Source organism: Mesorhizobium sp. M0621, from assembly GCF_040320745.1.
Lineage (GTDB): Bacteria > Pseudomonadota > Alphaproteobacteria > Rhizobiales > Rhizobiaceae > Mesorhizobium.
The window spans coordinates 1-57,671 of the sequence record NZ_JAMYQF010000038.1; the positions used below are offsets into that span (position 1 = coordinate 1).

Sequence of the window (57,671 nt, forward strand, 5' to 3'; positions counted from 1 at the left end):
TCGGCCTCGCCGAATTCCACGCCATCAAATACGGCGCCAACCTCGGACTGCGAAATGTGTGAATCCGATAGGTATAGTGACGGGGAGAAAGACGCCGTGGGTGATGATTTCGCCAATCACCAACGTTGCGCAAAGGGCGCCTAGGTTGCGGCGGCTTCTCTTCTCCCCGTCACTATGCGGGGAGAAGGTGTCGCCGAAGGCGACGGATGAGGGGCAGCGCCAACCCTAAACAAGCCCAGCGTTGTTCAAGCGGGCCGCAGCCTAAGCTGCGCCGACCTTTTCGCCAAAGCTCGAAAAAAACTGTCCGGCCAGTTTCTTCGAGGTCGATTCGATCAGCCGGCTGCCGAGCTGGGCGATCTTGCCGCCGACATCGGCCTTGGCCGCGTATTTCAACACCGTGCTATCCGCTCCATCTGATGTCAGCGTCACGTCCGCACCGCCCTTGGCGAAACCGGCAATGCCGCCCTTGCCTTCACCTTGGATGGTGTAGGAGTGCGGCGGCTTCAGGTTCTTCAACGTCACTTCGCCGTTGAATGTCGCCTTGATCGGCCCGATCTTCACCACCACGGTCGCCGCCATTTCGGTCGGCGACTTCATGTCGAGGCTCTGGCAGCCGGGAATCGTCGCCTTCAAGACCTCGGGATCGTTCAGCGCTTCCCACACTTTTTGCAGGGGGGCGGCAATGCGCTCCTCGCCTTCGATCACCAAAGCCATGAAAACCTCCCGGACAAGACTGAATGAAGCCCTATCGCACGGCTGGGTGCGTGTCTATCACACCAAAGTCCGGTTGCGACCGCACGCCCTCTTGCCTGCTTCCGCGCGTTGCCATATCGATTTGTCTTACAAATACGGAGACCACGATGGCAGGCGCCCCCACCACTAAGAAAAAATTTCGCTCGCAGGAGTGGTTCGACAATCCCGACAATCCGGGCATGACGGCGCTCTATCTCGAACGCTACCTCAATTATGGCCTGACGCGCGCCGAACTGATGTCCGGCAAGCCGCTGATCGGCATCGCCCAGACCGGCTCCGATCTCTCGCCTTGCAACCGCCACCATATCGAACTCGCCAAGCGCGTGCGCGAAGGCATCGTCTCGATGGGCGGCATCCCTTTCGAGTTCCCCTGCCATCCGATCCAGGAGACCGGCAAGCGTCCGACCGCAGCACTTGACCGCAACCTTGCCTATCTCAGCCTGGTCGAGGTGCTTTACGGTTATCCGCTCGATGGCGTCGTGCTCACCATCGGTTGCGACAAGACGACGCCCGCGCTGCTGATGGCGGCGGCCACCGTCAACATCCCGGCCATCGCGCTGTCGGTCGGCCCGATGCTCAATGGCTGGCACAAGGGCAAGCGCACCGGCTCAGGCACCATCGTCTGGGAATCGCGCCAGCGCCTGTCGGCCGGCGAGATCGGCTATGACGAGTTCATGGACATCGTCGCGTCGTCGGCGCCGTCCACCGGCTATTGCAACACCATGGGCACCGCCACCACGATGAATTCGCTGGCCGAGGCGCTTGGCATGCAGTTGCCGGGCTCGGCTGCCATTCCCGCACCGTACCGCGAGCGTGGCCAGATTTCCTATGAGACCGGAAAACGCATCGTCGAGATGGTGCATGAGGATTTGAAGCCGTCCGACATCATGACGAGAGAGGCTTTCGAGAATGCCATCGTCGTCAATTCGGCCATTGGCGGCTCGACCAACGCGCCTATTCATCTCAACGCCATCGCCCGCCACCTTGGAGTCAAGCTCGACAATGACGACTGGCAGACGGTCGGCCTCAATGTGCCGCTGCTGGTCAATTTGCAGCCGACAGGCGAATATCTCGGCGAAGACTATCACCATGCCGGCGGCGTGCCGGCGGTCATTGCCGAACTGATGAAGGGCGGGCTGTTGCCGCATCCCGGCGCGCGCACTGTCAACGGCAAGTCGATCGGTGAGAATAGCGAGGGCGTCGCCAACGAAAACCCCGACGTCATCCGCTCTGTCGCCAAGCCGCTGAAGGCCAATGCCGGCTTCATCAACCTCAGGGGCAATCTGTTCGATTCGGCGATCATGAAGACCAGCGGCATCTCGCCCGAGTTCCGCGAGCGCTATCTGTCCAACCCCAAGGATCCCGAGGCTTTCGAAGGCAACGCCATGGTTTTCGACGGGCCGGAGGATTACCACGCCCGCATCGACGACCCCGCGCAAGGCATCGACGAACACACCATCCTGTTCATGCGTGGCGCCGGTCCGATCGGCTATCCCGGCGGTGCCGAGGTCGTCAACATGCAGCCGCCGGCCTACCTCATCAAGAAAGGCATCCACGCGCTGGCCTGCATCGGTGACGGCCGCCAGTCGGGCACGTCGGGTTCGCCGTCGATTCTCAACGCCTCGCCGGAAGCCGCGATCGGCGGCGGGCTGGCGCTGCTCAAGACGGGCGACCGTGTCCGCATCGATCTGCGCAAGGGTACGGCCGACATCCTCATCACCGATGACGAGATCACCCGGCGCCGTGCCGAACTGCAGAACAATGGTGGCTTTCATTATCCCAAGCACCAGACGCCCTGGCAGGAGATCCAGCGCGGCATGGTCGCGCAGTTCTCAGAGGGAATGGTGCTGGAGCCGGCGGTGAAATACCAGGACGTCGCGCATACCAGCGGCGTCCCCAGGGACAATCATTGATTATTCCTGGCGACGATTGCTGATGCTGGATCATTGACAGGCGGCCTGAGCAATCAGGCTGCCTCTCGGGTTCCGTTCAGCGTGTCCCGGCCGAGGGTCGAGATAGGGCTCCAAACTCAGGTTAATAAAAGACCTGACGACAGCCAGTTCGTCGGTGTTGGCAGGTTTTGTGCCGGTAGCTTTTCATGATAGGAATTTTTTCTTGACTCCGTGCCCTCAGCTATGGTACATATTCGTCCATGGTGCTGATTTGCGCCAGTGACCCGCCGCACAGGCGGGTTTTTCGTTTGATGCTCAGTCAGCCAACGCGCCGGCGAAGGCTGCGAAGGAACCCGTTAACCCGAGTTCATTGCCCTGAGGGTCGAGAAACCATCCTTGACAAGCGCACGCAACAATTCCACCATCACGACATGGGGTGCATCGCGACGACCCCGTGAGGCGTCAGCCCAACGTTCGCGTCCAAGCTTCTCTTTTCAGGAGGTGGACGCCATGCCGTCAACAACAGCTATCACCGTATCGCAACTATCCCGGCTCATCGGTTTACCGGGCGCCCCTGTCATCATCGATGTTCGCATCGATGAAGATTTCGACGCCGATCCGCGCCTGTTGCCGGCCTCGTGCCGGCGCGACTTCAAAAGCGTTTCGAACTGGGCGGCCGCATTCGCCGGCAAGCCAGTGGCCGTTGTCTGCCAGAAGGGGCAAAAGCTCTCGCAGGGGGTAGTCGCATGGCTGCGCCATGAGGGGATTTCCGCCGAATCCCTTGAAGGCGGCTTTGAAGCCTGGCGCGATGCCGGGGGGCTTCTGGTTCGCACCGACAAGATGCCTCCACGCAATGAAAGGGGCGCCACCGTCTGGGTGACGCGATCACGCCCAAAGGTCGACCGCATCGCTTGCCCTTGGCTGATCCGGCGTTTCCTCGACCCCGACGCGGTGTTCCTGTTTGTCGAACCCGCAGAAGTATTGGCTGTTGCCGACCGTTTTCAGGCCGTGCCTTTCGACATCGACAATGTGTTCTGGAGCCATCGCGGCGAACGCTGCACCTTCGACACGATGATCGAGGAGTTCGGGCTGGAATCAGAGGCGCTCGATCGCCTTGCCGCAATCGTGCGCGCGGCCGACACCGCAAGCCTCGACCTTGTGCCCCAGGCTGCCGGCTTTCTGGCTGCCTCGCTTGGCCTGTCGCGGATGTTTCGCGACGATCTGGAACAACTGGAAGCAGGTATGCTGCTCTACGATGCGTTCTTCCGTTGGTGTCGCGACGCCACTGAAGAAACGCACAACTGGCCCGCAGCCGGCATGGGTAAACCGACATGAGCGCTCTTGTCCCGGCGGATACCGCGGGAAACGTGCCGGTGCCGACTGCACCGACCTTCACCGAAGCCACGAAGGTCTGGGCAAAAATCGGACTGCTCAGCTTCGGCGGACCGGCCGGGCAGATCGCCTTGATGCACAAGGAACTGGTCGAGGAGCGGCGCTGGATCGGTGAACAGCGTTTCCTGCATGCGCTGAACTACTGCATGCTGCTGCCTGGCCCGGAAGCTCAGCAACTCGCCATCTACATCGGCTGGCTGTTGCACAGGACGGCCGGTGGCCTTGTCGCCGGCATCCTGTTCGTCGTGCCGGGCGCGCTCGTCATGCTCCTCTTGAGCAGCTTTTACGTGCTCTATGGCGACATGCCTCTCGTCGCAGCGCTGTTTTTCGGGGTTAAGGCGGCGGTGCTCGCCATTGTCATCGAGGCGGTGATCCGGATCGGGCGGCGCGCGCTGAAGAACCGCGTCATGGTGTCGATCGCGGTCGCGGCGTTCATCGCCATCTATGCGTTGAATGTGCCGTTCCCGCTCATCGTCCTGCTCGCCGGCCTGACCGGATGGCTGGGAGACCGCATTGCTCCCGGCCTGTTTTCCAGCTCCGCCCATGGCAAGGGCGATGTTGCCGACTTCAAGGGAGCGGTCGATCTGATGTTCGAACGCGGCGAGCTGGCCCATGTCAAACCGACCAAATGGCATGCGCCGCGCACCGTTGCGATCTGGCTGCCGCTCTGGCTCGGGCCCGTTCTTGTGATCTGGTGGTTCACCGGGTCCGCAAGCGTCTGGACCGAGATAGGGCGGTTCTTCAGTCTCATGGCTGTGGTCACGTTCGGTGGCGCCTACGCGGTGCTTGCCTATGTCGCGCAGGCAGCCGTCCAGTCCTTCGGCTGGCTCGTCCCCGGTGAAATGGTCGATGGTCTTGGGCTTGCCGAAACGACGCCAGGCCCGCTCATCCTGGTGTTGCAGTTTGTCGGCTTCATCGCCGCGTTCCGCCACGCCGGGCCGCTGGATCCATTGCTTGCCGGATCGCTGGGGGCGTTGCTCACTCTGTGGGTGACGTTCACGCCCTGCTTCTTCTGGATATTCCTCGGTGCGCCCTACATCGAGGCCCTGCGCGGCAACAAGGCATTGTTGGCCGCACTGGGCGCGATCACCGCCGCTGTTGTCGGCGTCATCATGAATCTCGCTCTATGGTTTGCCTTGCATGTCATCTTCCACGAAGTCCGCAACATCGGTTTCGGCATGAATGTGCCGGTGCTTTCGTCGATCGACTGGCGCGCGGCACTGCTTTCCTGTGCCACGATGATCGCCATCCTGAGGCTGAAGATCGGCATGCTGCCGACGCTCGCCGGATCGGCCCTTGCCGGTGTCTTGCTGCTGGCGGCGAGTGGCTGATGCCTGCAAGGACCTGAAGCGCATCGCCCGAATCCACTTTAACTGCCTTTGTATTCCGCTTGTGAACCACCTAACTGGTTGGAAACGGATTGGACCATTATGGCAGGACGGCGTTCTTCCCTAGGCTTCCTTGGAATGTTCGGCCGCTCGGGCGACTTGAGGCAGCTCGACGACGCTTTGCGCGGCGCGGATTTGCATCCGGCCCTCGTGCCGGAGGGCGTGAAGCTTACCATCGTCAATCTGATGAAGGATCGCTGGCCCGACAAGCCGCCGCCGGGCACCTACGTGTCGGTGGCACAATTGTGCAGCTATTGCATTGCGGGTCCCGAAACCTTCGAGCAGGCCAATGGCCGGGAGCGGACGCTGGAAGTCGAGCGTCGCATCGAGGCAGCACTTGAAGCCGGCGAGAGCTTCGACGCACAGATCGTGCTGATGACGCTGCATGCCAAGCTCATCAACGCTGAAGTCGTCGACCGATACGGGCTCAGCGCGGAATGACGCGAAAGGCAAGACCTGCATGATCCCCCTGCGGCACCGAGCCGATCAGGCCCGGCTGATCTCCTCGAGATACCAGCCGATGTAGCGTAGTTCATTGTATTCCATCGGCGCGATCGGCCCGGGCACGAAGTAGTGCGAGCGCACGCCACGCGCGGTGTGCTCGATGATCTTCTTGTCCTCTTCGGTGGTGACCTTCCACAGCCAGGTCAGCTTCTCCAAATCGTAGTCCTGGCCCTCGACGGCGTCGCCGCGCACCAGCCAGATCAGTTCCATCTCGCAGGTATCAGCCGTTTTCGGGATGAAGCGGTAGATCATGCCGTGATCGGGATAGCAGACGAGGAAGGTCGTGCCGCCGAGATGGATGGAGGTGACGCCACCGTCATAATCGGTGAAGCGGCCCATCAGCGGGGCCACCGGCGATCCATCCTGGCTGCCGCTCGAAACGCCATCATAGAGCGCGTAGCGGAAGGTGTGGATTGCCTCCTGACCGGCCGCCGAGTTCTGCCAGCGGTTGGCGCTGCCGATCTCGATGCCGAGTGCGCAGGTGCGCTGCTCCATCGCCGCATTGAGCTGCTCGATCATCTCGGCCGGCTTTTCCAGCGCATGCGTCTGCGAGTATTCTGGATGCGCCGGCCCGCAATGGTAGCATTCGACATAGTTCTCGACGGCGAGCTTCCAGTTGGCGTCGAGCGGATAGGACTGACGATACGCCACCTTGGCGTCGCCCCAGCCATACTGGCTGCAACTCGTGCGCAGCGACTGTTCGATCGGGTCGAAATTGAGCGGTGTCTCGGCGAAGGAAATGAAGATCAGCCCAGAGGCGACACGGACATGAAGCTTCTTCAGCCCGTGCGCCGTGCGGTCGAAATCCTTCGGCATCAGGCGGGCAGCGCGCAACGACCCGTCATTCGAATAGGTCCAGGCGTGATAGGGGCACACGAACATCTTCGCGTTGCCCTTCTCCTTGGTGCAGACCTCGGCGCCGCGGTGGCGGCAGACATTGAGCATGGCATGCACGGTGCCATCCATGCCGCGTGTCAGGATGACCGCCTCGTCGCCGAGCTTGAACAACTCGAAGTCGCCGGGGTTCGGGATGACGCTGGCATGCGCCAGGCAGTGCCAGTGGCGGCGAAAGACACGTTCCATGTCCCGCTCGAAGATCGCTGGGTCGTGATAGAAGGCGCGCACCAGGCCATGGCCGGGCCGGTGAGATGTCACCAGCCGATCGATCGCGTCGCCGTCGGTAGCGGCTTGCTGGATAGGATGCACACTCATTTGTCGTTCTGCCCGATGGTTGGTCCTGGGTGGTGGCGGTATGGCTGCACGAACTCGTCTCCGGTCAGCCGCCCATGTGCGTGCGCGGCAGGTGGATCAGGCTGCCGAAGCGGGCACGCAATCTGTCGTCGACCTGTTTTGGCACGTGGCGCGGAAATCGTTCGGCAAGAATGCGTTTCTTCTCGGTGATCGCACGCAGCAATATATCAGGCCGGCCTTTTTCGTTCCATTCCTTCGGCGAAGAACGATCGCCGAGGGCAGGATAGAAATGCCTGGTCTGCATCAGCTTGAGCGTTTGTTCGTTGTCGAGATAGTGGCCTGGGCCTTTGAGGCAGACCTCGGCGATGCTGTCGATCGACAAGGCCTCGTCAGTCACGTCGATGCCACGCGCGCAGCCCAGGCAATGACCGAGCATGTCGTTGTCGATGACCAGGCTTTCCAGACAGAAGCCGAGCAGCGAGGCATGCATGCCGGCCGCCTCGTAGACGAGGTTGAGGCCGGAGAGGCCGGCCATCACATTGGTGATGCCCTTTTCGTAGCCGGACTGAATGTCGGGCAGTTTCGAATCCGTCATACCGGCGGCCGAACCGCCGGGCAGGTCGTAGAATTGCGCCATCTGGGCGCAGGCCGCCGTTGCCACCGACTGCTCTGCCGACCCGCCGGCCATCGCGCCGGTGCGCAGGTCCGACATGAATGGCCAGGCACCGAAGATCGCCGGATGGCCCGGCTTGAGCGCGTTGACATAGACAAGGCCGGCCAGCACTTCGGCCACCGCTTGCACGACGGCGCCGGCCATCGCAGCGGGTGCCGTCGTGCCGGACTGGCCGGTCGACAGGAGCAGGATCGGGATGCCGCCTTCAACGCAGGCCTCGAGCACGCCGCAGGCATCCTCGGCGAACTTCATCGGCGGCACGACGAATGAGTTGGAGTTGGAAACGAAGGGCCGGGCGCGGAAATTCTCCTCGCCGCCGGCGATGGCATAGAGCATTTCCAGCGCCGGCTTCACGTTCTCACGCACCGTGAAGGACGTTCCGACGTGCTTCGATGTCCCCATCACACAGGCATAGAGCGTGTTGAAATCCATCTCGAGCGGATCAGCGATGTCGCGCGCCACCATCGGCCGCTGGAAGAAATGGATGTTGTCCAGCCCATCGACGATGCGGGCGGCATCATAAATGTCCTGCAGCTTGGATTCGCGGTACTCACGCTTCTCCAGGTCCACCAGGTGCACGGCGATACCCGCGGTGCCGTAGTGAATACGCTTGCCCTGGACAACCATGTCGTGCCTGGCGTCCTGGCCATGAAGTGTGAAATGTCGTGCAGCCCGCTTGATCGTGTCGAGCACCAGCGCGCGCGGAAAGCGGACACGGCCATCGTCGCCATGGACCGCCCCCGCCCTGGTCAACACCTTTATGCAGGAGGGGATGGCATTGGCGAAGCCCACCGTCTCCAGGAGCGTCAGCACGCCCTCGTGGATGCGCTCGCAGTCATCTCCGCGCAGCGGCCCGTAGCTGCCGCCTTCGACGGCCTGGTGCTGTGGTCCGGTATCCTCCATCAGAGGAGCTGATCGCATGGCATGTCCTGTTTCGCGAAGACTGGAGCGCTGTGGACGACGGTTCGCCGGCGTGTCTTGCTGTTCGACAGCCACTGGCATGGAAGCACTCCACCTTCGTCGGCAGGAACTCGTGGCGGTTGGTCCACCATCGGCCTGCTTCTTCCCCTGACGCCGACTATGCCGCCGGCGTTGGCCCATCCTATGGGCCAGCTGGCCCAGTTGCATGTGCCAGCGCTAAAGTAACTGGAGCTGCTGCGAACGGCTCCGGTCACGAAACATGGATGATGGATCAGGCAGCGGCGGGCCTGCGGCCGGCTGCGGTCGCGAGTTCGCGGATGCCCGGCTCGATGTGCTGCAGCGCGATCGAGGAAATGCCCAACCGCATGAAACGCGAAGGCTTTTCGGTGCGGTCGAAGAACCGGTCACCAGGCTCGATGATGACGCTGCGCGAGGCAGCCGCCTCGGCCAAACTGCGCGAATCGGTACCGCGCGGCCCTTCGAGCCAGAGCGACGTGCCGCCTGCCGAATCGGTCGAGCGCCATTCCGGCAGGAAGGCGGAAATCGCATGGACCAGACGCTTGCGCCGTTCGTCGAAGGCCGACGACAGCCGCCGCACAAGCGCCTCGTGATGGCCGAGCGACAGGAAGAGCGCTACGGCGCGCTGGTTGTTGGCCGGCGGATGGCGCAGCATGAAGCGGCGCAGCGCCCTGAGTTCTGAGATCAGGCCAGCCGAAGCGACGATGTAGCCGAGCCGCAGGCCCGGAGCCAGCGTCTTCGACATCGAGCCGACATAGACGACGCGGCCGGAACGATCGAGGCTCTTCAACGCCTGCTGCGGTGCTTCGTCGAGAAGCTGGCTGTCATAGCCGTCCTCGATGATGATCTGGTTGTAGCGATTGGCCCGCGCCAGAAGATCCTGCCGCCGTTCCGCCGACAGCGGCACCATGGTCGGGCAATGGTGGCTGGGCGTGACGAAGACGAAACCGGAATCATTGGGAATAGAAGCGGTTACGATGCCTGACTGGTCGACCGGCACCGGCTCTATCTCGGCGCCCGCAAGACGGAAGATCGAGCGGGCGTCGGGGTAGCCGGGGTCCTCCATCGCCACCTTGGAGCCCTTGGACATCAGCAGCGTCGCCAGCATGTAGAGCGCGTTCTGGGCGCCCAGCGTGACGATGATCTCGTCCGGGTTGGCGAAAATGCCGCGCCTAGGCAGCAGGCGCGCCTGGATCTGCTCGATCAGCAGCGGATCGTCGCGGTCGACCATGTCGGACGCCCAGTTGCGGATTTCGAGCACGGCAAGCGCCATGCGGTTGCACTCGCGCCACTCGGCGGTCGGGAACAGCGCCGGATCGAACTGGCCGTAGACGAAGGGGTAGGATGACTTGATCCAGTTCTCGTGCTTGGCCGGCGGCGGCATGTCGCTGGCGGCGATCTTGCGGCGTGCCTTCCAGTCGATCTCGTTGGCCTGGTCGGGTGCCTTCTGGTGCGGCTTGGCCGGCGTCGCCAGCACATCGGGATTGACGAAATGGCCACGCCGCTCGCGGGCCACCAGGAAGCCCTGGTCGACGAGCTGCTGGAACGCCAGCACCACGGTTCCGCGCGCCACACCGAGTTTTTCGGCCAGGATCCGGCAGGAAGGAAGCGGCATCGAAGCGGCGATCTGGCGGTCGAGAATGGCGGCTACGATGGCTTGGCGGATCTGTGCTTGCAGGGTCTGGCCCGATTCCGCCGAAATCCGGAACAGGCCGGACCATATGGCCGTGTCGTTACGCTGTGGCATGGGAGATGTTCCTCGATGGCCAGCCTTTTTCGCTTGGCTGGACCAGCCGAAGGTAACCGTGGCACAAGGGGTTGCGCCAATCAATTTTTCTGATCGTTGGGATTTATGCCAGTGATCCTTCACGCCATTTTGATGCCGCGCTGCGGCATCCAGGGTGACGCGGCGCGTCATCCCGGCGATGACTCCGTGCGTCAAGCTGCGCATTGAAACGGGTGGAATTAGGCTCGATAGATTGTCGCGACGACACGCGCCGGAAACATCCGGTCCGTAATGATGGCTCTAGGTCTCGGAGTTTGGCAGTGGATCAATCGTCCTTTCAAAAACAGCTCGCCGCGTTGCGCGATCATCGCGCGGCGGCGCCCGCCAGCATGCGCCAGGCTTTCGCCGCCGACCCCAAGCGGTTCGTGACATTCTCCGCCACAGACGGCGACCTTCTGCTCGACTGGTCGAAATGCGCGGTCGATTCGCTCACCATGGATATGCTGGAGAAGCTCACCGAGGCGGCCGATCTCGAAGGCCGTCGCGCCGCCATGTTCGCCGGCAAGAAGATCAACGTCACCGAGGACCGCGCCGTGCTGCACACGGCACTGCGCAACCTGACCGGCAAGGGCGTCACCGTCGACGGCCAGGACGTCAAGGCGGATGTCATCGCCGTGCTCGACGCCATGGGCGCCTTTGCCGATGCCGTGCGTTCGGGCAAGGCGGCCGGCGCCACCGGCAAGAAGATCACCGACATCGTCAACATCGGCATCGGCGGCTCCGATCTCGGCCCGGCCATGGCGACGCTGGCGCTGGCGCCCTATCATGACGGGCCGCGCGCGCATTACGTCTCCAACATCGATGGCGCCCATATCCACGACACGCTGAAGGGCCTGTCCGCCGAAACCACGCTTTTCATCGTCGCCTCCAAGACCTTCACCACCGTCGAGACGATGACCAACGCGCAGACGGCGCGCGACTGGGTGCGGAAGGCGCTCGGCAAGGAAGCGGTCGGCAAGCATTTCGCCGCCGTCTCGACCGCGCTCGACCTGGTGGCCAAGTTCGGCATCGCGCCGGATCGCGTCTTCGGCTTCTGGGATTGGGTCGGCGGCCGCTATTCGCTCTGGGGGGCGATCGGCCTGCCGGTGATGATCGCTGTCGGGCCGAGGAATTTCCGCGCCTTCCTCGATGGCGCGCACGAGATGGACGAGCATTTCCGCACCGCACCCGTGCAGGAGAACCTGCCGGCGCTGCTGGGGCTGGTCGGCTGGTGGCATCGGGTGATCTGCGGATACCCGGCGCGCGCCGTCATCCCTTATGACCAGCGCCTGTCCAGGCTGCCGGCCTATCTGCAGCAGCTCGACATGGAATCGAACGGCAAGAGCGTCACCCTCGAAGGCACGGCGGCGCCGACGCCGACCGGACCACTGGTCTGGGGCGAACCCGGCACCAACGGCCAGCATGCCTTCTTCCAGCTGCTGCACCAGGGCACCGATTTCATCCCGGTCGAGTTCCTCGCCGCGGCCGTCGGCCACGAGCCCGATCTCAAGCATCAGCACGATCTGCTGCTCGCCAACTGCCTGGCGCAGTCGGAAGCGCTCATGAAGGGCCGCACGCTGGAGGAGGCCCGCGCCCAGATGCTGGCCAAGGGCATGAAGCCGGCCGAGGTCGACAAAATCGCCCCGCACCGCGTCTTCTCCGGCAACCGGTCCTCGGTGACCATCCTCTACCGCAAACTCGACCCGCGCACCTTCGGCCGGCTGATCGCGCTCTACGAGCACCGTGTCTTCGTCGAGGGCACGCTCTTCAACATCAACTCTTTCGACCAGTGGGGCGTCGAACTCGGCAAGGAACTGGCCACCGGCCTCTTGCCTGTCGTGGAGGGCAAGGAAAGTGCCGCGAAGCGGGATGCATCGACCGCTGGCCTTGTGGGATTCATCCACCATTTGCGTGGATCGGAGTGAAAAGCTTGGCAGATATCAAGGGAATATTGTTCGACAAGGATGGAACGCTTGTCGACTTCAACGCGACCTGGCTTGGCGTCGCAGATTTCATGGCCATGGATGCGTCTGAAGGCGATCGCTGGAAAGCCGACAGGCTGCTGGCGGCTGCCGGCTTCGATTTCGCCAACAGGCGATTCAAGCCGGACTCCATCTTTGCGTCCGGCACCAATCTCGATGTCGTCGAATTGTGGTTCCCGCGCCTGTCCAATGAGGACCAGATGCTTGCGGTTGCCCGTTTCAACGAGATCACCTCGGTGCAGGGGTCGGCAATGGCGGTGGCGTTGCCGGGCATCGTCGACACGCTGACGGCATTGCACAGAAAATCCTACCGGCTTGGCGTCGCCACCAACGATTCGACCAGCGGCGCGGAAAAGACGCTGGTCACGCTCGGCGTCGCCCAGCTGTTCGACGCTGCCTATGGCTACGACGCGGTCGCCAATCCGAAACCGGCGCCCGACACCATCCTGGCCTTCAGCGATCTCACCGGGCTGAAGCCGGCGGAGATCGCCATGGTCGGCGACAACCGCCATGATCTCGAAATGGCGCGGGCCGGCGGCTGCGGGCTGGCGGTCGGCGTGCTCTCCGGCACCGGCACCCGCGAATCGCTGGCCGGGATTGCCGACGTTGTTCTTGATTCGGTTACCGATCTGCCGGACTTCCTCTCGGCACGGGTCAAGGAGACGATCTGACCTGGCTAGGCTTGGCAAATCAACTTGGGCTTTCCCGCCAACGGCTGAGATTGGGTGGGAAGCGGGCTGGCGGTTTTTGGGTCGGAGGTCTGTCTTCCCCCAATATTCGAGCGCTTCCCATCCCATTCGCATCACTTCAAGGCTTCAGGCCAGTTGAACAAGGATATCGTCGACGACACTCGGGACGGTGCCGGCCGTGTCGATATTGATCCCGCCGGGGAGGTATTCGCGGGTCCCATGGTAGCGGAGTACCAACGCACGCTCGTCTGGCTCGAAGCCCGGCTCATTTGGCCGTCCATCCAGACGTCGGTTCAGCGTCTCGACATCTATTTCGAGCACGAAAATCTTGTCGAATAGGTGCAGGAACTTATGGAAGTTACGGGAGCCGCCGCAGAAGAAGGTGACTGGGTGGGTGGTGTCGGCGACCAAGGATTGGACCTTGTCGACGGGCCAAATCCAGTGCGCGTAACTCCAGGCGATGCGGTCCGCGACGCCTTCAGGTGGTCCGGCCAGTGCCTGGCCCGTCTCGGGGTCGCCGACATAGGCCAAGACCCGGTCACCATGGATGACGTGGTAGCCGCGCCGTTCCAGCTCGGTAGCGACAGACGTTTTTCCAGTGCCGGATCCGCCTTCGATCAGATAGTTCCTGATGCCCATGGGCGCCGTTTACCACGGCTTTCAATTCGGTGAGAAGAGACACTACTGCGGACGCTTCACCAACGAATTCACCTAATCAAAGGCAGCTTTCGGGACTTTGCGGATTAGCGGTGAAGGTCCGAAATGGAGTCGAACTCGGTCATTCCGAGTGACTGGGTTTTGATCTCAGCGACAGCGGTCATCCGCTTCAAAGGAAAACACACCGCTCGGTTTAGTCGCGACACCCTTCGCGTCGCCGAAATCCGGCACCTGGTACTCGGCGAGCAATCGCAGCCGTGACAGCGGCAGATCGGTGCGACGGGGATCGCCGACCAGAACCTCGATGCCGGCGGCCAGGCAGCGGTCGAGGAATGGGGTAACGCGTAAGGCAACCTCATGGCCGTAAAAAACATCGCCTGCGAGCACAATGTCGACGGCCGGTGGCGGGCCAGTGGTGATATCCTTGTCGACAACGGTGATCGCGACGCCGTTGGCGGCGGCATTGAGGCCGATCGCTGCAACGCCGTTACGGTCTATCTCGGCCGCAAGCACCGCGCGGGCGCCGGCCTTGGTGGCGGCGATACCGACGAGGCCTGAACCGGCGCCGAGGTCGAGCACGCGCCGCCCGGCTACCGTCTGCGGTCGGTCGAGTATGAAGCGGGCAAGCACCGCGCCGCCGGCCCACGCATAGGCCCAGTAGGGCGGCTGCGCTTCGGGCCCGTCCTCGTCGGCCTCGATGTTGTCTTCCGGCTCGAGCCACTCGGCCAGCCGCCTGAGACCACTTGCTGGATGCGCCGTGTAGAGCAGGATTTGGGGAAGTCCCGGAACAGGCACAAGGCGCATATTCGCTTTGATGAACGTGGCCGCGTCGGGACGTCGGCCATCGTCCGCGAACCCGCCATTGCCAGGGCCATCCTTCAAATCGCGTCTATTCCCGCAGCGCTCGGCGCAGGATCTTGCCGACCGCCGTCTTCGGCAGTTCGGTCCTGAACTCGATGTATCTGGGCCGCTTGTAGCCGGTCAGGTTCTCGCGGCAAAAGGCGGTGAGCGCCTCTGCGGTGAGAGCGGGATCCTTTCTGACCACGAACAGTTTCGGCACCTCGCCGGAATGCTCGTCCGGTACGCCGATCGCCGCCACTTCGAGCACGCCCGGATGCATCGCCACGACTTCCTCGAGTTCGTTCGGATAGACGTTGAAGCCCGAGACCAGGATCATGTCCTTCTTGCGGTCGACGATCTTGGTGTAGCCGCGCTCGTCCATGAAGCCCATGTCGCCGGATTTGAAGTAACCGTCCTTGGTCATCACCTTGGCGGTCTCATCCGGTCGGTTCCAGTAGCCCGCCATCACTTGCGGTCCTCGGATGCAGATTTCGCCGACCTCGCCGAGCGGCAGGTTGTTGCCGTCATCGTCGCGGATGGCGATTTCGGTCGAGGGCAGCGGCAGGCCGATCGTGCCGGTGAAGTCGCCGGCAGTGAACTTGTTGGCGGTGGCCACCGGCGAGGTTTCCGAAAGGCCGTAGCCTTCGGTGACCGGACAACCGGTCAGCGCTCTCCAGCGTTCGGCGACGCCCTTCTGCACCGCCATGCCGCCGCCCAGCGTCAACACCAGCGGCTTGAAGTCGAGCTTGCGGAAATCCTCATTGTTGAGCAGCGCGTTGAATAGTGTGTTGAGGCCCGGAAAGATGTGTACCGGATATTTCTGCAGTTCCTTGACGAAGCCGGGAATGTCGCGCGGGTTGGGAATGAGCACATTGCGGGCGCCCTGCTGCATGCCCATCAGTGCGTTCACCGTCAGCGCGAAGATATGATAGAGCGGCAGCGCGCAGATGAAGTTGGGATGCGCCGGTTTCGGCTTGATCGTATAGGCGTCTTCCATCCACTGCGCGTTCTGCGCGACATTGGCGAGCACGTTGCTGTGCAGCAGCGTGGCACCTTTCGACACGCCCGTGGTGCCTCCCGTATATTGCAGGAAGGCGACATCGTCGGCTGCCACCTTGGCTGGCTTGAAGCCCATGCCGGCGCCGGCCTTCATTGCGGCATTGAACTGGACATGGCCGGGCAGCGACCATGCCGGCACCATCTTCTTCACGCGGCGCACGACGAAATTGACGATAGTGCCTTTCAGGCCGCCGAGCATGTCGCCCATCGCGGCGACCACGACATGCTTGACCGCCGTCCTGGCGATCACCGCCTGCAAGGTGTTGGCAAAGTTTTCCAGGATGACGATGGCTTGCGCGCCGGAGTCCTTGAGCTGATGTTCGAGCTCGCGCGGCGTGTAGAGCGGGTTGATGTTCACCACGACGTAACCGGCCCGCAAGACGGCTATCATCGCCACCGGATACTGCAGCACGTTCGGCATCATCAGCGCGACGCGCGCGCCCTTCTGCAAGCCTTTCGATTGCAGGTAGGCGCCGAAGGCCGCCGACAGCCGCTCGACGTCGGTGTAGCTGATGGACTTGTCCATGCAGGTGAAGGCCGGCTGCGCGGAAAATTGCTTGCAGGCGGCAACCAGGAAATCGCCGATCGAGCTGTAGGGCAGGGCGCCGATTTCGGCTGGGACGTTCTTGGGATAGCTCTTGAGCCACGGCTTGTCCGGCAGGCCCGCGGCAAGCGCCGTCAGTGTATTCGGCAATCGCTTGGCGACAACCTTGGCAGGCTTCGCTGCCGGCGGGGCCTTGGCCGCTGCAGCCTTCGGCATCGGCTTGGCAGCGGCGGGCTTTGCCGTAGACGCTGTCTTTTCGGCAACAGTCTTGGTCGGGGCTTTGGCCGCGGGCTTTGTGCTTGCCTTCGCCGGCACGGTGGCTCCCTTCGGTTTGGCCGCCGCGGCTTTGGTGGCGGGCGCTTTCGGCCTGGCCGCGCCGGCTGCCTTGGGAACCGCCTTGGCTGCCGCTTTCACCGGCGCCCTTGTCCTTGATGCTTTTGCCACCCGTTCCTCCCTCGACAATTCTTGTTCGCCCGCGCCGCGCTCGCCCCTGAATTGACAGAGACGTCCTCCGCTGCTGCCGCTATGCCACCTATGTATTGCCTCCATTGGTGACCGTGCAAGTCTTGCCCCTGCGGCAAGGCGGCGAAAGATTTGCCGTCGAAAAGTCTTCCTGCCGCCGACACTCCCAACCGCTATCCTGCCGTATCCTCGGCCGCACGGAAGCGCGCACGGCATCGATATCGCCGGATCGGCGATCAATAAAAAAATGCGGTCGTTAATAATCCCGTGAATGGAAAAAACTGCTAATTTTTTCTGCTATTTAGCAAAATTGCGGATTTTTTTCCTGCTTCCCGCGGGGTAAGCAAACGGGGTGTTCCAAAGCCGGAAAAACGGTGCTTATATGCGCGCTTCGCGAGCCTGACAGAGGGGCTTGGAATAACATCAGGGAGTGCTCAATGAAGAAGAAACTGACTTTTGTAGCCGCGTTGCTGGCTGCAAGCGTCCTGGGCGGCGTGGCCAACGCGAAAACCTTGGTCTATTGCGCGGAAGCTTCGCCGGAAGGTTTCGACCCGGCGCCGTATACCGCTGGCCAGACGTTCGATGCGTCCTCGCGCACCGTCTTCAACCGCCTTGTCGAATTCGATCACGGCAAGACAACGACCTCGCCGGGCCTGGCCGAAAGCTGGACGATCTCCGACGACGGCAAGGAATATGTCTTCAAGCTGCGCAAGGGCGTCAAGTTCGCCGCAACCGACTATTTCACTCCGACGCGCGACTTCAACGCCGACGACGTGGTGTTCTCGTTCGAACGCCAGGTCGACAAGAACGGCCCCTGGCTCCAGTACATCCCGGGCATCGCCTACCAGTATTACAATGACCAGTTCGGCGACAACATCACCAAGGTCGAGAAGGTCGATGACTTGACGGTGAAGTTCACCCTCAAGGAACCGGCAATCACCTTCATCCCGACGCTGGGCATGGACTTCGCCTCGGTCGTCTCCAAGGAATATGCCGACAAGCTGCAGGCGGACAAGACACCGGAACTGTTCAACCAGAAGCCGATCGGCACCGGCCCGTTCATCTTCGTCGATTACCAGACCGACGCGGCCATTCGCTACAAGGCCAATCCGGACTATTGGGGCGGCAAGCAGAAGATCGACGATCTGGTCTTCGCAATCACCACCGATCCGGCGGTGCGCGCGCAGAAGCTCAAGGCCGGCGAATGCAACATCATGTCATACCCGGCACCGGCCGACATTGCCGGCCTGCAGGCTGAAGCGAGCCTGAAGGTCGACGAGCAGGAAGGCCTCAATGTCGGCGCGCTGATGTACAACACCCAGCAGAAGCCGTTTGACGACGTGCGCGTCCGCAAGGCGCTCAACATGGCCATCAACAAGAAGGCCATCATCGACGCCGTCTTCCAGGGTGCCGGCCAGGTGGCGATCAATCCGATCCCGCCGACCATGTGGTCCTACAACAAGGAAGTGAAGGACGATCCCTACGATCCGGATGCGGCCAAGAAGCTGCTTGAGGAAGCCGGCGTCAAGGACCTCAAGATGAACGTCTGGGCCATGCCGGTGTCGCGCCCGTACATGCCTAATGCCCGTCGTACCGCCGAACTGATCCAGGCGGACTTCGCCAAGGTCGGCGTCACCGTCAACATCGTCAGCTACGATTGGGGTGAATACCTCAAGCGCGCTTCCGCGGTCGATCACGACGGCGCCGTCATCGTCGGCTGGACCGGCGACAATGGCGATCCGGACAACTTCCTCGGCGTGCTCCTGAGCTGCGCTTCCGTCGGTTCGAACAACCGCGCGGAATGGTGCAACAAGGACTTCGATGCGCTCATCAACAAAGCCAAGACCGTTTCGGATCAGGCCGAGCGCACCAAGCTCTATGAACAGGCACAGGTCATCTTCAAGGAACAGGCACCTTGGGCGACGCTCGCTCACTCCAAGGTGTTCATGCCGATGCAGAAGACCGTCACCGGCTTTGCGATGGATCCGCTCGGTATCCATCGCTTCGACGGCGTCGATATCGCCGAATAAGGTTCGCGAAACGGGGGCGGCGCCACAAAGTGCCGTCCCCACTCGCCCGCCATGCTGCGTTATATCCTCGGCAAGCTCGCCCTCATCATTCCGACCTTCATCGGGATAACCATCCTCGCCTTTGGCTTCGTGCGCATCCTGCCCGGTGATCCGGTGCTGGTGCTTGCGGGCGAACGTGGCCTGTCGCCCGAACGCCACACGGCACTAATGCACCAGTTCGGTTTCGACCTGCCGATCTGGCAACAGTACCTGACCTACCTGACCAACATCCTCAGCGGCGATTTCGGCACCTCGTTTTCCACCAAGACGCCGGTGCTCAAGGATTTCCTGGTGCGCTTCCCGGCAACGGTCGAGCTCGCCATCTTCGCCATGATCTTTGCCGTCATCCTGGGTGTCGCCGCCGGCATCTTCGCCGCCATCCGCCGCGGCTCCTGGTTCGATCAGATGACCATGGGCACGGCGCTGGCAGGCTATTCCATGCCGATCTTCTGGTGGGGTCTGCTGCTGATCATCGTGTTCTCCGGCACGCTGCACTGGACACCGGTTTCCGGACGCATCGACCTTCTCTATTTCTTCAAGCCGGTGACCGGCTTCATGACCATCGATTCCCTGATCTCGGGGCAGAAGGGCGCCTTCCGTTCGGCGCTGTCGCACCTCATTCTTCCGACCGTCGTGCTCGGCACCATCCCATTGGCGGTCATCGCCAGGCAGACGCGGTCGGCGATGCTTGAAGTGCTCGGCGAAGACTATGTGCGGACCGCGCGCGCCAAGGGCCTGGCGCCGCGCCGCGTCATCGGGTTGCATGCCTTTCGCAACGCGCTGATCCCGGTCGTCACCACCATCGGCCTGCAGGTCGGAACGCTGTTGACCGGCGCCATCCTGACCGAGAGCATCTTCTCCTGGCCCGGCATCGGCAAATGGATGATCGACGCCATTTCCAAGCGCGATTATTTCACCGTGCAGGGCGGGTTGCTTTTGATCGCGCTGATCGTCATGTCGGTGAACCTCATCGTCGACGTGCTCTACGCCGTCATCAACCCACGCATCCGGGCCAACTGACATGAGCAACGAAGGCCCAGCCACCATCGAAGCCGCGACCGTCGTCAAGCCGCAGGACGCAAGGCTGCAGATGTTCGGCGAGTTCTGGCACTACTTCTCCGTCAACAAGGGCGCGGTGCTCGGGCTCTTCGTCTTCGCGCTGCTGATCCTGATCGCCATCTTCGCGCCGCTGCTGGCGCCGCATTCGCCCGACGATCAGTTCCGCGACTTCTTCCTGACGCCGCCGGCCTGGCAGGAGGGCGGTAACGCGCAGTTCCTGCTCGGCACCGACGCAGTCGGTCGCGATATGCTGTCGCGGCTGATCTACGGCTCGCGCTTCTCGCTCGCGATCGGCTTCGTCGTCGTCACGTCAGCGCTTATCTCGGGCGTTATCCTCGGCCTGCTCGCCGGCTACTGCCGCGGCTGGGTAGACACGCTGATCATGCGCATCATGGATATCATCCTGGCCTTCCCGTCGCTTCTCTTGGCCCTCGTGCTGGTCGCGGTGCTCGGGCCTGGCCTTGTCAACGCCATGATCGCCATCGCTTTCGTGCTGCAGCCGCATTTCGCCCGGCTCACCCGCGCCGCCGTAATGGCCGAGAAGACCCGCGAATATGTGATCTCGGCCAAGGTCGCCGGCGCCAGCCATCTGAGGCTGATGCTGGTCACCATCCTGCCAAACTGCATCGCGCCGCTGATCGTGCAGGCGACGCTGTCCTTCTCCAACGCCATTCTCGAGGCAGCCGCCCTTGGCTTCCTTGGCATGGGCGCGCAGCCGCCGACGCCGGAATGGGGCACCATGCTGGCCGAAGCGCGCGAGTTCATCCTGCGCGCCTGGTGGGTGGTGACCTTCCCCGGTCTTGCCATCCTGATCACCGTCTTCGCCATCAACCTGATCGGCGACGGCCTGCGCGACGCGCTCGACCCCAAGCTGAAGAGGTCGTGAGCATGCCACTGCTCGAGATCAAGAACCTCACCGTTTCCTTCGACACCGCGGCCGGACCGTTCATGGCCGTGCAAGGCATCGACCTGTCGATCGAGCCGCGCGAGGTGCTGGCGATCGTCGGCGAGTCCGGCTCCGGCAAATCGGTGGCGATGCTGGCGGTGATGGGGCTGTTGCCCAACACGGCGACGGTCAAGGCCGACCGCATGGCCTTCGACGGCGTCGATCTCCTGAAGCTTAGCCCGTCCGAACGCCGCAAGATCGTCGGCAAGGACATCTCGATGATCTTTCAGGAGCCGATCGCCAGCCTCAACCCGTGCTTCACGGTTGGCTTCCAGATCGAGGAGGTGCTGCGCTTCCACATGGGCATGGATCGCGCCCAGCGCCGGGCGCGGGCCATCGAACTGATGAAGCTGGTCGGCATCGCCGATCCGGAAGAACGGCTGAGCTCGTTTCCGCACCAGATGTCCGGCGGCCAGTGCCAACGCGTCATGATCGCCATCGCCATTGCCTGCAATCCGAAACTGCTGATCGCCGACGAGCCAACCACGGCCCTTGATGTCACCATCCAGAAGCAGATCCTCGATCTCTTGGTTTCGCTGCAGGCCAAATACGGCATGGGCCTGATCATGATCACCCACAATATGGGCGTGGTTGCCGAAACCGCAGACCGCGTCATTGTCCAGTACAAGGGCCGCAAGATGGAAGAGGCCGACGTGCTGTCGCTGTTTGAATCGCCAAAGAGCAACTACACGCGCGCGCTTTTGTCGGCGCTGCCGGAAAATGCTGTCGGCGACCGGTTGCCGACCGTGTCCGACATGCTGTTCGAGCCGGCCCCCTCTGCAGCGGGAGCCACCTCATGAGCATCACCGTTCTCGAAGGCAAGAACATCGTGCGCGACTACCACATCGGTGGTGGCTTGTTCACCGGGCCGCGCACGGTGCATGCGGTCAAGGGCGTCTCCTTCAAGGTGGACAAGGGCAAGACGCTGGCCATCGTCGGCGAAAGCGGCTGCGGCAAGTCCACGCTTGCCCGCATCATCACCCTCATAGATCCGGCGACTTCGGGCGACCTGTTCATCGACGGCAACAAGGTCGACATCGCCAGGAACGCATTGACGAAGGAGATGCGCCGCAAGGTGCAGATCGTTTTCCAGAATCCGTACGGATCGCTCAATCCGCGCCAGAAGATCGGCGACGTGCTGGGCGAGCCGCTTTTGATCAACACCGACAAGCCGGCGGCCGAGCGGCGCGACCTGGCGATGAAGATGCTGAAGAAGGTTGGGCTCGGCCACGAGCACTACAACCGCTATCCGCACATGTTCTCGGGCGGCCAGCGCCAGCGCATCGCCATCGCCCGCGCGCTGATGCTGAACCCAAGCCTGCTGGTGCTGGACGAGCCGGTCTCCGCGCTCGACCTTTCAGTGCAGGCGCAGGTGCTCAACCTGCTCGCCGACCTGCAGGACGAGTTCCAGCTGACCTACGTCTTCATCAGCCACGATCTGTCCGTGGTGCGTTACATCGCCGACGACGTGATGGTAATGTATTTCGGCGAAGCCGTCGAATACGGCTCGCGCGACGAGGTCTTTGCCGACCCCAGACACAGCTATACGAAGACGCTGTTCGCCGCGACCCCGCGCGCCGACGTCGCCTCAATCAAGGCAAGACTGGCGAAGAAGAAGGCGGCTTAGCGTCTCTTCGTCATGCTAGGGTCTGCGGGACACCTCGCTCCTTGCTTCGCCCAGGGATGACGACGCTGGAGTAGCCGCCGCAGGATTTTTGGTGGTTGATGCGCTTGGTTAGGAACCGGGCATGCAGGGCGTCCCAATGGGTCGCTTCGCCGGGGTAGAGCATGGCAGTCGGGTGGACGCTCTTGCCGACATGGGCGACCGACTGAGCTTCGGAATTGAACACGTTGGTCGAGGTCCGCCCGGCGCGCTCACGCATCACCACAACAACCCGCCGCTTGCCGGTCTGATGCATGGCAAGGCGACGGTCAATGCGGTCGGTTTTATTGTTGGCGGGGCGGATATGGCCGCCGAAATAGGCGCCGTCCACTTCCACATGACCCGAGAGCGGATCACCATGGTTCTGTTCCATGGCGATGGCTTCACGAGGTTTGTGGCTCAGAACGAAGGTGGTTTTGTATTGAACGTCAAGGTCGCGGCTCAATTTGCAACGCGGCATGGCGGCCCTTCGCCTTGCGCACGGCGCTGGAATCGCGTGGCATTCAATTCACAGAAAATGGCATAACCGGGCCACCTTGAAGGGCAGCCCGGTTTGACGAATCCATCAGAGTCTGGTACAGAATTTGGTGGACCGACGGGGAGTTGGACCCCGCGCCCCATGGTGCAAACCCAGGAACGGAAACCACTTCCCGGCCCAGCCAGGCAGCTCAGGCGCTGGAACGCCCAAGCCGCCCAAAAGGGTCAACTCATGTTGTCATGTTCCACCTCCCGGTCGGGCTCACCGCCTTGCGCACTGGGTTGAGACAAGCCCGCTGACTGTTCCCCCGAGGAAACGTGGTCAGCGGGTTTTTCGTTTTCGGATGGTTCGCCACCCGAAGATTTCAGTGTCCAACCGGCTCGGCCATGGGAGACAAACTCAGGCTGGTGGTAGAGCATCGCGGACAAATTGTTGACCGGGAAATGCCCTGCCAACCTGATGCCGCGTTCAGTCAGTTTCTCATAGATAGCCGACGTCCTCAGGGGCGATTGCACCAGGGACAGGATTTCGCGGGATGCATCGAGCGCCGCCTGCCTCATCGGGTCTGCCTGCCGGCCGCGCGGCTTCCGGATTGCGTCGGCGACGCCGGCAAAACGAGGCGTCTGTTCAGGTGCCGTTGCGGGTGCCTCGCCATTATAGATGGCGAGGACGCGCCGCAGTTCGTGCAGCTTCACGAGCCGGGGGTCAGGGCTCGCTTTCAGCGAAGCCTCAAGACCGTAGATCTCGTCTTGGAGAGCCTTCTTGAAGTCCATAGCAATGGGCGCCTTCGTTTTCGATGACGCCCATATGCCAAAGATTCACCGAGTCTACAAGCCACCCATCCATTAAAATATCGCGTGGGTGGGTTATTTTTGTGGAGGGAAACTCCAGATTTTGCTTGACTCGTGATTCGTGGGTGGCGGAACGGAGCCGGAACCGAATCGAACCTTTCCCATCCATCCTACGTTTAGGTGTGACTGCTGCCTAATACCGCAATTTGGCGATGATGGCGCGCAGCGCTTCGCCGAAGCGGTGGACCTCCTCGACCGTGTTGTAGTGGACCAGCGAGGCGCGGATGGCGCCGCTGTCCATCGACAGGTTGAGGCGCTTCATCAGTCGTGGCGCGTACATGTGGCCGTCGCGGATGCCGATCTGCAGTTCGGCCATTTCCTCGACGATCCGCTGCGGCGACAGCTTGCCGATGTTAAAGCAGAAGGTCGGTACGCGTTCGGTGATGCGGGCCTCGTCAGCAACGCCGTAGATGGTCGCGCCGCAACCTTTCAGCACCGCAAGCATCTCGCGCGCCAGCACCAGCTCGTAGTCGCGGATGGCGCCCATGCCGGCGACGATGTTTTCACGCCGCGAGCGGTTGTTGGAGGGCGCAAGATTGCGGCCGATCAGTTCCAGATACTGCACGGCTGCATCCATGCCGGAGACGTTCTCGTAGATGAAGGTTCCGGCCTCGACCTTGTAGGGCGGCTCGTCGGGAATGAAGTCCTCGCGGAAGGTCGGCAGCCGCTTCAGCGTTTCGAAACGGCCCCACAAGAAGCCCATATGCGGCGAGAAATTCTTGTAGCCGGAGCAGACGAGATAATCGCAATCCCAGGCCTGCACGTCGATCAGCCCGTGCGGCCCGTAATGCACGCAATCGAGGAACACTTCGGCGCCGGCCGCGTGCGCGATCTCAGCCACCGAGGCGACGTCGACGATCGAGCCGATCGAGTGCGCGGTGACCGTGCAGGCGACGAGGCGGGTGCGATCCGAAACCAGCGGACGCAGATCGTCGACATGCAGATTGCCATCCTCGCGCATCCGCCACCATTTGAATTTCGCACCGGCGGATTCCAGCGCCAGCCATGTCGCGATGTTGGCGTCGTGGTCCATGTCGGTGATGACGATCTCGTCACGCTCCCCGAGCATCTGGCCGATGCCGAGGCTGACCAGGCGGATGAACGAAGTGGCGTTCATGCCGAAGCAGATTTCCGCCGGGCTGTAAGCGTTGATCAGCAGCGCGACGCTTGTCCGCGCATCGGCGACCGACTGGTCGACAGTGACGCTGCGGCCATAGCGGCCGCCACGCTGCACATTGTGCGAAACCAGATGGTTGGTCACTGCGTCGAGCACGCTCTGCGGGATCTGCGCGCCGGCGGCATTGTCCAAGAAAATGAAATCGCCGGCCTGCTGCAAGGCGGGGAACATGGCGCGGATGGTGTCGACGGGGAACGCGGTGACGTTCGCATTGTCGGTTTGATGTCTGTTCACGGGGGTAGGCTCCTGCAAAGGACTTGGGCGGGGGGTGAGGTCAGCGCTTCTTTTCGGTCTTGAAGCGCTCTTCAAGCAGGCTGACGAGGCGCACCATCGGCCAGAGAAAGATGAGATAGACAAGCGCCGCACCGATCAGCGGCGAGGGGTTGGCGTAGAGCGACTGCGCGTTGGTCGCTTCCTTCAACAGTTCCGGCAGCGCCACGGTGGAGGCGAGCGAGGTGTCCTTGAACATCGAGACGCAGTTGCTGGTCATCGGCGGGATGACAACGCGGATCGCCTGCGGCAGCACCACCTTGCGCAGTGTCAGCAGGAACGGCAGGCCAAGTGCCTGTGATGCCTCGAACTGGCCGCGTGGAATGCTTTCGATGCCGGAGCGGAACACCTCGGCCGAATAGGCCGACATGATGAAGGCGAACGCCGTCACCGCCGACGCCCAGGACGACAGACGGATGCCGAGGAACGGCAGCGCGTAGTAGATCAGGATCAGCACGACCAGCACCGGCAGGGCGCGGAAGATGTCGGTGTAGCCGACCGCGAGCCAGCGCAGCGGCTTCGGCGCATAGAGTCGCACCAGGCTGATCACCAGGCCGATGGGGATGCCGATGCCGATGCTCAAGATGCCGAGCAGCAGCGTGTTCAGGAAGCCGCGCAGCAGCGCCGGCAGGCTGGACATGATGACATCGGGGTTGAAGAAGGTGTCGAGCAGCGACATGGGAGCGTTCCCGAACCCCAGAGCAAAGAATGCTCACGTTAAAATCGATTGACCTCACCGACGGCGAGGTGCTTGCGGCGGAAGCCGGCGCTGGAGCATGAAATGAATCGTGCCGACTTGGAAAGCCGGCACGATTTCAATGCATTACCACTCAGGCCTTCGGCAGCGGCATTTCCTTCATGGTCGAAGAGTCGGCGGGCGCGTCGCTGCCGAACCACTTTTTGTGGATAGCGGCCAGCGTGCCGTCCTTCTTCATCGCGCTCAGCGCGTCGTTCAGCTTGCCGAGCAGCGGATGGTCCTTGGTCATCATCAGGCCGTATTGTTCGCCGGTCTTGATGCGCTCCTTGACGACCAGGTCCTTCATCTTGGTGAAGGAGTATTCCATGCCTGGAATGTCGCTGACGGCGGCATCGACGCGTCCGGCGCTGAGGTCGAGCAGCAGGTTCTGCTGCGTGTCGTAACCCTTCACGTCGCTGAAGCCGTCGGCTTCCTGATGCGCTTTGACCCAGGTCTCGCCGGTCGAGCCGGACAGCACGCCGACGATCTTGCCCTTGAGGTCGGCTTCGGCCTTGATCGCGCTGTCGGTCTTGGTGGCGATGCCCATGTCTGAATCATAATAGGGCTGGGTGAACGACTGCGACTTCAGCCGCTCCGCCGTGATGGTGATCGACGAAATGGCGACATCGATGCGCTTCGACGTGGTGGCGGCAAACAGCGCCTGGAAGCCGAGATCGGCGATGTCGGTGGTCATGCCGACGCGCTTGGCTGCCTCGTTGACGATGTCGACTTCAAAGCCTTCGAAGGTACCGCTCTCGTTCTTGTACTCGAACGGCGGATTGGTCGGGTAGGCGCCGACATTCAGCACGTCGGCGGCATAGGCGGTGGCGGGGCCGGCGGCGATGCCGATGGCGGCGGCGAGAAGAAGCAATTTACGGCGAGTGAAGCTCATTTGTGTTCCCTCTGTTGTTGATCGGGCGGGTTGCTCCCGCACGGTTTTTTGCCGCCCCACTTCAGGCAGGGCGTCAATTCATGGTAGCGACCATGCGGTCGAGCGCGGTCGCTATCTCTTTGCGCTCACGGCACACGCACATCCGCAGGAAGGCCGTGGCCGAACTTCCAAAGAGATGCCCGGGCGCCAGCCCGACGCGCGCCGTCTCCAGGATTTTGGCGCAGGCGCGACGTGCGTCGCTTTCACCGTCCATGGCGAAGAAGGCATACATGCCGCCGCGCGGTTTGGTTGGCAAAATGATGCCCGGAATTTCCGCCAGCCTGTCATAGGCTAGGTCAAGGCCGGTTCTGATCCGCTGCCGGATCTCCTCGACAAGCGGCTCGCCCTGGCGAATGGCCGCCGCAGCACCGGCCTGGATGGGGGCTGCCGTGCCGCTGTTGACATATTGGGTCATGGCGCCGAGCTGCTCGGCCACCCCGGACGGATGCGTCAGCCAGCCGATACGCCAGCCGGTCATTGCCCATGCTTTGGAGAAGCTGTTGACCGATAGCACCCGGTCGCCGTCCTCGGCGATCTGCAGGATGGAAGGGGCAACGTTACCGTCGAAATAGAGCCGGCCATAGACCTCGTCGGAGATGATCCAGATGCCGGTGCGCCGGCTGAAATCGAGCAGCGCCTGCATCTCCTCGCGCGATGCGGTCCAGCCGGTCGGGTTGGATGGCGTCGACAGGAAGATCGCCCGCGTGCGTGCGTCGCAGGTCGCAAACAGCCGGTCGAGATCGAGATGCCAGTCGCCCTTGAAGTCGAGCGAAAACGGCCGTGGCTCGCCGCCGATCAGGTGGATGGCGTTGTGGATGTTGGGCCATTGCGGCGCGACATAGACGACGTTGCTGCCAGTATCGACCAGCAGTTCCAGCGCCAGATACAGCGCCTGCATGCCGCCAGGTGTCACCGTGGTGCGCGAGATCGGGATCGACCGGCCGTGCAGGCGTGTCTGGTATTCCGACAACGCCTCATTCAAGGGGCCATGGCCGCGCATATTTGGAACGTAGAAGGTCAGGCCTTCATCGAAGGCGGCCTTGGCAGCGTCGCGGATGAAGGCCGGCGTCACCATATCGCCTTCGCCGTACCACAGCGCGATCACATCGCCGAGTTCACGCGCCCGCACGGCAAGGTTGGCGATGTTTTCTGTGTGCAGATCGCGAATCTGGGCGCGCACGCCGTCGAAGGCATAGCGCGCGCTGGACGATGACTGGGGCAGTATGAACGACAAGGACTGAAACCCCTCCCACCCGGAACACCACGATGAACAGGCCGGCAAGCCCCTCCGGCACGGCAATCGCCATCGATTTTGGAATGCTTATCCAAAGTGCGGCGGTTTTCAAGGCGAAAGTTTTAAGCTTAAAAAGTTTGGCAGGAATGTTGCCCCGACGATACGCCTCTTTGTGCTAGCCGCGCTCGCCTCGTGCCAGTTCGGCCCGCGCGGCGGAAGAACCGGCGGCCGCACCCGCCCCGAGAAACATCGTGTCGCTGGCCAGGATGAAGAAGCTGGCGCCGATAGCTGCCCATTGCCCGACAGGCTGCGGGCTGGCGCAAAAAATGCCGGCGGCCTTGTCGTGCACGATCGTCACGCCGACGATCGTCCGGATCGCCGCATTGAGTTCGTCAGCGCCTTTCGGACCGAGTGCATCGATCGACACCGAAAGATCGCCGGGGCCGACGAAGATCACATCGATGCCGTCGACGGCCGCGATCGCGTCGATGTTGGCCAACCCTTCCGCGGTCTCGACCTGGATCGCGACGACGATCCTGTCGTTGGCGCCGGCCAAATATTCGGGAATGCGATAGCCATAGCCGGCGGCGCGGCCGGGTCCGACGCCGCGCTCGCCTTTGGGCGGATAGCGCGAGGCCTTCACCGCTGCTTCGGCCTGGGCGGCGGTCGAGACGCGCGGCACCAGCACACCTTGCGCGCCACTGTCCAGCGCGGCCTGGATGGCCTCCGGCGCATGGCCGGGAACGCGCACCATGGCCGGCACGCGATGCACATCGGCCGCGCGCACCATGGTCTCGATCATGTCCCGCGAGATCTGGGCATGCTCCCAATCGATGCAAAGGAAATCGAGGCCGGACTGCGCCATCACCTCGACCGCGATTGGATGGGGAATGGCGGCAAAGGAACCGACGAGGTTCGTCTTGCCGATGCATTTCTGGCGGAATTCGCTCATGCCGATCCCCAATTTCGTCCTGCCCAAATCCATATCCGCAAACCATCGCGAGGCGAAGCTATTTCATGCTTGAAATATTTTTGCGGGGCCGTAGCGTGCGATCTTCGCCGGGAGGTCGCGACATGAACAAACCACATCCCTTGCACGGCCCGAACAGGCTGAAGCTTGGTGTTTTTTCAACCAATGCCGATGGCGGGCTTGCCATCACCGATGTTCCGGAACGCTGGACGGCGAGCTGGCAGGACAATCTGACGGCCGCGCAGATCGCTGACCGCGCAGGCCTGGAATTCATGCTGCCGATCGCGCGCTGGCGCGGTTTTGGCGGTCGCAACAAGGTGCGGGAATGGTCGTTCGAGACCTTCACCTGGGCGGCGGCGCTTGCGGTCGCCACCGAACAGATCGGCCTGTTCATGACCGTGCATGTGCCGCTGGTGCATCCGCTCTATGCCGCCAAGGCGCTGGCGACGGTCGACCACATCAGCCAGGGCCGCGCGGGCTTGAACATCGTCTGCGGCTGGAACCCCAAGGAATTCGGCATGTTCGGCACGCCGCTGGTCGAGAAGGGCTACGACCAGGCAGCGGAATGGATCGAGATACTCGAAAAGCTTTATGCGTCGGCTGAGCCGCTCGACTACGAAGGCAACTACTATCGCCTCAAGGAAGCGGTGAGCCGACCGGCCAGTCTGCAAGTTCCGCGACCCGTGACCATGAACGCTGCTTTCGGCGGGCCGGGCCGCGATTTCGCCGCCGCCCGATGCGATTATCTGTTCACGACCTTTTCGGAAATGAGCGATGCCGGCAAGCATGTCGCCGATATCAGCGAGCGGGCCGACAAGGCAGGCCGCGACGTCGGCGTCTACACCGTGGCGCATGTCGTCTGCCGCCCGACGATGGAAGAGGCGCAGGCCTATTACGCGCGCTATGCGGTTGAGATGGCCGACCATGAGGCGGTCGATGCCCACACGGCAGGCAAGAAGGAATTCTCGCAATCGCACGACCCGCATGCCTATGACCGCTACCGGCAGCGTTTCGCCGGCGGCGCCGGCACCTACCCGCTGATTGGAACGCCGGAAACGATCGCCGCCGACATGGCCGCCATTGCCGGGCACGGCTATCAGGGCATCGCGCTGTCCTTCGTCAACTACACGCAGGAACTGCCCTATTTCTGCAACCACGTGCTTCCGATTTTGAGACAGGCAGGCCTGCGCGGGTAGTAGCATTGCTAGGGCGGTTAGCCTGTTGGCAACCAGAATTTGTCAGTCACTTTCGGTGGATCATCGTGAACATTCGGAATTAGCCGAAGCCTTCCCAACGTCGTCATCCCAGGGTCTCCGCCGCGTCGCTTCGCTCCTTGCTCCGCTCGTGGATGACGAAGTGATGAGCGTTTATTCCGGAATGACGGCGGTCGCCTGGATCTCCACTTTGGCGCGGTCCTCGACCAGCGCTATCACCTGCATGGCGGCCATCGCCGGAAAGTGCCGGCCGATCACCTCGCGATAGGCCTCGCCGATGCCCCTGAGATTGGCGAGGTATTCGGCCTTGTCGGTGAAATACCAGGTCATAGAGGTGATGTGCTGCGGTCCGGCACCGGCCTCGGCCAACACCGCCACGATGTTCTCGAGCGTCTGCCGCACCTGGCCGACGAAGTCGTCGGTCTCGAACTGGCATTGGCCGTTCCAGCCGACCTGTCCGCCAACGAAGATGAGCTGGCCGCGTGCCGCGACGCCATTGGCGTAGCCGACAGGTTTTGCCCAGCCTTCCGGCTGCAGAATCGTGTGCATTCAAAACCTCCCGGTATTCCAAAAACCAATTTTCAAAATCGAATGCCCGTCAAATCTCTGCCGTCAGGCCGCGCCCATCACTTGCCGCGCAATCACCACTTTCTGCACGTCGGAGGCACCCTCGTAGATGCGCAGCGCGCGAATCTCGCGATACAGGCTTTCGACGATATGGCCTTTGCGGACACCGTCGCCGCCATGCAGCTGCACGGCCTTGTCGATCACCTCTTGCGCCTTGTCGGTGGCGAACAGCTTGGCCATCGCCGCCTCGCGGGTGACGCGGGGCGCACCCATGTCCTTGGTCCATGCGGCGCGGTAGACCAAAAGGGCTGCCGCATCGATGTCGAGCGCCATGTCGGCGATATGGCCCTGCACCATCTGCAGTTCGCCCATCGGCGCGCCGAACAGTTTGCGCTCGGCTACGCGTTTGATGCTTTCATCCAGCGCGCGGCGGGCAAAGCCAAGCGCCGCCGCCCCGACAGTCGAGCGGAACACGTCGAGCACCGACATGGCGATGCGGAAGCCGTCGCCCGGTCTGCCGATCAGCGCCGAGGCGGGCAGGCGGACCCGGTCGAAAGACAGCCGCGCCAGCGGATGCGGCGCGATCACTTCCAGCCGCTCGGCGATGCCAAGGCCCTTGGTGCTATTAGGCACGAGGAAGGCGGAGAGCCCCTTGGCGCCCGGCGCCTCGCCGGTGCGGGCAAAGACGACATAGAGATCGGCGATGCCGCCATTGGAGATCCAGGTCTTTTCACCGGACAGAACGTAACTGTCGCCGTCGCGGACCGCCGTCATTTCGGTGTTGGCGACATCCGATCCCGAGCGCGGCTCCGACAGGGCGAAGGCGGAAATCGCCTTGCCGGCGCGCGTCTTCGAAAGCCATTGCTGCTGTTGCGGCGTACCGAACAGGCTGAGCGCCCCGGTGCCCAGCCCCTGCATGGCGAAGGCGAAGTCGGCGAGCCCGTCATGGCGCGCGAGCGTCTCGCGCGTAATGCAAAGTGCGCGCACGTCGAGTGGCCCCGGATTGTCGGTGTCGAGCGCTGTCGGCTTCAGCCAGCCGTCCCGGCCAAGCTTGCCCACCAGCTCGCGGCAGGCGGTGTCGACATCATGGTGATCGACCGGCAGGTTTCTTGCACACCACGCCTCCAGTTGGTCGGCCAGCCCGCGATGGTGGTCTTCAAAGAACGGCCAGTTGAGGAAGGAACGGTCAGGCATGTTTGCCTCCGCAGTGCTTGGAGCGTTGCGCTCTACGGCGCCCCCCTCTGTCCTGCCGGACATCTCCCCCTCTAGGGGGGAGATCGGCTGTCATTGCCGCTTTTGCCAATCGCCAGCGCTGCAAGATGGGAGCCGGCGCCCAAGCTGCCAATCTCCCCCCTTGAGGGGGAGATGTCCGGCAGGACAGAGGGGGGCGCTGTCCTACTAACGTCTCCACGAAAGGCACCATCCTCAATCCCCCTCGAACACCGGCTTTTCCTTGGCCACGAACGCCTTGTAGGCGCGCTCGAAGTCGCGGGTCTGCATGCAGATCGCCTGCGCCTGCGCTTCCGCCTCGATCGCTTGGTCGAGACCCATCGACCATTCCTGGTTGAGCTGCGTCTTGGTGATGCCGTGGGCGAAGGTCGGGCCGGAGACGATGCGCGCCGCCATGTCGAGCGCGTCGGCCTCGAGCGCTGCGGCATCGACCAGCCTGTTGTAGAAGCCCCAGCGTTCGCCTTCCGCCGCCGTCATGGTGCGGCCGGTGTAGAGCAGTTCTGCGGCGCGGCCCTGGCCGATGATGCGCGGCAGGATCGCACAAGCGCCCATGTCGCAGCCGGCGAGGCCGACGCGGGTGAACAGGAACGCCGTCTTCGCTTCCGGCGTAGCGATGCGGATGTCGGAACTCATGGCTATGATGGCGCCGGCGCCGACCGCGACGCCATCGACCGCCGCAATGATCGGCTTGCCGCAATTCAGCATCGCCTTGACGAAATCGCCGGTCATGCGGGTGAAGGCAAGAAGCTGCTTCATGTCCATCTTGACCAGCGGCCCGATAATGTCATTGACATCGCCGCCGGAGCAGAAATTGCCGCCATTGGAGAGGAACACCACGGCGTCGACGTCGTCGGCATAGACGAGGTCGCGGAACGTGTCGCGCAGCTCGGCATAGCTGTCGAAGGTCAGTGGGTTCTTGCGCTCCGGCCGGTCGAGCCGGACCCTTGCGATCCTGCCCTCGACCTCCCACAGGAAATGCTTCGGCTTGCGGCCGGCCATCGCGGTCATTCGCGTCCCTCCCAGTTGCTGCGGAACGAAGTCAGCATACCGGTCAGCCGGCGCGCGTCGTCCTCGCTGACCTTGCCCAGCAGTTCGCCGATCCAGCCTTCATGCGCCGCGGCGATGGTGGCAAAGGCCTGCGTGCCTTCCTCGGTCAGCCGCACCATCGAGGTGCGGCGGTCGCCATTGCGGCGCGCGCGTGCCACCAGCCCTTCCGAAACCAGCCGGTCGACAATGCCCGTGACATTGCCGTTGGACACCAGCAGGAAGCGCGACAGGTCGCTCATCAGCATGCCCTCCGGCACCCGATAAAGGGCTGCCATCACGTCGAAGCGCGGCAGCGTCGTGTTGAACTCCTTCTTCAGCCGCTCGCGCAGCTCGGCCTCGATTGTGCGCGAGGCACGCAGCAGCCTGATCCACAGACGCAAGCGGTCCTTGCCGGGTCCCGACGGCGCGGGCAGGGGGCCGGCTACCATGTTTCGCCTCCTGAGATGGAAATCGCCTGTCCGGTGATCGATTGGGCGGCGTCGCCACACAGCCACAGCACAGCGGCGGCGACCTCTCGCGGCTGGATGAAGCGGCCTTGCGGATTGGTCGAGGCCAGGCTCGACCGCGCCTGTTCGACAGAGCGGCCCGTCTTCTCGATGATGCGCTGAATGGATTCCTCAAGCATCTCGGTCTCGACGAAACCTGGGCACACGGCGTTAACGGTGACGCCCGACTTCGCCGTCTCGGCAGCAAGAGCCCGCATCAGGCCGACGACGCCATGCTTGGCGGCGACGTAAGGCGCGACATAGGCGTAGCCTTTCAGCCCTGCCGTGGAGGCGATGAAGACGATCCGCCCCGCCTTGCGCGCGGCCATGCCGGCCAGCGCCGGTTTCACCGTCAGGAAGGCGCCGGTCAGATTGACGTCCAGCGTCCGCTGCCAGTCGGCAAGCGTAGTCTTGTGCGCCGGCGTGCTGCCGGCCATTCCGGCATTGGCCACGACGATGTCGAACGGCCCGCGCACGGCTTCCGCCCTCTCGTAAAGCGACGCCATCGCCGCCTCATTGGTGACGTCGGCGGCGATGCCGGAGATGCGGTCGTTTTCGCCAGCGACCTTGGCAAGCTCCGCTTCCCGGCGGCCGCAGATGGTGACGTCGATGCAGGCATCCGCCAGAGCCAGCGCGATGGCTCGGCCAACGCCGGAGCCGCCGCCGGTGACCAGCGCATGCTTGCCCGCGATCATGCGCCAATCCTCGAAACTTGGCGCCAAGTACCCCCACCCCTAACCCTCCCCACAAGGGCAGGGGAATCGCACATGAGTACAAACGGACTCTTGTGTGGTGTGCGGAAATCGATTCTGAGAGGACCTCTGAATGATCGGAGGCCGTGATGGTGTTTCTGGATGTATTCGGCGAGGTGCCGGACCCACGGGACTTGACCGCGCAGCACTCGTTGCCGGAGATTTTGTTCGTAGCACTTGCGGCGGTGCTTTGCGGGGCGACGCACTGCACGGAGATGGAGCTGTTTGCCAGGAACCGTCTCGATCTGTTGCGGCAGTTCATTCCGCTCGAGCGTGGCGCGCCCAGCCACGACACCTTCAGCCGGGTGCTGGCGGCTCTCGATCCTGTCGCCCTCAACGATGCCTTCATGCGCTTCATGACCGCGTTCGGCGGGCAGGCGCGCATCGATGCGCCGAAAGGGCAGGTCGCCATAGATGGCAAGAGCCTGCGGCGCGCCTACGCCAAGGGCTGCTCGCATATGCCACCGCTGGTGGTGACCGTCTTTGGCTGCGACACCTTCATGAGCCTGGCCCAGACCGTGGCGCAGAAGGGCGGCGAAGTGCAGGCCGCGATCGCGGCGCTCGAATTGTTGTCGCTCAAGGGGCTGACCGTAACGGCCGACGCCTTGCACTGCCATCGCCGCATGACCAAGACCGTGCGCGAGGGCGGCGGCCACTACGTGATCGCCATCAAGGGCAACCAGTCGAAACTGGCCAGCGAGGCCAAGGCCGCCCTCGACAAGGCGGCGGCCAGCAAAGCAACGAAGTTCCATCAGACCGAAGAGGATGCGCATGGCCGCCACGAGGTGCGGCGTGCCTTCGTCATTCCCTTCGCGCAGACGCCAGGCAGGAATGCCCTCGTCGACCTTTGCGCCATCGGCCGCGTCGAAAGCTGGCGCACCGTCAATGGCAAGACCACGCACAAGGTCCGCTGCTATGCGCTGTCGCGCAAAATGCCGGCAAACGAACTGCTCGCCACAGTACGCCGCCACTGGAGCATCGAGAATGACCTGCACTGGCAACTCGATGTCCTGCTCGGCGAAGATCAAATCAGAGGCCGCAAGAACAACACGGCCGCCAATCATGCCATACTTCGCCGCCTCACGCTCAATGTTCTCAGAGCCGATCCCGAAAAAATCCCGCTCAGCCACAAACGACTCAAAGCACGATGGGCCGACCAAGACCTCCTCCGCCTCTTTACTCATATGCGATAGCCCTGCCCACAAGGGGGAGGGAGAAGGCAGCGGCAGCACCTATCGATCGCAAACTTATGCGGTTTCCGCTGGGTCGAACGCAACATAGTCCCCCTCCCCCTTGTGGGGAGGGGCTAGGGGTGGGGGTACAGCGCCGACGTAGCAAGCGAAAAGCACTCATACTTTCAGCCCCGCCGCATCGCGCTCGGCCAGCCGGTAGAGCTGGTCGCGCCCAGGCAAATAGGGATCCGGCCATTTGACGCCGCGGTCGCCGAGCGTGACCGCGGCATGCAGCGTCCAGTAGGGATCGGCGAGATGCGGCCGTGCCAGCGCCACCAGATCGGCGCGGCCGGCCATCAGGATCGAGTTGACATGATCCGGCTCGTAGATGTTGCCGACCGCCATCGTCGCCATGCCGACCTCGTTGCGGATGCGGTCGGAAAACGGCGTCTGGAACATGCGGCCATAGACCGGCTTTGCCAGTGCCGAAGTCTGGCCGGCCGAGACGTCGCAGATGTCGACGCCAGCTTCATGCAGCAGCCGTGCGATCTCGACCGCGTCGGCAGGCGTCACGCCTTCGATGCCGACCCAGTCATTAGCCGAAATGCGCATCGAGATCGGCTTCTCCGCCGGCCAGGCGGCGCGCACCGCTCGGAAGACTTCAAGGGGATAGCGCATGCGGTTTTCCAGCGAGCCGCCATAGGCATCCGTGCGCCGGTTGGTGACCGGCGTGATGAAGGACGACAGGAGGTAGCCGTGCGCGGCGTGGATCTCGAGCATGTCGAAGCCGCAGCGATCAGCCATCTCGGCGGAGGCCACGAACTCGTCGCGCACCCTGTCCATGTCGGCGCGATCCATTGCCTTCGGCACCTGATTCTGCGGCGACCACGCGACGGCCGAGGCCGCCATGACATGCCAATTGCCGGAGGTCAACGGCACGTCGGTGCCCTCCCAGCCGAGCCGGGTCGAGCCCTTGGCGCCGGAATGGCCGATCTGGGCGCAGATCTTGGCTTCGGTCTCGGTGTGGACGAAATCGACCAGCCTTTTCCAAGCCACTTCATGTTCGGGCGCATAGAACCCGGGACAGCCCGGCGTGATACGGCCTTCCGGGCTGACGCAGGTCATCTCGATATAGATCAGCCCTGCGCCGCCCTTGGCGCGCTCGGCATAGTGGGTGAAATGCCAGTCGGTCGGGCAACCGTCGACAGCCTTGTACTGCGCCATTGGCGAGACGACGATGCGGTTTTGCAGCTTTAGATCGCGCAGCTTGAACGGCGCGAACATCGGCGCGCGGCGTATGCCGCCGGCGCCCGCCTGGCGCTGGAACCATTCCTCCGCACCGCCCAGCCATTCGGCATCGCGCAGCCGCAAATTCTCGTGGCTGATGCGCTGCGAACGGGTCAGCAGCGAATAGTTGAACTGCACCGGATCGAGGCCGAGATAGCGCTCGACCTCCTCGAACCATTCCAGCGAATTGCGCGCCGCCGATTGCAGCTTCAGCACCTCGGTGCGGCGGGCATCCTCATATCTGCGGAACGCGGCCTCAAGGTTCGGCTCGGTTTCGACATATTCGGCCAGCGCTACCGCGCTTTCCAGCGCCAGCTTGGTGCCGGAGCCGATCGAGAAATGCGCCGAAGCCGCCGCATCGCCCATCAACGCCAGATTCTCAAAGGACCAGCGTTCGCACAGCACGCGCGGGAAATTGATCCAGGCCGAACCCCTGATATGGTTGGCATTGGTCATCAGCGCGTGGCCGCCGAGATGCTTGGCGAAGATGCGCTCGCAGACGGCGATCGATTCCTGCTGCGACATCGCGCCGAAGCCGAAGGCAGCCCAGGTCTGTTCGCTGCACTCGACGATGAAGGTCGCTGTCTCGCTGTCGAACTGGTAGGCGTGCGCCCACACCCAGCCATGTTCGGTTTTTTCGAAGATGAAGGTGAAGGCGTCGTCGAATTTCTGGTTGGTGCCGAGCCAGACGAACTTGCATTTGCGGGTGTCGATGTCGGGCTTGAAGATGTCGACGAAAGTGTTGCGCGCCCTGGAGTTCAACCCGTCGGCGGCGACGACCAGATCATGCGTTTCCATGTACGGTCGGGGATCGGCGATATCGGTCTCGAACATGAGCTTGACGCCGAGTTCTCGCGCCCGGCGCTGCAGCAGGATCAGCAGCCGCTTGCGGCCGATGCCGCAGAAACCGTGTCCGGTCGAAACCGTGCGCACGCCGTCATGGATGACGGCGATGTCGTCCCAGTAAGCAAAGTGCTTCTTGATCCAGACGGCGCTGACCGGATCGTTCTTCGACAAATTGTCGAGCGTCTCGGCCGACAGCACGACGCCCCAGCCGAACGTGTCGTCGGCGCGGTTGCGCTCGAACACCGTCACCTCGTGCGCGGCATCCCTGAGCTTCATCGAAATGGCGAAGTAGAGGCCGGCTGGTCCACCGCCGAGAACCGCAACCTTCATGTCTGCGATCTCCTCTTCGCTTGCTGGTTTCAGTATCGCGCCGGCGGCAAATTATTTCAAGCTTAAAGTTTCATATCGAAATGATTGAACGTCGCATCTGTGTGGCGTGCTTGCGGAACATCCGCAAGCACGCATTCCCATCATTTTTCCGGGCTCTTCGGGCTCCACAAAACGGTCTCCGCACCCTTCTCGTAGGCCATGCCCGAGGGGTAGCTGATCGCTTCCAATTGCAGCCCCCAAGGCGCCTGGAAGTAGAGGATGGTCTGGCCGGCGGCCGGCCCTTCCTTGACCGGCAATGGTCCCATCCTTGTCTTGACGCCCTTGGCGTCGAGATAGGCCTTGGCGGCGGCGACATCATCGACATAGAAGGCGATATGGAAGCCGCCAATGTCGCTGTTCTTCGGCGTCAGGTCCTTCTGATCGGGCGCGGTGTATTTGAACAGCTCGATGTTCGATCCGTAGCCGCAGCGCACCATGGTGACCTGCTCGATCACCGCTTTCGGATCGACACCCAGAAGATCCTGCATGAAGGTGCCCTTGTCGTCGGCAAACGGGCCGAACGACATCGCCTTCTTGCAGCCGACCACTTCGGTGAAGAAGTCGATCGCCTGCTTCATGTCGGGAACGGTGATGCCGGTGTGATCATGCCCGCGCATGCCGGGGATCGAGCTGGCAGCGGCGATGCCGGCGCTGCCGAGAATAGCGGCGGCGAGCGTTGCGTTTCGAAGTACCCTCTTCATATTAGTCCTCCTCCATTGGCGGGACTTGGTGCTTGCCTGGCGCACGTCCGAGGCCCGCTTTCCGGCGTGCGTTGTATTCATGTCGAGGCTCTGGCGGCAGAAGGAATGTCCAGCCAGCCGGCGTCGATTTCGGGCAGGGGAATGGCCGCGATGAGGTCGCGCGTGTAGGCCTGCCGAGGATTGTCGAACAAGGCGTCGGTGGCGCTAGCTTCGACGATCACGCCTTCGCGCATCACGATCACCTGCCGGCACAGCCGCCGAATGACCGACAGATCGTGGCTGATGAAAGTGACCGTCAGGCCCATCTCCGCCGCGAGTTTCTCCAGAAGAGTAAGGATCTGCGCCTGCGTCGACACGTCGAGGCCGGAGACGATCTCGTCGGCCAGCACGAATTTCGGCGACAGCGCCAGTGCGCGCGCAATACCGACGCGCTGGCGCTGGCCGCCCGACAGTTCGTGGCGGTAGCGGCTGGCAAAGCTCTGTGGCAGGCCGACGCGCTGTAGCGCCTCGGCGACGCGTGTCTTCAGATTGTCGCCAAGGCCATTCTGCTTCAGGGGTGCTGCGATGATGCTGGCGATGGTGCGGCGCGGGTTGAGCGACGACATCGGGTCCTGGAAGATCATCTGCAGGTCACGGCGCAGTGGCCTGAGTTCCGCTTCCGGCAGATGGGTGATGTCGCGGCCTTCGAAACTGATGCTGCCGGCGCTCGGTTCCAAAAGGCGCACCAGGGCGCGGCCGAGCGTCGACTTGCCGGATCCGGATTCGCCGACGATGCCGGTCACAGACCCCTTGGGCAGGTCGAAATCCAGCCCTTTCAGGATCTGGGCCAGCGGCGCGCGGCCGATCAGCGGCTTGCGCGTCATGTCGGGCAGGGCGACCTTCAGGCCGCGCACGGAAAACAACGGCTCACCCATGGGGTCGCTTCCAAGCCTGATCGGCGGCAGCGATCTCTGAAGCAAGCCCGGCCAGCACCGCCTCGTCCACCGGCTTCAGCGAGGCGTATGGATCGGTGTAGCGCGGCGTCGCCGCCATCAGCGCTCGGGTATAGGGATGCTGGGGGGCGGCGAAGAGGGCAGCCGTTTCGGCCTCCTCCACCACCTTGCCGGCATAGAGCACCGAGACCTTCTGGCTGATCTTGGCGACGACGCCGAGATCGTGGGTGACGAACAGGATTGCCGTGCCGTGCTCGCGCTGCAATTGCGCGATCAGACGCAGTATCTGCTTCTGCACGGTGACGTCGAGCGCCGTCGTCGGCTCGTCGGCGACGATCAGCCGGGGTTCGGCGGCGAAAGCCGCGGCGATCAGCACGCGCTGGCGCATGCCGCCGGAAAGCTCGTGCGGATAGCTTTTCAGCACCCGGTCGGGGTCGCGGATCTGCACCTCGTCCAGCAACTGGCGAACGCGCCGATCAGCTTTGTCGCCACTCCAGCCGAGGATGCGCACCAGCCGGTCCGTCATCTGCGGGCCGATACGCCGCGATGGGTTGAGTGCGGTCAGCGGGTCCTGCGGGATCAGCGCCGTGCGGGCACCGATCAGCGTGCGCCGTGGCTTGGGCTGGAGCTTGCCGAGGTCTTCGCCTTCAAGCAGCATGTCGCCTTCGACGATGCGCACGCTCGGCGGCAGCACGCCAAGCACCGCCTTGCCGATCATCGTCTTGCCGGCGCCGCTCTCGCCGACCAGCGCGCGCACCTCGCCGGGCTGGACGGCAAGCGACACCGAGCGCAGCACGCGCTGGCCGTTCGGCAGCACGGCGCTCAGATCCCTGATGTCGAGACAGGCGCTCATCGCAGCACCGGGTCGAAGCGCGTCTTCAGCGCTTCGCCGAACTGGCTGAACGACAGCACGGTCAGGATCAGCGTGATCAGCGGAAACACCAGCACCCACCAGGCCTGATGGATGGACAGCCGACCCTCGGCGATGATGCCGCCCCATGTCGGATCGTCGGTCGAGATCGACAGATTGACGAAGGACAGGATCGCCTCGACGATGACGGCGATGCCCATTTCCAGCGACAGCAGCGCCACGATCGACGGCACCACATTGGGCAGAACCTCCCGCAGCATGATGCCGATGCGGCCATAGCCGGCGATGCGGGCGTTCTCGACATAGTCCATGCGCGACTGGCCCATGGTCTCGGCGCGGATCACCCGGCAGAAGCGCGTCCAGTCGATGATGGCGATGGCGAGGATGACGGAGCTCAAGCCAGTACCGAGCACTGCGACCAGCAATATGGCGAACAGAACAGGCGGGAATGCCATCCAGACATCGACGATGCGCGAGATGATGCGGTCGGCCCAGCCGCCGAAATAGCCGGCGACCAGACCGAGCGTCGAGCCGACCAGGCACGCGGAAATGGCTGCGGCGAAGGCGACGATGAAAGCGATACGGCCGCCGAAGATCAGCCGGGAGAGCAGATCGCGACCGAGGCTGTCGGTGCCCAGCCAGTAGCCGGGCTCGGCACCATCAATCCAGAATGGCGGCAGCCGCTCCAGCATCAGATCCTGTGCCAGCGGATCTTGCGGCGCCACCAGCGGCGCGAAGATCGCGGCCAGAAGCGCCAACAGCAACCAGCCGCCGGCAAGCCACAAACGCGGCGACACACCTCGCCTTCGAGCACGGCTCTCATCCATGACGCAGCCTCGGATTGAGCAGCGCATACATCATGTCGACGGTGAGGTTGATCAGCACGAACAGCAGCGCGAAGATCAGCACGATGCCCTGGATCAGCGGCAGGTCGCGGTTGATGACGGCATCGATCGCCATATTGCCGAGGCCCTCGTAGGAGAACAGCCGCTCAACGATGACCGTGCCGCCGATGAGGAAGGTGAACTGCACGCCGACCAAAGTGAGCGTCGGCAATGCAGCGTTCTTCAACGCCTCGCGCAGGATGACCTGCGTTTCCGAAAACCCCTTCACCCGCGCCAGCACGACATAGTCGAGGTCGAGCATTTCCTTCAGCGACTGTTTCAGCAGTTGCGAGATGATCGCCGCCAACGGCAGCGCCAGCGCCACCGCCGGCATCAGCATGTGTTTCAGGAGATCCCAGGTGAGGTCGAGGCGCAGCCGAAGCAGGCTCTCGAACAGATAGAACTGAGTAACGAAGGGCAGGTCGAGTTGCGGCGACACCCGGCCGGAAATGTCGAAGATCGGCACCAGTACGCCGAACAACAGGATCAGCACAAGGCCCCACAGGAAGTCAGGAATGGAGAGCGCCGCGCCGCTGGCGATGTCGATGCCGGCCTCGACCGCCGTGCCGCGCTCGCGTGCGCCGATGATCGCCGTCGTGCCGCCGAGTGCCACCGCCATCATGAGCGCGACGATGGCGAGCTCCAGCGTCGCCGGCAGCCGGTTGAAGACGAGGCCGAGTACGTCCTGCCTGAGCGAGATCGAGGTGCCGAAATCGCCCCTTACGACGCCGGACAGCCAGATGAAGAACTGCTGCACGATGGTTTTGTCGAGCCCGTAGAGCGCCCGCAGCCGGTCGATGTCGGCATCCGTTGCGCCGGGCGGCAGCATCATGGCGATCGGATCGCCGGGCGCGACACGGATCACGACGAAGACGACGACGGCGACGCCGAACAGCGTGATCAGCATCGCCAGAAGACGGACCAGGAATCTTTGCAGGAGCATTCTGGCATAGGCCCAATGCGTTTCAGTGACTGATGGAACGAACAGCCCCCTCATCCGGCCGCTTCGCGGCCACCTTCTCCCGGAGGGGAGAAGAGGTCGCAGACGGCTGAGCCAGTCTCTTCTCCCCAGCGGGGAGAAGGTGGCCCGAAGGGCCGGATGAGGGGCCCGCGCAGTTGGAAAGGACACGCCGTCTCGCGACAGCGTCTCCCCGCCGATATCAGGCCGGAGTCATCAGGGCCGGCAGCAGCGCGCCGGACACATGCTGCACCACATTGACGCTCTTGGCATGCACGATCGGCTGCGCATACTGCATCAGCGGCAGCACATAGGCCTGCTCGGCGATGTATTTGTCGACTGCCTTCCAGCCAGCAATGCGCTTGGCTTCGTCCTTCTCGCCCCATAGCGGGTTGATCATGTCGATCAGGTCCTGGCTGTCCCACACCGAATGCGGGCTCGGGCCGTACATGGCAAAGCCGGTCGAGGTGGTCGGGTCACCGATAGCATTGCCCCAGTTGTAGAAGGCGGCCGGCGCCAGCTTGTCGGCGGCGCGCAACTCGTAGTGCTTGGCGATCTCGTAGACCTCGATCGTCGCCTCGATGCCGACCTTGCGCCACATGCCGACGATCGCCTGGATCATCTCATAGTCCTTGGGCTTGAAGCCCTTGGTCGTCTGGATGGTGAACTTGACGGGCTTTTCCGGCGAGTAGCCGGAGGCGGCCAGCAATTCCTTGGCCTTTTCCGGATTGTGCTCGACCTTGATCGACGCATCGTAGGCCGCGTATTCCGGTGTCTCCAGCGTATCGATCGGCTGGCCGTAGCCGCGCAGCAGGCGGTCGACCAGCAGCTTCTTGTCGATCGACATGACGGCTGCCTGGCGGACGTTCTTGTCCAGCATCGCCTCGATGTCGTTGAAGAAGATCATGCCGATGTCGGAGACGTTCTTGCACGAACCGGCCAGGCCGTCCTTGGCGATCAGCCGGTCATACTCCTCATAGGGAATTTCGAGCGTCACCTGAGAGGAGCCGGATTCGATCTCGGCGACGCGGCTTGCCGCATCGGCAACGAACTTGATCGTCACATTCTCGAAGGCCGGCTTGCCGCCCCAATAGTTCGGGTTGGCCTTCAGCCGCAGGAAGGCGTTGCGCTCGAATTTTTCGACCATGTAGGGGCCGGTACCGATCGGCGCCTTCTCGAAGCCCTCGGCGCCGACCTTTTCGTAATAGGCCTTCGGCAGGATGTAGCCGGTCAGAAACGACATCCATTTGAAATAGACCGGGTCGAACTGCACGACGTCGCCGGTGATCTTGTTGCCGTCGATCTTGAAGTTGTCGACGTTCTTCCAGACGAACTGGATCGGGTTGCCGGTCTTTTCGTCACCCGCCCGCTGCAGCGACCAGACCACATCTTCCGCCGTGAAAGGCGAGCCGTCTTGCCAGGTCACGCCTTCGCGCACCGTCATCATGATCTTGGTGCGATCGTCGTTCCAGCCCCATTCGGTGAGCAGGCCGGGGGCGAAGGACAGGTCGGGCTTCTGCGGGATGAACTGGTCGAACACCGACTGGTAGAGCCCCTGGATCGTCGGGTTGACCGCCGAAGGTCCGGTGGTCGGGTCCCAGGACGGCAGGTTGACGTTATAGGCGATGGTCAGTTCGCCGGCAGCCGCCTTGGCGATCTGCGGCAGGCCGACTGCGGCCACCCCGAGTGCCGCGGCACTGTATCCAAGCAATTCGCGTCTGTTGATTGTCATGGTCGTTCCCCTTGTTGGTTTTCTGTTTCTGCGCGCGGCATCGTCAGTTCATTGGTTCAGGCTCCTTGGGCAACCGCGCCTTACCTCCTTCGCCTGTGTGAAATCTTCGGCTCCTACCTCCCGCCAAGCTGTTGCGCGAGCATGTAGCCCGAGGCCGCCCCGGTGCCGGCACCGGGCCATGTCGCGGCACCCGTGAGATGCAGATTGCCGATCGGCGTGTTCCAGCCCGCATATCCGCGCGCCGGGCGGTACAAAAAGTTCTGCGCCAGATGATGGCTGCCGCAGACCTGGTCGCCACCGACGAGGTTCGGATTCTCGCGCTCGAGATCGATGGGCGAGAACACGGCCCGGCCGAGGATCTTGTTTCGCAGGTCGGGCGCGTAGGTCTCGATGATGTCGAGGACACGGTCGGCGTAGACCTCCTTGACCTTATCCCAATGCGCCGGCGCGATCTTGCCGGCGGCATCGCCGGTGATTTCGGCGGGCAGCATGCGCACCTGCACCCACAGCACATGTTTGCCTGCAGGCGCCCGCGATGGGTCGATCGCTGTCGGCTGGCCGACGACCAGCACCGGCTCGTCCGGCAGCATGCCCGCCATCGCCTGCTGGTAGGTGCGCGACATGGCATCGAGCGATGGCGACAGATGCACATAGGCGAACTGCCGAAGCTCCACTCCGGCGCGCCAGTCCGGCAATTCATCGAGTGCCAGATGGATCATCATCGTGCCCGGCGCGTGGCGGAATTTCTGCATCGCCGTGTCGAAGCCGGCGTCGCCTGAACCATCCGGCAGCAGCTTGCCGGTCAGCGCCTTGGGCGCGACGCCGGCGATGACAGCCTTGGTGGCGGTATGCGTCTCACCGGAAGCAAGCCGCACGCCTGTCGCCTTGCCGGCGGAAACCGTGATCTCGGCCACCTCGGCGCCAGTGACGATCTTGCCGCCGGCCGACGTCACCATGCCCGACAATGCGCGGATGATGGTGTCGGCGCCGCCCTTGCCGAGCACCATGCCAAAGCTCTGGTTGGCCATCGATTCCAGATAGGGGAACACGGCACCGCCGGCGATGTCGGGGGCGAAGTCGAGATGCATGCCCCAGGTGGCGAGCGTTGCCCTGATATGAGACGACTCGAAGTTCTCCTCCAGCCAGGCGCGAGGTGAGGACAGCAGCAGGCGCCCGGTATCGAGCGCCCCCGACATGCCCTTCTTGCGCCACAGGTTCCACGCGGTGCCGGCCAGCGCACGGGCGCTCATCGGCGAACCCAGCAGCCGGAACAGATGCTCGGCTTCCGCCGGAAAGGCGGCAACCAGTCCGCGCCATGTCGCGGCATCGGCAGCGGAGAAGGCTGCCATGCGGGCCGTGGTCTTTTCCAGATCGTTGCTGATGCCGAACCAGCGACTGTCCGGAAAGGCGCTGGCGAAACAATCGGCGACCGGCGCGAATTCCAGCCCCTGTGCTTTCAATTCATTTGCATATTTCCGGTGGAAGGCGGAGCCGGCGAACAGGCTCAGATTCATCGCGCCGAAATCGTGGCGGAAGCCGGGAAGGGTGAATTCGCGCGTCTGGACGGCGCCCCCGATTGTTGCGCTGCGCTCGAAAATCCCGATTTTCCAACCTTTGAGCGCCAGATGCGCGGCGCATGCCAAACTGTTGTGGCCCGCCCCGACAAAGATGGCGTCGAACTCGCTCACGCCCCGTTCCCATTTCCTTTATGCTTAAAGATAATTGCAGATGCATATGTTTTCGTCTAGTAGGATATTAAGGGCCGAGACGAGCCTTGATCATCACACGAAAGAGGGAACAGAAAACCATGGACACCCAAAAACTCCTCGGCGAAGTCGCCGGCCAGCTTCTTTCAGGCGCCATCAAGGTGGTAGACCTGACGGCGCCGCTCGGACCCGACACGCCGCTGATCAAGCTGCCGCCGGAACTCGCCGTCGACACGCCCAAGATCGAGATCCACTCGATCTCCCGCTATGACAAGAACGGCCCATGGTGGGCATGGAACTGGCTGAAGCTCGGCGAGCATTCGGGCACGCATTTCGATGCGCCGCAGCACTGGATCTCTGGCAAGGACTATGCCGACGGCGCCACCGACACCATTCCGGCGCAGAATTTCGTCGGCCCGGTCAATGTCATCGACTGTTCGAAGGAAGCCGCCGCCGACCCTGATTTCCTGCTCACCGTCGACCACATCAAGGCGTGGGAAGCCAAGCATGGCGCTATCAATGCCGGCGAATGGGTGGTGATGCGCACCGACTGGTACAAGCGCAACGGCTCGGAAGCCGAGTTCCTCAACGCCAACGAGACCGGCCCGCACACGCCCGGCCCGACCGCCGAAGCCATCCAGTTCCTGATCAGCAAGGACATCAAGGGCTGGGGCAGCGAGACGATCGGCACCGATGCCGGCAAGGCCGGCGGCATGGAGCCGCCATTCCCGGCGCACACGCTGATGCACAAGGCCAACCGCTACGGTCTCGCCAGCCTTTGCAACCTCGACCAGCTGCCGCCGAAGGGCGCCATCCTGATCGCCGCACCGCTGAAGATCGAGCACGGGACCGGCAGCCCGATCCGCGCGCTGGCGCTGGTGTCGAAGCAATAGGGCGGGATGGGTCTTCGGGAGAAGATCATGTGTGTAGGCAATGTTCCGATGACGGGTGGAGGGTGGCAGCCTTGCAACGCCGCCACTCTACGGCGCCCCCCTCTGTCCTGCCGGACATCTCCCCCTCAAGGGGGGAGATCGACTGTCATTGCCATCTTAGCCAATCTCCAAAGTCGCAGGAATGAGCGGAGCGCCGAAGCTGCCAATCTCCCCCCAAGAGGGGGAGATGTCCGGCAGGACAGAGGGGGGCGCGAAGGAACGCCATCCTTTGCGATTGGGGTCTCTTTCCCGTCGACGAAGAGCACCCCCCAATGAAAGCCCCCGATCACATCATCGTCGGCAGCGGCATCAACGCGCTGGTCTGCGCGGCGATGCTCGGCGGCAAGGGCGCGAAGGTGCTCGTCCTCGAACGCAACGACCGCATTGGCGGCTGCATGCGCACAGAGGAGATCACCGCGCCCGGCTTCATCCATGACGTGATGGCGACGACCTTCGTCCTGTTCATCACCTCGCCGGCCTTTGCGGCACTGGGCGCCGACCTTGCACGGCACGGGCTGGAGTTCTGCCCTACCGGCACGCCGACCGGCGTTCTGCGGCCGGACGGCAGCCATGCCGTGCTCAGCACCGACCGCGCCGCCAATGTTGCCGCCCTCAATGCGATCGCGGCAGGCGACGGCGACCGGCACGCGGACGATGTCGGCGGCATAGAGCGCAATGCCGGCCTGCTGTTCGGCCTGCTCGGCGGCAGCCTGTGGTCCTATCCGACAGCCAAGCTGCTGGCCGGCGATGGCTGGCGGCGCGGCCCGCGCGGCCTTGCCGCCTTTCTCGGCGAAGCGCTGGTGCCGGCGCGCAGCTGGCTCGAAAGCACCTACCAGTCGGAGACCATCCGTGCGCTGTGGGCGCCGTGGGTGCTGCATGCGGGTCTCGGGCCCGAGGATGCGTTTTCCGGCCAGATCGCCAGGGTGATCGCCTTTGCACTCGAGGCGGCCGGCGCGCCGATCGTCAAGGGCGGCGCGAAGAACCTGCTTTCGGCCTTCGAAGCACTCATTACCGAGCGCGGCGGTGTCATCTCCACCGAAGCGGACGTTGCTTCCATCATCCAGACCGAGGGGCGCGCCACCGGCGTGCGGCTGGCCTCGGGCGAAATCGTCCATGCGAAGAAGAGCGTCATCTGCTCGGTCACGCCGACGCAGCTCTATGGCCGGCTGCTCGGCGCGGATGCGCCCAAAGCTGATGTCGAGGCGACGCAGAAATATCGTTACGGCAAAGGCAATTTCCAGGTCCATTATGCGCTTAACAAGCCGCCGGCATGGCCGGGCGAAGGGCTGGACAAGGTGGCGTTGCTGCACCTGACGCCGGGACTGGATGGCGTGTCGAAAGCCTGCAACGAAGCAGCGCGCGGCATGCTGCCGGAGGTGCCGACCATCTGCGTCGGCCAGCCGCATGCACTCGATCCGTCGCGCTGTCCGCCGGGCAAGGCGATCCTGTGGCTGCAACTGCCCGAGGCACCTCGCCACATCAAGGGTGACGCGGCGGACAAGCTGCAGGCGCCGGCTGACGGGCAATGGACCGACGCGCTGCGCGATGCCTATGCCGACCGTGCAGAAGCGATCCTTGCCAGCCACATCGACGGCTTTAGGGATAGCGTCATTGCGCGCCGGGCCTATTCTCCAGCCGACCTCGAAGCGATGAACATCAATCTGGTCGGCGGCGACCCTTATGGCGGCTCCTCGACCCTCGACCAGTCGTTCCTGTGGCGGCCGTTCAAGACCAGCCGCAACCATCAGACCGGCATCAAGGGCCTCTACCATATCGGCGCCTCGACCCATCCGGGTGCGGGGCTCGGCGGCGGCTCCGGCTTTCTCCTGGCGGGGAGGCTGTGATGGAACAGAAAGTTCCGGAAAAGCGCCAGCGCATTTCGACCTTGGGGCAGATCGGCCTGCAGCAATTCGCGCCCTATCTGATGAACCGCATCATGGGCCGCTACAACGCCACCTTGCGCGACGATTTCCGCAAGCAGGGCCTGACCATCCCGCAGGTCCGCACGTTGGCGGTGCTGTCGGTCACCGACGGCATCACCGTCAACGACCTCTCGGTCTATACTGTCATCGAGCAGTCGACCTTGAGCCGGACGCTCGACTCGCTGGAGGGCCAGGGCCTTGTGCGGCGCGAGCAGGGCGTCACCGACAGCCGCATCCGCCATGTGTTCCTGACCGATGACGGCCGCACTGAGTTCACCCGCGCCTGGCCGGCCATGCATGACGCGTTCGAGGCGATGTTCGACGATATCGACGACGCCGAATATTCCGCACTCATCGCGACGCTTTTGAAAATGCTGAAGAACATTCGCAAGCACGACATCTAGCATGACCCCGAAAAGTGGCCCCGGTTTTCGGAAGAGGTCATGCTCAAACAGATAGACCTACGCGCCGCCAACCCCGGGCGGTAACGGAAGGAGTCACAAAATGGCCGAACGGTCTTTTGCCAAGGAAGTCGAAAAACTCAGGCTCGGCGCCGGCGAGGAGTTTGCCGGCGAAGGCATCCTCGCCATCACCAAGGCGCTGCTGCAATGCGGCGTCGGCTATGTCGGCGGCTATCAGGGCGCGCCGATCAGCCACCTGATGGACGTGCTGGCCGACGCGCAGGACATTCTGGGCGAACTCGGGGTGCATTTCGAGGCCAGCGCCTCGGAAGCCACCGCCACCGCCATGCTGGCCGCCTCGGTGCACTACCCGATCCGTGGCGCTGCGACCTTCAAGTCGACCGTCGGCACCAATGTCGCCTCCGACGCGCTCGCCAATCTGGCGTCCGGCGGTGTCACCGGCGGCGCACTGATCATCGTTGGCGAGGATTACGGCGAGGGCTCCTCGATCATGCAGGAACGCAGCCATGCCTTCGCCATGAAAAGCCAGGTCTGGCTGCTCGACCCGCGCCCCAATCTGCCGTCGATCGTCAAGGCGGTGGAGGACGGCTTCGAGCTGTCGGAGATCTCCAACACGCCGGTCATGCTGCAGGTTCGTATCCGCTGCTGCCATGTCCACGGCCATTTCATCGCCAAGGACAACAAGCGGCCGCCGATGACGGTCGCAGATGCGCTTGATGCACCACGCCGCGACACCGGCCGCATCGTGCTGCCGCCCGCATCCTTCCTGCACGAGAAGGAAAAGGTGCAGAAGCGCTGGCCGGCGGCGGTCGATTTCATCCGCAAGAACAAGATCAATGAATTCTTCGGCTCGGATCATGGTTCGGTCGGCATCGTCATGCAGGGCGGCATGTACAATTCGGTCATCCGCGCCTTGCAGCGTCTCGGCCTTGCCGACACCTATGGCGACACCGATGTTCCGCTTTACGTGCTCAACGCCGTCTATCCGCTGATCGATGACGAGTTCCTGTCCTTCTGCGAAGGGAAGCAATCCGTACTCGCCGTCGAGGAGGGCCAGCCCAACTACATCGAGCAGGCCTTCGCCGCGATGCTGCATAAGGCCGGGCGCGGCACCAGGCTGGTCGGCAAGGAGCATCTGCCGATGGCCGGCGAATACACTGGCCAGGTCATGCTCGACGGCATCGGCGCCTTCCTGCGCGCCGAAGCACCGCATCTGCTTCCGGGCGAGGTGCGTGCCCCCAACAAGGTGGGCGACGGCGTCGACACAGCAGACCTGATCAATGTCGTGCCGGGTCGCCCGCCGGGCTTTTGCATCGGCTGCCCGGAGCGGCCGATCTTTGCCGCGACCAAGCTGGTCGAGCAGGAACTCGGCAAGCATCACATCGCCTCCGATATTGGTTGCCATCTGTTCTCGATCATGCCGCCTTTCGAGCTCGGCGCCACCACCATGGGCTACGGGCTGGGGCCGGCTTCCGCCTCGGCATTCAATTCGCCAGACGCCAAGCGCCGGTCGATCTCCTTCGTCGGCGATGGCGGCTTCTGGCACAACGGCCTGACCTCCTCGATCGGCAATGCGGTGTTCAACAAGAACGACGGCGTCATCGTCATCGTCGACAATTTTTACTCGGCCGCCACCGGCGGGCAGGACATCCTGTCATCACGCGCCGGCAACAAGACAAAGTCGACGAAGCATCCGATCACCGAGGCGGTGAAAGGAATGGGCGTCAAATGGTTGCGCCATGTCGATCGCACCTATGACGTGACCAAGATGCAGGACACGTTGCGCGAGGCACTGACCACCGAGGAGAAGGGGCCGAAGGTCATCGTCGCCTCGTCCGAATGCATGCTCAACCGCCAGCGCCGCGAAAAGCCGCTGGTCGACAAGGCAATTAAGGGCGGCGAGCGGGTGATAAAACCGAAGTTCGGCGTCGACGAGGACATCTGCACGGGCGACCATGCCTGCATGCGGCTGTCGGGCTGTCCGTCGCTATCGGTGAAGTCGCTCGACGATCCGCTGCGCGACGATCCGGTGGCGCATATCGACCAGAGCTGCGTCGGCTGTGGCAATTGCGGCGAGGTCGCCGATGCGGCGGTGCTGTGCCCGTCCTTCTATCGCGCCGACGTTGTGCACAATCCAAGCCGCTGGGACCGCGCCCTCGAAGCGACGCGCCGCGCCACCATCAGCCTGTTGCAGCGCCGCCGCGAAAGCCGGCGCCTGACTTTCGCCGATGCTTGACGCTGTCCCCCCACTTCGCGCCCGGCCCAGTGCCCAGGATGACCAGCGCGTCATCAAGCTTGCCGTGCTGGCGGTCGGGGGCCAGGGCGGCGGCGTGCTTGCCGACTGGATCACCGATGTCGCGGAGCGCAACGGCTTTGTTGCGCAATCGACCTCGGTCGCCGGCGTCGCCCAGCGCACCGGCGCCACCATCTATTATGTCGAGATGGCCCGTGACACCGGCCGCTTGCCCGTCTTCGCGCTGTCGCCCTCGCAAGGCGACGTCGACATCCTGATCGCGGCGGAACTGATGGAAGCCGGCCGCGCCATCATCCGCGGCTTCGTCACGCCCGAACGCACCACGCTGATCGCCTCGTCGCACCGCATCGCCGCCGTGTCGGAAAAGATCGAACCGGGCGACGGCCGTGCCTCGTCGTCCAAGGTGCACGCGACGGCGGAAGCCGCATCGAAGCGCTTCATCGCTTTCGACATGGAAAAGATCGCCGCCGACAATGGCTCGATGATCTCGGCCAGCCTGCTTGGCGCGCTGGCGGGGTCCGACGCCCTGCCGTTCTCTCGCGAGAGCTACGAACAGGCGATCGGTGCCGGTGGCCGGGGCGTCAAGGCCAGCCTCGCGGCCTTCGGCGCCTCGTTTGATCGCGCGCATGGCACGGCAGCACCAGCGCCTAAGCCGGCGAAGCCAGCCATCGTCGAATCCGCCTTGGCCACAGGACAGGTCAGCGGCCCGCAAAACCTGCTGCAAGGCTGGCAGGCCTTGGCCGTCCGCATCGATCTGTTGCCCGTGGCGGTGCGCGACATGGCGCTTCGGGGCCTGCGAAAGGTCGTCGACTATCAGGACATCGCCTACGGGCGCGAGTATCTCGACCGGCTGGACAAGGCGGTCGCGCTGGACGGGCCGGATCGCGGATATGGCTTGTCCATCGCTGCCGCGAAGCATCTGGCCAATGCGCTATGTTACGACGACATGATTCGCGTCGCCGATCTGAAGACGCGCTCGACGCGAGATAAACGCGTGCGCCGCGAGGTCGGCGTCAAGGACGGCTCGATCCTGCAGGTGACCGAATATTTCCATCCGCGCATCGAGGAGTTCTGCGGCACGCTACCGGCGGGGCTGGGCAGCTACATCGAGAACCGGCCGAAGCTCGCCGCCTTTCTCGACCGCCGCATCAACCATGGCCGCCGCATCCGCACCGACAGTTTTGCCGGCTTTGCAGCACTCTGGTTCATCGGCGGCCTGCGCCGCTGGCGCCGCAGCCTGCTGCGCCACAAGGTCGAGGTCGCGCATCTCGATCGCTGGTACGCGCTGGCTCTTGGTTATGTGCCGACTGACTATGCGCTGGCCGTCGAAATCCTCAACTGCCGCCGGCTGATCAAGGGCTACAGCGATACCCATGTCCGTGCGCAGTCGAAATTCGATCGCGTGCTGTCGGCGCTCGATCTAGTGAAAGGACGCGCGGACGCCGCCGACTGGATCCGCCGCCTGCGCGAGATGGCGCTGAAGGACGAGAAGGGCGACATGCTCGATGGCGCCTTGAAGACGGTGGCGACGCTGGAAGCAATGTGACAAATACAGATTCTGACAACGTGAATAAATTTCATATATGGGCAGGCTGATTTAACAGATGTTCAATCGTTGTCATTACCTCTATAGGCATTAGGCCAGGGTTATCCCCTAAGACATTCTGGATAACGTTCTCGACCAATTTTCCGGGGTGGTTTCTTGAAATAGAATTTAAAAATGGAAATGCCGTAAGGATCAACGCCTCTAAAGCGTGATCGTCTATTGTGAAATATCGACTGTCGATCTGTAAGTTCAATCCATCCGTATAGATCGCTGTTGAGGTAGATGTCGGCGAGGATTTAAAAACGGTGGTAGTCACCGCTGTTACCATTTTTTGGAATAGTTCGCGACCACCGGCTATTAGCTGCAAGTAACTCATTGACGCAGGTATGCCAATTTCCTCACGAGTGCTGGAAAACGCTCTGCAGATAGCGATTCCTAATAAGAGCGGGTCCAAGACCACATTCTCTAGTCCATTTCGTGAGCCGTGAGCGAGAACTGACACTCTGTTGCTGGGATTGTTCTTGCCGTCCCAATCCAGAAGGCCGAACACAGAAATGTTTCCTGCCGCCGAAAGTTCTGAGACCAGCCGCTTCACGACGTCACAGCCGGTATTTCGATCGCTACTCCCAGCGGACCGAGTTCCAGTAGCGACAAATTCTAGCGAACGATCTGAAGAAAGTTTAGGCTTCAAAAGTTTGTATAAACTGTCATAAATTTTGGCGTCCGCTGGACTCTCAACGAAGACCTGTCTCCTGCCATCATGCGAAATCGCAATGGTGGGTACGCCGACAGTGAGGATATTGAGCGCGGCGGCCTTTGAGCTCTTGTGAAGGCCTGGTTCGCCAGACCGCATGGTGAATATACTATCCTCTGGCGCAAGCGCTATCGTCGAAGGTGAATGCGTGGTGGCGATAATTTTAATGCCGAAGGAACCCACCAGAATTTCTACAATTGTATCGATAATGTTTTTAGACATAGATGGATGGAGTGGGGCGTCGATTTCATCGAGCAATAGAACTTTTGGGCGAACAGAGATTTGGCGCGTGTCGCTAGAATAATATACACAGAATGCAAATGACATAAGTATCTTCTCTCCAGAAGATAGAGACGAAAATGGTATAGAAACGCCGCTGGACCTTTTTGTAAGAGTTGGCTGAAATGGCGTATAATCATCTGGAGATGGGTCGTTAATGTAAAAATCAAGATTTGCCTTTAATAGGGAATCGTTCACGAAATCCCACGGTGGCGCCCCATGCCTCTGAATAAATTCGTCGTCTGTGAGGAAGTTGGCGTCATGTCCCTTAGATGCTCTAAATTGGGCTAATGTGTTAGCGAGTCTAAGGTCACGATAGGCTACGAACAGTCGAGCGAATGATTGCTGAAAGATGTCACTCTGACCCCAAGTTGGGATCGCTGGAGAAAGAATGTCTTTCTCGCTTAGTGCGGAGATGGGTTTTCGTAAATAGTTGGAGACCGCTCGCAGTTGTGATTGCGAAGCAGGGTCAAGGCTATTCAAAACGTTTGTCTCAAAACTATTTAGGGCGCTCTTAAGTTCATTTGTCAGAGTAGCAGATTTCTCGACGTCTCCAGCGAGATTAACCAATCTGACATCCGAGAGTAAGAGAATTATCGACGGCTCACTGACATACTCTGCGGCTAGCCCCCACTTTCTGGCAACAGTCCGAGCCGGCTCTAGCCAAGCTTGCTGTTGTTTAAGGTTTGTAAAATTGGTAAACAAGCTTTGGCGTTCATTTCGTATAGATTCGCTAGTAAAAAAACCGCTATCCTGCGGGACCATGTTCGACCAATCAAATAGCTTAATCATTGATTGATTTGACTGGGATTGTTCTGGTGCTGCATCAGTTCTTACAAACCCAAGATTAAGCGCTTGGAGAAGATGCGTTTTCCCTGAACCATTGGGTCCTGTGATGAGAGTAAAGTCAGGCAATGTGGTGGGGGGGAAGCTATTTATTGAAGCGTGAGACCGTTTGAACGACAAAGTATGGGCCATCGAGTTCCCCCTCCTGCAATTCATTTGAGTCGAAAAAGATACGAATCGATACGAACCGGCGTAGAAGAAGAAATCCAAATGGTTTTGTAAACCTGATTGTACTAGCTATCGATGGTGTTAGACACGGACGTTGGGTAGTTGAGTAGGCAGTTTCGTCGTATACCGTTCAACGTTGCCCCGTATCGTCAATTCATCCGTGCCAGCCCGCGCAACGGCACCGCTTCCGGGAACAGATGCAGCAGCCCTGAATCGACGCGGCGGCGCAGATGCGCATCCACTTCGGCCCGATCCTTGCAGCCATGAAACCTGCCGCCGCAATGGTCGCGCAGCCGCACGAGATCGGTCATGACAGGCGACATTGGCAGGCCGGCGGCGTCGAGCAGGCTTGCACTGAGAAAGCCGACGTCGAGCGGCGCCAAGTCAGGCATCGGGTGGCGCAGCTCATGGTTGAAGGTGGTAAGCGTGTAGAAGGTGCGATAGGCAAGCGAGCCAGGATTTGCCAATGCCTCGTCGCCGGCGATCGCATCGACGAACGGCTTTGTCGCCGACGACTGGTGGTCGCCGAATTCGAGCACCACGGCGCCGCGCGGGCCGGCATCCGCTTGCCTGTTGTCGAGGAAATCCTGGAAATCGCCGCGCGCCACCGCCATCCGGCGCAGATATTCATTGGCCTGGAAATCGTTCGAGAACGGCTCGCCCTCGACCTTCAGCTCGGGCTCCATCCGCCCCTCATAGGGTGAGTGCGGAAACATGGTCTGGATCTCGAGAAATAGCGGCCGGCCGTCCTCCTTGCGGTGCCGGGCAATGAACGCCTCGGCTGCGTGATAGTAGAAGTTGTCGCGCAGATGATAGAAGGGCGCCGCGATGTCCTTGATGTCGAGCACGGTCTCGACGCCAATCGACTTCAGGAACGGGCCTTCATTGACGAACGAAAAGTCCATCGGCGTCATCACCGCCGTCCGATAGCCGCAGCGCGCCAGCACCTCCGGCAAGGCACCGGCGACTTTGTCTTGCAGGGTGATCGTCAGATAGGGGCTTCGCCAGCCGAAATCGGTGGCCGACAGGCCGGTCATCAGCGACAGATTAGTGATCCAGGTGCCGCCGCCAAACGTCTCGACCTGCATAGGATGCGGCGTGCCGGCTCTCGGTGCGAATCTCTGCAGGAAGCCCGCGCCATTGCCGACCTGTAGGAAATAGCCGGGATCGGACTGGCTTTCGCTGAGCACGAAGAAGACATCGGGAAGGTTCGTGCGGTCGCCGCAATCGACCGTGTCGGCAAAAGGCAGCTGCGGCGCGACGGCCTGCAGCCGCTTCTCGAAGGCCGGCTCGACGACCAAATTGCGCAGATCCAGCAGCGAGACGAAGAAGGCCGACATATGCCGGCCTTGCATGTAGTAGAAATAGCGGTCCTTCGATGCCTCGGCCGGAAAGGTCAGCGGAACCAGAACGACGAGCACCGCCATGATCAGGACGCGTGCCAACACCGGCCAGCCAATTTTTCGATCGATCCGGAACAGGAGGATCGCCGCCGAGATGCCGAGCACCAAGGCAATGACGACCGGCGCGATGAGATGGAGATAGGAGCCGAGCAGGAAGCGATACACTTCCGGATCCCTCGACACGAAGACCGCGTCGTAGAAATGCAGCGAAAACCCTTTCATCCAGAATTTGATCGCTGACACCACGGTGACGAAGGCAACGCTCATCCAGGCGAGATAGACGGAAAAGGCGAGGCGCCCCGTAGCTAGGAACAGAAGTCCGGCAAGGGCTGCTACAAGCGCCAGCGAGAACGGCACCGACAGCCATTCGTGCTCGGCCTGTCCGGCGGCGAAAACGCCGGCAAGGCCGACCACGGCCAACGTCAGCGGATGGCAGAGCACCCGCCCAAGGGTTCGAAGCTGAATCGCAGATTTTCCCATGAAGATGCCTGAGCATAGTTTCGGGAAACTCTTCGATTATTTGCGCGGCAAGAACAAACGTATAGTGAATTTAACCTTACCTGCGGGTTGGTCCGCCGGATCGTTCTGTGCGCGACACTGCGGCGGAATCGGGAAACACTTGTCGCCGAGGATGGCCGTCGAGAGGCAGACTGACCGGCAAGCAGCCCCTTCAGCACCGTCCTGTCCGTTGGGACGGCTGCCAGAGTGGCTCGCCCAGCGCGTTGGCCGGGGATCGTTCGCCGGGCCGGGGCTGGCCGCGGCGACATGGTCGAAGGGCGAGCGCATCTTCTACGGAGGCGTCGCTAGTCCGATTGGTCGACCGCAATCAGTTGTTCAGGCTTGAACCCGGCATGTTGCGGGGTCCACACTTCGCCCTCGCGATTGAACCAGTGGCACATATACGTGCCCGAGGCCGCGCCATCGCTGACCGTCATTCTGGGGCCTCCGGATTTCAGCTTGACGACGTCTCCGGTCTTGAAACCATTGGGCATTTTTGACCTCCCATGCTGAGGCTACGAGTTTCACATCAAACCGGGGTCTCGACAATGGCAGATGTGCTTCGCCGGCGATGCATCGCGGGTGAGTTTCGGTGAGGTCGAGAGGGGCGCCGACCGTTCTGGTCGGCACGGTTCGCGGTGTTTCGATCGATCCGCTCGACCTTAACCTTTCCGTAAAGATTTGGCCGTTACTTGGACAGCGATGGCCTCGTGGCGGAGCGGCTACGCTGGAGACTGCAAATCTCTGAAGCCTCGGTTCGATCCCGAGGCGAGGCCTCCA

47 protein-coding genes, 1 tRNA gene and 2 pseudogenes are annotated in these 57,671 nt (G+C 62.5%); 20 read left to right on the forward strand and 30 right to left on the reverse strand.

Going from position 1 to position 57,671, the window contains the following annotated elements:
- Positions 1–261 precede the first annotated feature (261 nt).
- On the reverse strand, positions 262–714 hold the full coding sequence (locus tag NKI38_RS22850) for an SRPBCC family protein (RefSeq protein ID WP_352660990.1): 453 nt from the start codon (positions 712–714) through the stop codon (positions 262–264).
- Between the two features lie 146 nt (positions 715–860).
- Here NKI38_RS22850 and NKI38_RS22855 point away from each other — a divergent pair, with 146 nt between their 5' ends.
- From NKI38_RS22855 to NKI38_RS22870, 5 genes and pseudogenes are all read left to right on the forward strand, one after another.
- Complete coding sequence (locus NKI38_RS22855) at positions 861–2,666, forward strand: IlvD/Edd family dehydratase (protein WP_352660993.1); 1,806 nt, start codon at positions 861–863, stop codon at positions 2,664–2,666.
- A gap of 489 nt (positions 2,667–3,155) precedes the next feature.
- Positions 3,156–3,980 (forward strand): chromate resistance protein ChrB domain-containing protein, encoded by an 825-nt coding sequence (locus tag NKI38_RS22860; protein WP_352660995.1) that lies wholly within the window; start codon positions 3,156–3,158, stop codon positions 3,978–3,980.
- Positions 3,865–4,152 carry a hypothetical protein gene (locus NKI38_RS33555; RefSeq protein WP_502899360.1) on the forward strand — a complete coding sequence of 96 codons (288 nt, stop codon included), beginning with the start codon at positions 3,865–3,867 and terminating at the stop codon, positions 4,150–4,152. The genes NKI38_RS22860 and NKI38_RS33555 overlap by 116 nt, the downstream gene beginning before the upstream one ends.
- Positions 4,061–5,368: pseudogene (gene chrA, locus NKI38_RS22865) on the forward strand (chromate efflux transporter); the annotation flags it as partial. The gene NKI38_RS33555 and the pseudogene chrA, both read left to right, overlap by 92 nt.
- A 99-nt stretch (positions 5,369–5,467) precedes the next feature.
- Entirely contained in the window at positions 5,468–5,866 is a 399-nt protein-coding gene (locus NKI38_RS22870; RefSeq protein ID WP_352661000.1) for a hypothetical protein, read from the forward strand.
- A 45-nt stretch (positions 5,867–5,911) separates the two neighbouring features.
- Here NKI38_RS22870 and NKI38_RS22875 read toward each other — a convergent pair whose 3' ends face one another.
- The 3 genes from NKI38_RS22875 to pdxR form a co-directional block, all read right to left on the reverse strand.
- Positions 5,912–7,141, reverse strand: a complete 1,230-nt coding sequence (locus tag NKI38_RS22875; protein WP_352661003.1) for an aromatic ring-hydroxylating oxygenase subunit alpha — start codon at positions 7,139–7,141, stop codon at positions 5,912–5,914.
- A 64-nt stretch (positions 7,142–7,205) separates the two neighbouring features.
- Complete coding sequence (locus NKI38_RS22880; RefSeq protein WP_352661006.1) at positions 7,206–8,795, reverse strand: trimethylamine methyltransferase family protein; 1,590 nt, start codon at positions 8,793–8,795, stop codon at positions 7,206–7,208.
- Between the two features lie 190 nt (positions 8,796–8,985).
- Positions 8,986–10,479 carry a MocR-like pyridoxine biosynthesis transcription factor PdxR gene (gene pdxR, locus NKI38_RS22885; RefSeq protein WP_352661008.1) on the reverse strand — a complete coding sequence of 498 codons (1,494 nt, stop codon included), beginning with the start codon at positions 10,477–10,479 and terminating at the stop codon, positions 8,986–8,988.
- A 293-nt stretch (positions 10,480–10,772) separates the two neighbouring features.
- Between pdxR and pgi the strand changes: the two genes are divergently transcribed.
- Together pgi and NKI38_RS22895 are read left to right on the forward strand one after the other, a co-directional pair.
- Complete coding sequence (gene pgi / locus NKI38_RS22890; protein ID WP_502899358.1) at positions 10,773–12,422, forward strand: glucose-6-phosphate isomerase; 1,650 nt, start codon at positions 10,773–10,775, stop codon at positions 12,420–12,422.
- A 5-nt stretch (positions 12,423–12,427) separates the two neighbouring features.
- The gene (locus tag NKI38_RS22895) at positions 12,428–13,150 is read left to right on the forward strand and encodes an HAD family hydrolase (protein ID WP_352661011.1); all 723 of its coding nucleotides are present in this window, start codon (positions 12,428–12,430) and stop codon (positions 13,148–13,150) included.
- 144 nt (positions 13,151–13,294) lie between these two features.
- Here the strand turns inward: NKI38_RS22895 and NKI38_RS22900 are convergent, their stop codons facing one another.
- The 3 genes from NKI38_RS22900 to NKI38_RS22910 form a co-directional block, all read right to left on the reverse strand.
- Entirely contained in the window at positions 13,295–13,807 is a 513-nt protein-coding gene (locus NKI38_RS22900) for a nucleoside kinase (protein ID WP_352661013.1), read from the reverse strand.
- A 165-nt stretch (positions 13,808–13,972) separates the two neighbouring features.
- Entirely contained in the window at positions 13,973–14,629 is a 657-nt protein-coding gene (locus tag NKI38_RS22905; protein ID WP_352661016.1) for a class I SAM-dependent methyltransferase, read from the reverse strand.
- A gap of 85 nt (positions 14,630–14,714) precedes the next feature.
- Positions 14,715–16,712 carry a long-chain fatty acid--CoA ligase gene (locus tag NKI38_RS22910; protein WP_352661018.1) on the reverse strand — a complete coding sequence of 666 codons (1,998 nt, stop codon included), beginning with the start codon at positions 16,710–16,712 and terminating at the stop codon, positions 14,715–14,717.
- A gap of 455 nt (positions 16,713–17,167) precedes the next feature.
- Here NKI38_RS22910 and NKI38_RS22915 point away from each other — a divergent pair, with 455 nt between their 5' ends.
- From NKI38_RS22915 to NKI38_RS22935, 5 genes are all read left to right on the forward strand, one after another.
- Positions 17,168–18,760 carry an ABC transporter substrate-binding protein gene (locus NKI38_RS22915; RefSeq protein ID WP_352661021.1) on the forward strand — a complete coding sequence of 531 codons (1,593 nt, stop codon included), beginning with the start codon at positions 17,168–17,170 and terminating at the stop codon, positions 18,758–18,760.
- Between the two features lie 51 nt (positions 18,761–18,811).
- Positions 18,812–19,819 carry an ABC transporter permease subunit gene (locus tag NKI38_RS22920; protein ID WP_352629922.1) on the forward strand — a complete coding sequence of 336 codons (1,008 nt, stop codon included), beginning with the start codon at positions 18,812–18,814 and terminating at the stop codon, positions 19,817–19,819.
- Between the two features lie 70 nt (positions 19,820–19,889).
- Positions 19,890–20,744, forward strand: coding sequence for an ABC transporter permease subunit (locus NKI38_RS22925; RefSeq protein ID WP_352661114.1), 855 nt, complete (start codon positions 19,890–19,892; stop codon positions 20,742–20,744).
- A 2-nt stretch (positions 20,745–20,746) separates the two neighbouring features.
- The gene (locus NKI38_RS22930) at positions 20,747–21,604 is read left to right on the forward strand and encodes an ABC transporter ATP-binding protein (RefSeq protein ID WP_352661023.1); all 858 of its coding nucleotides are present in this window, start codon (positions 20,747–20,749) and stop codon (positions 21,602–21,604) included.
- Positions 21,601–22,431 carry a dipeptide ABC transporter ATP-binding protein gene (locus NKI38_RS22935; protein ID WP_352661025.1) on the forward strand — a complete coding sequence of 277 codons (831 nt, stop codon included), beginning with the start codon at positions 21,601–21,603 and terminating at the stop codon, positions 22,429–22,431. Before NKI38_RS22930 ends, NKI38_RS22935 begins: the two co-directional genes overlap by 4 nt.
- A gap of 82 nt (positions 22,432–22,513) precedes the next feature.
- Here the strand turns inward: NKI38_RS22935 and NKI38_RS22940 are convergent.
- The 7 genes and pseudogenes from NKI38_RS22940 to NKI38_RS22970 all read right to left on the reverse strand — a co-directional run.
- Positions 22,514–22,949: pseudogene (locus NKI38_RS22940) on the reverse strand (transposase); the annotation flags it as partial.
- A gap of 220 nt (positions 22,950–23,169) precedes the next feature.
- Positions 23,170–23,718 (reverse strand): hypothetical protein, encoded by a 549-nt coding sequence (locus tag NKI38_RS22945; RefSeq protein WP_352661028.1) that lies wholly within the window; start codon positions 23,716–23,718, stop codon positions 23,170–23,172.
- A gap of 211 nt (positions 23,719–23,929) precedes the next feature.
- Positions 23,930–25,207: a cysteine desulfurase-like protein gene (locus NKI38_RS22950; protein ID WP_352661031.1), complete on the reverse strand. Its 1,278-nt coding sequence runs from the start codon at positions 25,205–25,207 to the stop codon at positions 23,930–23,932.
- A gap of 40 nt (positions 25,208–25,247) precedes the next feature.
- A complete protein-coding gene (locus tag NKI38_RS22955; protein ID WP_126067529.1) occupies positions 25,248–25,922 on the reverse strand; it encodes an amino acid ABC transporter permease in 675 nt (224 codons plus the stop codon).
- A gap of 151 nt (positions 25,923–26,073) precedes the next feature.
- Complete coding sequence (locus NKI38_RS22960; protein ID WP_352629913.1) at positions 26,074–26,871, reverse strand: ABC transporter substrate-binding protein; 798 nt, start codon at positions 26,869–26,871, stop codon at positions 26,074–26,076.
- 73 nt (positions 26,872–26,944) lie between these two features.
- Positions 26,945–28,144 (reverse strand): pyridoxal phosphate-dependent aminotransferase, encoded by a 1,200-nt coding sequence (locus tag NKI38_RS22965; RefSeq protein ID WP_352661034.1) that lies wholly within the window; start codon positions 28,142–28,144, stop codon positions 26,945–26,947.
- A gap of 175 nt (positions 28,145–28,319) precedes the next feature.
- Complete coding sequence (locus tag NKI38_RS22970; RefSeq protein WP_352661036.1) at positions 28,320–29,096, reverse strand: HpcH/HpaI aldolase family protein; 777 nt, start codon at positions 29,094–29,096, stop codon at positions 28,320–28,322.
- Between the two features lie 122 nt (positions 29,097–29,218).
- Here NKI38_RS22970 and NKI38_RS22975 point away from each other — a divergent pair, with 122 nt between their 5' ends.
- Entirely contained in the window at positions 29,219–30,310 is a 1,092-nt protein-coding gene (locus NKI38_RS22975) for an LLM class flavin-dependent oxidoreductase (RefSeq protein WP_352661038.1), read from the forward strand.
- A gap of 171 nt (positions 30,311–30,481) precedes the next feature.
- Here the strand turns inward: NKI38_RS22975 and NKI38_RS22980 are convergent, their stop codons facing one another.
- The 5 genes from NKI38_RS22980 to NKI38_RS23000 form a co-directional block, all read right to left on the reverse strand.
- Positions 30,482–30,877: a RidA family protein gene (locus NKI38_RS22980; RefSeq protein ID WP_352661040.1), complete on the reverse strand. Its 396-nt coding sequence runs from the start codon at positions 30,875–30,877 to the stop codon at positions 30,482–30,484.
- Positions 30,878–30,940: 63 nt separating this feature from the next.
- Positions 30,941–32,089 (reverse strand): acyl-CoA dehydrogenase family protein, encoded by a 1,149-nt coding sequence (locus NKI38_RS22985; protein ID WP_352661042.1) that lies wholly within the window; start codon positions 32,087–32,089, stop codon positions 30,941–30,943.
- A gap of 231 nt (positions 32,090–32,320) precedes the next feature.
- Positions 32,321–33,133 carry an enoyl-CoA hydratase family protein gene (locus NKI38_RS22990; protein WP_352661044.1) on the reverse strand — a complete coding sequence of 271 codons (813 nt, stop codon included), beginning with the start codon at positions 33,131–33,133 and terminating at the stop codon, positions 32,321–32,323.
- Positions 33,130–33,600 (reverse strand): MarR family winged helix-turn-helix transcriptional regulator, encoded by a 471-nt coding sequence (locus tag NKI38_RS22995; protein ID WP_352661046.1) that lies wholly within the window; start codon positions 33,598–33,600, stop codon positions 33,130–33,132. The genes NKI38_RS22990 and NKI38_RS22995 overlap by 4 nt, the downstream gene beginning before the upstream one ends.
- The gene (locus tag NKI38_RS23000; protein ID WP_352661049.1) at positions 33,594–34,352 is read right to left on the reverse strand and encodes an SDR family NAD(P)-dependent oxidoreductase; all 759 of its coding nucleotides are present in this window, start codon (positions 34,350–34,352) and stop codon (positions 33,594–33,596) included. Before NKI38_RS23000 ends, NKI38_RS22995 begins: the two co-directional genes overlap by 7 nt.
- A 146-nt stretch (positions 34,353–34,498) precedes the next feature.
- Here NKI38_RS23000 and NKI38_RS23005 point away from each other — a divergent pair, with 146 nt between their 5' ends.
- Positions 34,499–35,602, forward strand: a complete 1,104-nt coding sequence (locus NKI38_RS23005) for an ISAs1 family transposase (RefSeq protein ID WP_352661051.1) — start codon at positions 34,499–34,501, stop codon at positions 35,600–35,602.
- Between the two features lie 156 nt (positions 35,603–35,758).
- Here the strand turns inward: NKI38_RS23005 and NKI38_RS23010 are convergent, their stop codons facing one another.
- The 8 genes from NKI38_RS23010 to NKI38_RS23045 all read right to left on the reverse strand — a co-directional run bounded on the left by NKI38_RS23010 (position 35,759) and on the right by NKI38_RS23045 (position 45,849).
- Positions 35,759–38,044, reverse strand: a complete 2,286-nt coding sequence (locus tag NKI38_RS23010) for a bifunctional salicylyl-CoA 5-hydroxylase/oxidoreductase (protein ID WP_352661054.1) — start codon at positions 38,042–38,044, stop codon at positions 35,759–35,761.
- A 140-nt stretch (positions 38,045–38,184) separates the two neighbouring features.
- Positions 38,185–38,784, reverse strand: coding sequence for a VOC family protein (locus NKI38_RS23015; RefSeq protein WP_352661057.1), 600 nt, complete (start codon positions 38,782–38,784; stop codon positions 38,185–38,187).
- Positions 38,785–38,861: 77 nt separating this feature from the next.
- Positions 38,862–39,698 (reverse strand): ATP-binding cassette domain-containing protein, encoded by an 837-nt coding sequence (locus NKI38_RS23020; RefSeq protein WP_352661060.1) that lies wholly within the window; start codon positions 39,696–39,698, stop codon positions 38,862–38,864.
- On the reverse strand, positions 39,691–40,569 hold the full coding sequence (locus tag NKI38_RS23025) for an ABC transporter ATP-binding protein (RefSeq protein WP_352661063.1): 879 nt from the start codon (positions 40,567–40,569) through the stop codon (positions 39,691–39,693). Before NKI38_RS23025 ends, NKI38_RS23020 begins: the two co-directional genes overlap by 8 nt.
- The gene (locus tag NKI38_RS23030) at positions 40,566–41,414 is read right to left on the reverse strand and encodes an ABC transporter permease (RefSeq protein WP_352661065.1); all 849 of its coding nucleotides are present in this window, start codon (positions 41,412–41,414) and stop codon (positions 40,566–40,568) included. The genes NKI38_RS23025 and NKI38_RS23030 overlap by 4 nt, the downstream gene beginning before the upstream one ends.
- The gene (locus NKI38_RS23035) at positions 41,407–42,414 is read right to left on the reverse strand and encodes an ABC transporter permease (protein ID WP_352661067.1); all 1,008 of its coding nucleotides are present in this window, start codon (positions 42,412–42,414) and stop codon (positions 41,407–41,409) included. The genes NKI38_RS23030 and NKI38_RS23035 overlap by 8 nt, the downstream gene beginning before the upstream one ends.
- A gap of 217 nt (positions 42,415–42,631) precedes the next feature.
- A complete protein-coding gene (locus NKI38_RS23040; RefSeq protein ID WP_352661069.1) occupies positions 42,632–44,161 on the reverse strand; it encodes an ABC transporter substrate-binding protein in 1,530 nt (509 codons plus the stop codon).
- Positions 44,162–44,274: 113 nt separating this feature from the next.
- Positions 44,275–45,849: a phytoene desaturase family protein gene (locus NKI38_RS23045; RefSeq protein ID WP_352661072.1), complete on the reverse strand. Its 1,575-nt coding sequence runs from the start codon at positions 45,847–45,849 to the stop codon at positions 44,275–44,277.
- A gap of 119 nt (positions 45,850–45,968) precedes the next feature.
- Between NKI38_RS23045 and NKI38_RS23050 the strand changes: the two genes are divergently transcribed.
- The 5 genes from NKI38_RS23050 (at position 45,969) to NKI38_RS23070 (ending at position 52,943) form a co-directional block, all read left to right on the forward strand.
- Positions 45,969–46,760: a cyclase family protein gene (locus NKI38_RS23050; protein ID WP_352661075.1), complete on the forward strand. Its 792-nt coding sequence runs from the start codon at positions 45,969–45,971 to the stop codon at positions 46,758–46,760.
- A 311-nt stretch (positions 46,761–47,071) separates the two neighbouring features.
- Positions 47,072–48,643, forward strand: coding sequence for a phytoene desaturase family protein (locus NKI38_RS23055; RefSeq protein ID WP_352661078.1), 1,572 nt, complete (start codon positions 47,072–47,074; stop codon positions 48,641–48,643).
- Positions 48,643–49,125: a MarR family winged helix-turn-helix transcriptional regulator gene (locus NKI38_RS23060; RefSeq protein WP_352629876.1), complete on the forward strand. Its 483-nt coding sequence runs from the start codon at positions 48,643–48,645 to the stop codon at positions 49,123–49,125. Before NKI38_RS23055 ends, NKI38_RS23060 begins: the two co-directional genes overlap by 1 nt.
- Before the next feature lie 100 nt (positions 49,126–49,225).
- Entirely contained in the window at positions 49,226–51,379 is a 2,154-nt protein-coding gene (locus NKI38_RS23065; RefSeq protein WP_352661081.1) for a thiamine pyrophosphate-dependent enzyme, read from the forward strand.
- Positions 51,372–52,943, forward strand: coding sequence for an indolepyruvate oxidoreductase subunit beta family protein (locus tag NKI38_RS23070; protein ID WP_352661084.1), 1,572 nt, complete (start codon positions 51,372–51,374; stop codon positions 52,941–52,943). Before NKI38_RS23065 ends, NKI38_RS23070 begins: the two co-directional genes overlap by 8 nt.
- Positions 52,944–52,974: 31 nt before the next feature.
- Here NKI38_RS23070 and NKI38_RS23075 read toward each other — a convergent pair whose 3' ends face one another.
- From NKI38_RS23075 to NKI38_RS23085, 3 genes are all read right to left on the reverse strand, one after another.
- The gene (locus NKI38_RS23075; RefSeq protein ID WP_352661087.1) at positions 52,975–54,954 is read right to left on the reverse strand and encodes an AAA family ATPase; all 1,980 of its coding nucleotides are present in this window, start codon (positions 54,952–54,954) and stop codon (positions 52,975–52,977) included.
- 185 nt (positions 54,955–55,139) lie between these two features.
- Entirely contained in the window at positions 55,140–56,873 is a 1,734-nt protein-coding gene (locus NKI38_RS23080) for a sulfatase-like hydrolase/transferase (RefSeq protein WP_352661090.1), read from the reverse strand.
- 323 nt (positions 56,874–57,196) lie between these two features.
- Positions 57,197–57,385, reverse strand: a complete 189-nt coding sequence (locus tag NKI38_RS23085) for a YodC family protein (RefSeq protein ID WP_352661093.1) — start codon at positions 57,383–57,385, stop codon at positions 57,197–57,199.
- A 210-nt stretch (positions 57,386–57,595) separates the two neighbouring features.
- On the opposite strand from NKI38_RS23085, the gene NKI38_RS23090 reads away from it, so the two are divergent.
- Positions 57,596–57,671, forward strand: a tRNA-Cys gene (locus NKI38_RS23090).

Coding starts and splice junctions, on each gene's coding strand:
- NKI38_RS22860 (WP_352660995.1), top strand. CDS start 3,156: ATGCCGTCAACAACAGCTATCACCGTATCGCAACTATCCCGGCTCATC.
- NKI38_RS23005 (WP_352661051.1), top strand. CDS start 34,499: ATGGTGTTTCTGGATGTATTCGGCGAGGTGCCGGACCCACGGGACTTG.
- NKI38_RS22945 (WP_352661028.1), bottom strand. CDS start 23,718: ATGGACTTCAAGAAGGCTCTCCAAGACGAGATCTACGGTCTTGAGGCT.
- NKI38_RS22905 (WP_352661016.1), bottom strand. CDS start 14,629: ATGCGCCTTGTGCCTGTTCCGGGACTTCCCCAAATCCTGCTCTACACG.
- NKI38_RS23010 (WP_352661054.1), bottom strand. CDS start 38,044: ATGAAGGTTGCGGTTCTCGGCGGTGGACCAGCCGGCCTCTACTTCGCC.
- NKI38_RS22855 (WP_352660993.1), top strand. CDS start 861: ATGGCAGGCGCCCCCACCACTAAGAAAAAATTTCGCTCGCAGGAGTGG.
- NKI38_RS22970 (WP_352661036.1), bottom strand. CDS start 29,096: ATGAGCGAATTCCGCCAGAAATGCATCGGCAAGACGAACCTCGTCGGT.
- NKI38_RS22900 (WP_352661013.1), bottom strand. CDS start 13,807: ATGGGCATCAGGAACTATCTGATCGAAGGCGGATCCGGCACTGGAAAA.
- NKI38_RS23070 (WP_352661084.1), top strand. CDS start 51,372: ATGCTTGACGCTGTCCCCCCACTTCGCGCCCGGCCCAGTGCCCAGGAT.
- NKI38_RS23060 (WP_352629876.1), top strand. CDS start 48,643: ATGGAACAGAAAGTTCCGGAAAAGCGCCAGCGCATTTCGACCTTGGGG.
- NKI38_RS22975 (WP_352661038.1), top strand. CDS start 29,219: ATGAACAAACCACATCCCTTGCACGGCCCGAACAGGCTGAAGCTTGGT.
- NKI38_RS23065 (WP_352661081.1), top strand. CDS start 49,226: ATGGCCGAACGGTCTTTTGCCAAGGAAGTCGAAAAACTCAGGCTCGGC.
- NKI38_RS22985 (WP_352661042.1), bottom strand. CDS start 32,089: ATGCCTGACCGTTCCTTCCTCAACTGGCCGTTCTTTGAAGACCACCAT.
- NKI38_RS22925 (WP_352661114.1), top strand. CDS start 19,890: ATGTTCGGCGAGTTCTGGCACTACTTCTCCGTCAACAAGGGCGCGGTG.
- NKI38_RS23055 (WP_352661078.1), top strand. CDS start 47,072: ATGAAAGCCCCCGATCACATCATCGTCGGCAGCGGCATCAACGCGCTG.
- NKI38_RS22990 (WP_352661044.1), bottom strand. CDS start 33,133: ATGACCGCGATGGCCGGCCGCAAGCCGAAGCATTTCCTGTGGGAGGTC.
- NKI38_RS23035 (WP_352661067.1), bottom strand. CDS start 42,414: ATGCTCCTGCAAAGATTCCTGGTCCGTCTTCTGGCGATGCTGATCACG.
- NKI38_RS22880 (WP_352661006.1), bottom strand. CDS start 8,795: ATGCCAGTGGCTGTCGAACAGCAAGACACGCCGGCGAACCGTCGTCCA.
- NKI38_RS23000 (WP_352661049.1), bottom strand. CDS start 34,352: ATGATCGCGGGCAAGCATGCGCTGGTCACCGGCGGCGGCTCCGGCGTT.
- NKI38_RS22850 (WP_352660990.1), bottom strand. CDS start 714: ATGGCTTTGGTGATCGAAGGCGAGGAGCGCATTGCCGCCCCCCTGCAA.
- NKI38_RS22870 (WP_352661000.1), top strand. CDS start 5,468: ATGGCAGGACGGCGTTCTTCCCTAGGCTTCCTTGGAATGTTCGGCCGC.
- NKI38_RS22980 (WP_352661040.1), bottom strand. CDS start 30,877: ATGCACACGATTCTGCAGCCGGAAGGCTGGGCAAAACCTGTCGGCTAC.
- NKI38_RS22930 (WP_352661023.1), top strand. CDS start 20,747: ATGCCACTGCTCGAGATCAAGAACCTCACCGTTTCCTTCGACACCGCG.
- NKI38_RS22915 (WP_352661021.1), top strand. CDS start 17,168: ATGAAGAAGAAACTGACTTTTGTAGCCGCGTTGCTGGCTGCAAGCGTC.
- NKI38_RS23080 (WP_352661090.1), bottom strand. CDS start 56,873: ATGGGAAAATCTGCGATTCAGCTTCGAACCCTTGGGCGGGTGCTCTGC.
- pdxR (WP_352661008.1), bottom strand. CDS start 10,479: ATGCCACAGCGTAACGACACGGCCATATGGTCCGGCCTGTTCCGGATT.
- NKI38_RS22875 (WP_352661003.1), bottom strand. CDS start 7,141: ATGAGTGTGCATCCTATCCAGCAAGCCGCTACCGACGGCGACGCGATC.
- NKI38_RS22955 (WP_126067529.1), bottom strand. CDS start 25,922: ATGTCGCTGCTCGACACCTTCTTCAACCCCGATGTCATCATGTCCAGC.
- NKI38_RS23025 (WP_352661063.1), bottom strand. CDS start 40,569: ATGAGCGCCTGTCTCGACATCAGGGATCTGAGCGCCGTGCTGCCGAAC.
- NKI38_RS23085 (WP_352661093.1), bottom strand. CDS start 57,385: ATGCCCAATGGTTTCAAGACCGGAGACGTCGTCAAGCTGAAATCCGGA.
- NKI38_RS23020 (WP_352661060.1), bottom strand. CDS start 39,698: ATGGGTGAGCCGTTGTTTTCCGTGCGCGGCCTGAAGGTCGCCCTGCCC.
- NKI38_RS22935 (WP_352661025.1), top strand. CDS start 21,601: ATGAGCATCACCGTTCTCGAAGGCAAGAACATCGTGCGCGACTACCAC.
- NKI38_RS23030 (WP_352661065.1), bottom strand. CDS start 41,414: ATGGATGAGAGCCGTGCTCGAAGGCGAGGTGTGTCGCCGCGTTTGTGG.
- NKI38_RS23050 (WP_352661075.1), top strand. CDS start 45,969: ATGGACACCCAAAAACTCCTCGGCGAAGTCGCCGGCCAGCTTCTTTCA.
- NKI38_RS23040 (WP_352661069.1), bottom strand. CDS start 44,161: ATGACAATCAACAGACGCGAATTGCTTGGATACAGTGCCGCGGCACTC.
- NKI38_RS22920 (WP_352629922.1), top strand. CDS start 18,812: ATGCTGCGTTATATCCTCGGCAAGCTCGCCCTCATCATTCCGACCTTC.
- NKI38_RS22995 (WP_352661046.1), bottom strand. CDS start 33,600: ATGGTAGCCGGCCCCCTGCCCGCGCCGTCGGGACCCGGCAAGGACCGC.
- NKI38_RS23075 (WP_352661087.1), bottom strand. CDS start 54,954: ATGGCCCATACTTTGTCGTTCAAACGGTCTCACGCTTCAATAAATAGC.
- NKI38_RS23015 (WP_352661057.1), bottom strand. CDS start 38,784: ATGAAGAGGGTACTTCGAAACGCAACGCTCGCCGCCGCTATTCTCGGC.
- NKI38_RS22960 (WP_352629913.1), bottom strand. CDS start 26,871: ATGAGCTTCACTCGCCGTAAATTGCTTCTTCTCGCCGCCGCCATCGGC.